Origin of the sequence: Pseudomonas sp. R84 (genome assembly GCF_009834515.1) — a bacterium.
GTDB lineage: Bacteria > Pseudomonadota > Gammaproteobacteria > Pseudomonadales > Pseudomonadaceae > Aquipseudomonas.
This window is the reverse complement of the sequence record NZ_CP019426.1, coordinates 1,653,657-1,710,244: the sequence shown is the minus strand read 5'-3', so window position 1 is coordinate 1,710,244 and position 56,588 is coordinate 1,653,657. Positions and strand designations below refer to the sequence as shown.

The window sequence follows — 56,588 nt, the reverse complement described above, 5'->3', positions numbered from 1 at the left end:
CTGGGCCAGCTCGCGGGTCGGCAGCAGGATCAGCGTCTTGATGCTGACGCGAACCTTGGCCGGGCCGATCAGGCGATTGAGGATTGGCAGAACGAAAGCGGCGGTTTTGCCGCTACCGGTTTGCGCCGTCACCCGCAGATCACGCCCTTGGAGCGCCAGCGGAATGGCCGCGGCTTGCACAGGCGTTGGCTCGACAAATTTCAGCTCGGCCACAGCTTTAAGCAGGCGTTCGTGCAGGGCGAATTGGGAAAACACGGGTGCTACCTCGAAGATATGCAAAAAAACAGCTGCATAGGTTACCGGTTTCGAGCGCTCAGGCCGAGTTTCTTTATACAAACGGACGCAATCAGTGGCTTTTTTGTTGCTCGATTTGTCTCCAACGGTAATACACGGCGGCTTAAATGCTCTAATTACCCATCGCGTCTTATAGAAGAATCGTTGCTCATATGGATTTCAAACAGCTCTGGCTCAACGCCCAGGACCTCTGGGGCACCCTCGAACAGCATCCACTTTTGCAGGCCGGCCTCGCCCTGACGCTGCTGCTGGGAATCGCGCTGGTGCTCGGACGAGTGGCCCGTTACCTGATCCTGCACGCCAGCCGCATGCTCGGGCGCCAGCCGTCGCTGCACTGGATCAATGACTTTCGCCACAACAAGGTGTTTCAGCGTCTGGCGCAGATGACGCCGTCGCTGGTGATTCAGTTCGGCCTGCATCTGGTGCCGGAACTGAGCAAAACCGCGATGACTTTCCTCGGCAACGTCGCGTTGTCGTTCACCATTCTGTTCCTGCTGCTGTCGGTCAGCGCCCTGCTCAATGCCCTGCTCGACATTTATGCGCGCACCGAGCACGCCCGCACGCGCTCGATCAAAGGCTACGTGCAACTGGCAAAAATGGTTTTGTACGTATTTGGCGCGATCATCATTGTCGCGACGTTGATCGACCGTTCACCGTTGTTGCTGCTCTCGGGTCTGGGTGCGATGTCGGCGGTGATCCTGTTGGTTTACAAGGACACCCTGTTGTCGTTCGTTGCCAGCGTGCAGTTGACCAGCAACGACATGCTGCGGGTCGGCGACTGGATCGAGATGCCGCAGGTCGGCGCCGATGGCGATGTGGTCGACATCACCCTGCACACGGTCAAGGTGCAGAATTTTGACAAGACCATCGTCTCGATCCCGACCTGGCGGCTGATGTCGGAGTCGTTCAAGAACTGGCGCGGCATGCAGCAATCGGGCGGACGGCGGATCAAGCGCAGCCTGTTCATCGATGCCAGCGGTGTGCGTTTCATTCGTGATGACGAAGAAGAAAAGCTCTCGCAGGTGCACTTGCTGACCGATTACATGAGCCGCAAGAAAGCCGAGCTCAAGGCGTGGAACGAGGCGCAGGGCAATGTCGCGGCTATGTCGGCCAATCGCCGACGCATGACCAATATCGGCACGTTTCGCGCGTATGCACTGGCGTATCTAAAGAGTCATCCGGAGATTCAGCCGAACATGACCTGCATGGTCCGGCAGATGCAGACCACCGCGCAGGGCATTCCGCTGGAAATCTACTGCTTCACCCGCACCACGGTGTGGGCCGATTACGAGCGGATTCAGGGGGATATTTTTGATTATCTGCTGGCGGTGCTGCCGGAGTTTGGCTTGAGCCTGTATCAGCAGCCGAGTGGTGGGGATTTGCGTTCCGGGTTGCTGCCGACGGTGCTTGGCGCGGCCAGCATTCCCGAGCCGCAGAAACACCTCATGTAACCCCACCGATCAAAACTGTAGGAGTGAGCCTGCTCGCGATAGCGGTGTGTCAGACAAATCCATATTGACTGATACACCGCTATCGCGAGCAGGCTCACTCCTACAGGGGTTATGCGGTGGCTGGGGATTTGCGGATGCCCAGTCGGCTGATCCATACGGCAGCGAGGATGACGCTGCCGCCAAGGAACAACCGCCCCAGTTCCTCATGCTGATTCCAGATCAGCAAATTCAGCAGCAACCCCACGGGCACATGCAGGTTGTTCATCACCGCCAGCGTGCCGCCGTTGACCATGCACGCGCCCTTGTTCCACCAATACATGCCCAGCGCGGTCGAGACCAGACCGAGGAACAGCAACACGCCCCACTGCAGCGGTGCTTCCGGGAGGAAGTTCGCTTTGCCGAACATCAGGAATGCAGGCAGCACCACCGCCAGCGCGCCGAGGTAGAAGAAGCCGAAACGCCGGTAATGCGGCAGATCGCTTGGGTGTTTCGCCACCAGATGCTTGTACATCACCTGCCCTGCCGCGTAGGTGAAGTTGGCCAGTTGCAGGAGCAGGAAGCCCATGAAGAAGTCCGGGCTGATGCTGTCGAAACGAATCACCGCCGCCCCGCCCACCGCCACCAGCGCCGCAATCAGCGCCCATGGATTGAAGCGGCGGTTCAGTGCATCTTCGATCAGCGTCACGTGCAGCGGCGTGAGAATGGTGAACAGCAACACCTCCGGCACCGTCAGCACGCGGAAGCTCAAGTACAGACAGACGTAAGTCACGCCGAACTGCAACGCGCCGATCACTAGCATGCCGCGCATGAACGAAGGTTCGACCGAGCGCCAGCGAGTCAGCGGGATAAACACCAGCCCGGCCAGCACCACACGCACCAGTACCGCGAAGTAACTGTCGACATGACCGGCCAGGTATTCGCCGATCAGACTGAAGGAAAACGCTTGGATCAGCGTGACAAAAAGTAGATAGCCCATGCTCGCCTCGAAATCGAATGGCGGCGACGATAGCGGTTTTCTGGTCTCACTGCGAATAGCCGGAAACACAAAATCCCCCTGTGGGAGCGAGCCTGCTCGCGAAGGCAGAGTGTCAGACGGCAAATACTTGTCTGATACACCGCTTTCGCGAGCAGGCTCGCTCCCACAAGGAGTTTTGCGTCGTTCAAAAAACACAGGCAAAAAAAAGCCCGATCTCGCTAATGCGTTCAATCGGGCTACAGCACTCAGGAGCAACAAGTGCAAAGGGAGGTTCGATGCGCGTAGAGCCTTGAAGGGGTTGCGCCAGGTCACTAGACCATCCAGCGATTATCTGGCGATTAACATATCAAGCGACCTGGGACAGCTTGGCGTTGGCCTGATTCAGACCCTTCTCCTGGAAGTCGCCACCGAGGTTCATGCCCTCGGCGTGAATGAACGTCACGTCGTTGATGCCGATGAAACCCATGACCTGACGCAGATACGGTTCCTGATGATCCGCCGGGCCACCGGCGTAGATGCCGCCGCGAGCGGTCAGTACGTAGGCACGTTTGCCGCTGAGCAGACCTTGCGGGCCGGTTTCGGTGTACTTGAAGGTCACACCGGCACGCAGCACGTGGTCGAGCCAGGCCTTGAGGGTGCTCGGGATCGCAAAGTTGTACATCGGCGCGGCCATCACCAGCACGTCGGCGGCGAGCAACTCATCGGTCAATTCGTTGGAACGGTCCAGCGACGATTGCTCGTTGGCGTTGCGCTGCTCGGCGGGCTTCATCCAGCCACCCAGCAGGTTGCTGTCCAGGTGTGGTACCGGGTTCGCGGCGAGGTCACGTACGGTGATCTGATCGTTGGGATGCGCAGCTTTCCACTGACTGATGAAGGTCTGGGTCAGTTGACGGGATACCGAGTCTTGCTGGCGGGCGCTGCTTTCGATGATCAGAACGCGGGACATGGTGTGTAGCCTCCATCCGAGAATGTTGTAGGTCGATGGAGTGAAGGTTAAACAGAGTTGAATCGATGAAAAAGCGCAAATAATTGCTATAACACATCGATAAATTCGTTTATAAGCTGACGCATACCCTTGTAGGAGTGAGCCTGCTCGCGATAGCGGTGTGTCAGCTACATCTGCATTAACTGAAACACCGCTATCGCGAGCAGGCTCACTCCTACAGGGATCGGTGTTATTTCGGGACGCAGCTCAGTTTGATGCGCAGCTTGATGATCTCGCGGGTGAACTTGGCCGTGGCGTTTTTATGTTTGCCGGCTGCCACTTCGATGTTGCGGGTGCGCGGTGCTTCCGGGCCATTGCTGAACACGGCTTTGCATGTCGCATCGACGTCACCGTAGTTGGCCACCCGAATCGAGCCGATGTCGTTATCGGTGTCGAAGGTCTCGTAATCGATCTTCATGCCGTTGAGTTCTTTCTGCACATCGATCGGGTACGCAAAAGCAGTCAGCGGTAGCAGCGCCAGCAGCACACAACAGAATTTTTTCATTCGGCAGTCTCCATGAGGGACGGCCAGCTTAGGACAAGAGGAGCTATTGATGAAAGCGCCCCGCGTGACCCTTGATCAATGGCGAACATTGCAGGCCGTGGTCGACCACGGCGGATTCGCCCAGGCCGCCGAGGCCTTGCACCGTTCGCAATCGTCGGTGAGCTACACCGTCGCCCGCATGCAGGACCAGCTCGGCGTGCCGTTGCTGCGCATCGATGGGCGTAAAGCCGTGCTCACCGAGGCCGGCGGCGTGCTGCTACGTCGCTCGCGGCAACTGGTGAAACAGGCCAGTCAACTGGAAGACCTCGCCCATCACATGGAACAAGGTTGGGAAGCCGAGGTGCGGCTGGTAGTCGATGCGGCCTACCCGAGCGCGCGCATCGTCCGCGCATTGACCGCGTTCATGCCGCAGAGTCGCGGCTGCCGCGTGCGTCTGCGTGAGGAAGTGTTGTCGGGTGTAGAGGAAGTGCTGCTCGAAGGCGTGGCCGATCTGGCCATCACTGGCCTGAGCATTCCCGGCTACCTCGGCGCGGAATTGAGTGACGTCGAGTTCGTCGCCGTCGCCCATCCCGATCACCCGCTGCATCGGCTCAATCGCGAGCTGAGCTTTCAGGATCTGGAGACCCAGATGCAAGTGGTCATCCGCGACTCCGGCCGCCAGCAGCCGCGGGATGTCGGCTGGCTCGGCGCCGAGCAGCGCTGGACCGTCGGCAGCCTCGCCACGGCGGCCACATTCGTCAGCAGCGGCCTCGGTTTTGCCTGGCTGCCCCGGCACATGATCGAGCGGGAACTAAAAGATGGTTCGCTCAAGCTGCTACCGTTGGACAGGGGCGGCAACCGCAATTCCAGCTTCTATCTGTATTCGAACAAGGACAAACCCCTGGGCCCGGCCACGCAAATCCTCATCGAACTGCTGCGTACCTTCGACACCTTGCCGCTGGACGCCCCGTTCGCCGCCCCTGAACAAGCCTGACACGGAGTTCACCGATGGCGTATTTCGAGCACGATGGTTGCAACCTGCACTACGAGGAATATGGCCACGGCACGCCGTTGCTGCTGGTTCACGGGCTCGGTTCGAGCACGCTGGACTGGGAAATGCAGATCCCGGCTCTGGCCGCGCATTTTCGGGTGGTCGTCCCCGATATTCGCGGCCACGGGCGCTCGGACAAACCGCGCGAGCGCTACAGCATTGCCGGTTTCAGCGCCGACCTGCTGGCGCTGATCGAGCACTTGAACCTTGGCCCGGTGCATTACGTCGGGCTATCGATGGGCGGCATGATCGGCTTCCAGTTCGGCGTCGATCATCCGCAAATGCTCAAGAGCCTGTCCATCGTCAACAGCGCGCCCGAAGTCAAAATCCGCAGCCGCGATGACTACTGGCAGTGGTTCAAACGCTGGAGCCTGATGCGCGTGCTGAGTCTCGCGGCCATTGGCAAAGCGCTGGGCGGCAAACTTTTTCCGAAACCCGAACAAGCCGATCTGCGGCAGAAAATGGCCGAACGCTGGGCAAAAAACGACAAACGTGCTTATCTCGCCAGCTTCGATGCGATTGTTGGCTGGGGCGTTCAGGAACGACTTTCCCGGGTGACCTGTCCAACGCTCGTCATCAGCGCCGACCGTGACTACACACCGGTTGCGCTGAAAGAAACCTATGTAAAACTGCTGCCGAATGCGCGGCTGGTGGTAATCGCCGATTCGCGCCACGCCACTCCGCTCGATCAACCCGAACGCTTCAATCAAACGCTGCTGGAGTTTCTCGCCGCAGCCGATATTCAATCTCAGGATCACTGACCCATGCTGAAAAAACTCGCCCTCGCCGCTGGTACTGTGCTGTTTGCCGCCAACCTGATGGCTGCCACGCCGGCCAAAGCACCGCACGTGCTGCTGGACACCACCAACGGCCAGATCGAAATCGAACTGGACCCGGTCAAGGCGCCGATCAGTACCAAGAACTTTCTCGATTACGTCAACAGCGGCTTCTACACCAACACCATTTTCCACCGTGTGATCCCGGGCTTCATGGCTCAGGGCGGCGGCTTCACCCAGCAGATGCAACAGAAAGACACCAAGGCACCGATCAAGAACGAAGCCAGCAACGGCCTGCACAACGTTCGCGGCACCTTGTCGATGGCACGCACCTCCAACCCGGATTCGGCCACCAGCCAGTTCTTCATCAACGTGGCTGACAACGCGTTCCTTGATCCGGGCCGTGACGCCGGTTACGCGGTGTTCGCCAAAGTGGTCAAGGGCATGGACGTGGTCGACATCATCGTCAACTCGCAAACCACCACCAAAAGCGGCATGCAAAACGTGCCTGTCGACCCTGTGATCATCAAGTCGGCCAAAGTCATCGACTAAGCTGCACAGGGCGTATAGAGCGGCGTGAATTCAACCTCACGCCGCTCACACCGATAAAAGGAGAGCCCGTACTCCGGGCGGTTATCTGATGCTCTATCGCCGTTTCGAACAACTGATCGACATATTCCGTGAAGCCCCGACGGCGTCTCCGCCGGACCGCGTTCTCCCCTTCTATACCTATTACCTCAAGCAGGTCTGGCCAAGTTTTGCCGCCCTGCTCGTCGTCGGCTTGTTCGCCGCGCTGATCGAAGTAGCGCTGTTCAGTTACCTGAGCCGCATCATCGACCTGGCCCAAGGCACACCCAACCCGAATTTCTTCAGCGACCACGCCCTCGAACTGACGTGGATGCTGGTGGTTGCCCTGGTGCTGCGGCCGATCTTCTTCGGCCTGCATGACTTGCTGGTGCATCAGACCTTGAGTCCCGGCATGACCAGCATGATTCGCTGGCAGAACCACAACTACGTGCTCAAACAGAGCCTGAATTTCTTCCAGAACGACTTCGCCGGGCGCATCGCCCAACGCATCATGCAGACCGGCAACTCGCTACGTGACTCAGCGGTGCAGGCGGTGGATGCGCTGTGGCACGTGGTGATCTACGCAATCAGTTCGCTGGTGTTGTTCGCCGAGGCCGACTGGCGCCTGATGATCCCGCTGCTGACGTGGATCGTCGCCTACATCGGCGCGCTCTACTACTTCGTACCGCGGGTGAAAGATCGCTCGGTGGAGGCTTCTGACGCGCGTTCGAAACTGATGGGCCGCATCGTCGATGGCTACACCAACATCGCCACGCTGAAGCTGTTCGCCCACACCAATTTCGAACAGCATTACGCCAAGGAAGCCATCGAAGAACAGACTGTCAAAGCGCAGATGGCCGGCCGCGTCGTCACCAGCATGGACGTGGTGATCACCGCCATGAACGGCTTGTTGATCGTCGGCACCACGGCGTTGGCCCTGTGGTTGTGGACGCAGTCGCTGATCACTGTCGGGGCGATCGCCTTGGCCACTGGCCTGGTGATTCGCATCGTCAACATGTCCGGCTGGATCATGTGGGTGGTCACCGGCATTTTCGAAAACATCGGCATGGTCCAGGACGGTCTGCGCACCATTTCGCAACCGGTCAGCGTCACCGATCACGAGCAGGCCAAACCGCTGGAGGTGGCTCGCGGCGAAGTGCGTTTCGAGCACGTGGATTTTCACTACGGCAAGAAGCGCGGGATCATCGGCGACCTCAATCTGAACATCAAACCGGGCGAGAAAATCGGCTTGATCGGGCCGTCCGGCGCCGGCAAATCAACGCTGGTCAACCTGCTGCTGCGCCTGTACGACGTCGAAGGCGGACGGATTATGATCGACGGCCAGAACATCGCCGAAGTCGGTCAGGAAAGCCTGCGCGCGCGGATCGGCATGATCACCCAGGACACCTCGCTGCTGCACCGCTCGATCCGCGACAACTTGTTGTACGGCAAACCGGACGCGACTGATGCCGAGCTGTGGGATGCGGTGCACAAGGCCCGCGCCGATGAGTTCATTCCGCTGCTGTCGGACGCTGAGGGCCGCACCGGATTCGATGCGCATGTCGGTGAGCGTGGGGTGAAACTGTCCGGCGGCCAGCGCCAGCGCATTGCGATTGCGCGAGTGCTGCTCAAGGACGCGCCGATTTTGATCATGGACGAAGCGACCTCGGCACTGGATTCGGAAGTCGAAGCGGCGATTCAGGAAAGCCTGGAAACCCTGATGCAGGGTAAAACCGTGATCGCGATTGCGCACCGACTCTCGACCATCGCGCGCATGGATCGGCTGGTGGTGCTGGAGAACGGGAAGATTGCCGAGAGCGGCACCCATGCTGAACTGTTGGCTCATCGCGGGTTGTATGCACGGCTTTGGGCGCATCAGACCGGGGGGTTTGTCGGCATCGACTGACCCGTCCAGTCACCACAGCCCCCTGTAGGAGTGAGCCTGCTCGCGATAGCGGTGTGTCAGTCCCGTTAATGTCGGCTGACACACCGCTATCGCGAGCAGGCTCACTCCTACAGGTGCCATCGGCACAGGATAAAACCGCCACAGCCCTTTAACCACGGGCACTGGCGGTTTTTTTTGCATCTGGTGGAAATCCGTTAAGCCTGCTGTACTCAGCCGAGGTTCCGGAACGGAACCTGTAGTAAAGTCTGCAAGGATGCACAACTCGATGCAGTCTCGATAGCAGGGCTATCAAGGACGCCTCTCATGTCTCTGTTCAAACGTTCAGTCACTGAGTTGTTGGGTACGTTCTGGTTGGTATTGGGTGGTTGTGGCAGCGCGGTGATTGCCGCGTCTTCACCGCTGGGAATCGGGGTGCTGGGGGTGGCCCTGGCGTTTGGTCTGACGGTGCTGACTATGGCGTTTGCCATTGGCCACATCAGCGGATGTCACCTCAACCCGGCCGTATCGGTCGGGCTGTTCATTGGCGGTCGGTTTCCGGCCAAAGAGTTGCCCGCTTACATCATTGCTCAAGTGCTCGGCGCGATTCTCGCGGCGGCGCTGATCGCCCACATCGCCAGCGGCAAGGAGGGCTTCGACATCGCCGCCGGCCTGGCGTCCAACGGTTATGGCGAACACTCGCCGGGCAAGTATTCGATGGCGGCAGGGTTTGTCACTGAGCTAGTGATGACCGCGGTGTTTGTGATAATCATCCTCGGCGCCACCGATAAACGCGCACCACCCGGGCTGGCCCCGATCGCCATCGGCCTGGGCCTGACGTTGATCCACCTGATCTCGATTCCGGTCACCAACACCTCGGTCAACCCGGCCCGAAGCACGGGACCGGCACTGATGGTCGGCGGCTGGGCGATTGCGCAGTTGTGGATGTTCTGGGTCGCCCCGTTGATGGGTGCGGTGGTCGGTGGTGGGATTTATCGGTGGTTGGGCAAAGAAGAAACCTGAGGGGTGCCTGAGATCCCCTTGTAGGAGTGAGCCTGCTCGCGATAGCGGTGTGTCAGTCAACATCAATGGCTCTGACAGATCGCTATCGCGAGCAGGCTCACTCCTACAAAGGATCTATGTCTGGCGATAAGGCAAGGCTGTTTTCGCTTCTTCGGCATACGCAAGGATGCCGGCACGCTCCTGTTGCAGGAAATCCTTCACCGCTGCTTTCAGACCCGGATGCAGCAGGTAATGCCACGAATGCGTGATCACCGGTTCGAACCCGCGAATCAACTTGTGCTCGCCCTGAGCGCCAGCATCGAAACGCTGATAACCCTGGGCAATTGCATAATCCATCCCCTGATAAAAACAGGTCTCGAAGTGCAGTCGATCAAACTCCGCCAGGCACCCCCAATAGCGCCCGTAGAAACTGTCGCCACCGACCAGACTGAAGGCCATTGCTACCGGCCGTGAGCCCTGTTTAGCCAGCACCACGCGGATTGCCTCGGGCATGCGCTCGGCCAACAGACTGAAAAATTCCCGCGTCAGATACGGGGTCTGACGGCGCACCGCGTAGGTATTGGCGTAACAGGCGTAGACGAAATCCCACTGCACCTCGTCCAGCTCGCGCCCCTCCAGCCACTCAAATTCAAAACCCTGCCCCGCCACCTGCTCGCGTTCCTTGCGCATCTGTTTGCGCTTGCGCGAACTGAGCACGTCGAGAAAGTCCTGGAAGTCGCGGTAGCCGCGATTCTGCCAGTGATACTGACAGCCAATACGTTGCAGCCAACCAGGCTGTTCGGCCATCGCAGCATCGGTGAAAGCGTCGGTGAAATTGATGTGCGCGCTGGAAAGCCCTTCGATTTCCAGATAACCCGGCAGGCTCTTGAGCAGTTCGAAACCGTCTTCGACATTGGCCGCCAACAAGCGCGGGCCGCTCACCGGACTGAACGGCACAGCGGTCAACAGCTTGGGGTAGTAATCGATGCCGGCACGGGCGCAGGCGTCGGCCCAGCCGTGATCGAACACGTACTCGCCGTAGGAATGCCACTTGCGATAACTGGGTAACGCGGCGATCAGTCGATCATCTTCGATGTGCAGCAAATGCTCCGGTTGCCAGCCGGTGTGGGGGCCAACGCTACCACTGTCTTCCAGCGCACTGAGAAAGGCGTGGCGCAGAAATGGCTGGCTTTCAGGCACTAGTGCATCCCAGCTTGCCGAGGCGATTTCCGACAGGTTTTGCAGGCGTTGCAACGGCATCAACAAGCTCTCCACAACAGGACTTCAGCGCCCGGCGAGTATCGCCGATTGCGCGGCTTTGCACACCCGCAATCGGCCGACAGCGCTCTAGATCAATAGTTCAGGGCGAATCGATATCGTCATCAACCTGCCATCACTGTGCCACTGCTCTGTCATAAACCATCGCGATACTGGCGCCTGTTTTTAGAGCGCCGGGTTCTACCCGGACACTGTTTTCCGACGCTCGAATCGTCGGTTGTGCCCCGGATGGCTGTGCCATCCCCTCTCATCTTCGGAGATTGCTATGCGTCTTGCTTCCACGAAAACTGCGGCGGCCCTGTGCGGTGGCTTGTTGCTGGCCATGAGTGTTCCGGCCAGTGCTGCAGTCGACGCCAAACTGCTCGACATGCTCAAGGCTAACGGTTCCATTTCCCAGGCGCAGTACATCGAACTGCAAACTGAACTGGCCAAGGATCAGAAGGCTCAGCAAATCGCGCAGCAGGCGCAGCAAGAGACCAACGAACAAGTCGCCGCCGTTGCGAAGAAAACCAACGAAAAAAGCGTCTTCGACCAGAAACTCGCCTGGGCGGCCAAGACCCAGTTCAAAGGCGATGTGCGTATCCGTCAGGAAACCATCAAGATCGACGGCGAACCGAACAACGGCGGCCGCGACAAGGATCGTCAGCGCATCCGTGCCCGTCTGGGCGCCTACACCGAGATCAACCCACAGGTCGACACCGGCATCCGTATCGCCACCGGCGGCGGCGACGATGCCCGTTCGACCAACCAGGATCAGGACAACTACTTCGACAAGAAGCAGATCTGGCTCGACCTGGGTTACATCGACTACCACCCGGATCAGATCAAGAACCTGCACATCATCGGCGGCAAGATGCTTCAGCCGTGGGTCAGCATGGGCGACGTGATCTGGGATAGCGACATCAACCCGGAAGGTCTGGCCGTTACCTACAAATACCCGTTGGGCAGCAGCGCCGAACTGTTCGGCAGCCTGGGTAACTACAACCTCAAGGACAACGTCGACGGCGATGGCGTGCAATTCCGTCACGACCTGCGTCTGACCGCTGGCCAGTTGGGTAGCCGCTTCAACATCAGCGACAACCTGAAAGTGACCCTGGGCGGCAGCGTCTACGCCTACCAGAACGACGAAGACAGCCGCTGCACCGGCACTTCCACCCCGTGCGCCCTGGCGGTCAATGGCAACTCGGCCAACAACGAATTCCGTCTGTATGAAGGGTTCAGCCAGGTCGACATCGGCGGTCTGCCGATGCCACTGTCGTTCTACGGCCAGTACGTGAAGAACAACGACGCCGTGACCGATCAGGACACCGCGTGGCTGTTGGGTGCCAAGTCGAAAGTCTTCGGCCTGAACCTCGATTACAACTATCGTGACGTGCAGCGCAACGCCGTGGTCGGCGCCTTCACCGACTCCGACTTCGCCAACGGCACCACTGGTTCCCGTGGCCACAAGTTCAAGGTCGGTTACGACATCGACAAGAACTTCGCCATTGGCGCTACGTACTTCCTGACCAAGGCCGACTTCGCCAGCCGTACCCAGCGTGATGCTGACGCCAACACCCTGCAGCTGGACGCGGAAGCCAAGTTCTAAGAAAACAGCGACAAGCTTCGAGCAACAAACTGCAAGTCACCGCTCCCCTTGCGACTTGTCGATCGAAGCTGATTTTCCTGCAGCCCGGTGCAGTTACAGCGATCCCCATCATCCGTTCGCTGACGCTGCACCGGGCTGTGTTTTTTACGGGCTATCGTCCCGCCGCTGCGCCGCCAGGCGTTCCGCCAAGGCATCCACGCCCTCTTCCGGTTGCTCCGGCAGCGCCTTCAAGGTGGCTTGCATCAAACGCATCTGACGAATGAAACGCCGGCAGTTCGGGCAAAACATCAGGTGATGACGCACCATCCACTTTTCACGAAAGCTCAACTGGCCATCGAGATAATCGCTGGATCGTGCCACTTGCTCCTTGCAGGTCAACATTCTCCTGTCTCCTCAAAATGCTCCACGGTCGCGAAGACTTTCAGCCGCGCACGATGCAGCAGCACACGGACATTGGAGAGCGAGATCTCCAGAAGATTACAGATCTCCTCCAACTCCAGCCCCTGCCGTTCTCGCAACAGCAAAACGCTGCTTTGCAGTTCCGACAGATTCAACAGGGTGTGCTCCAGACATTCGCGCAATTCGCTCTCGGTCAGCAGCGCTTCCGGTGTGTCCTGGTGCCAGGCGAACGGGGCGACCAGCCAATGGCCGTCACCGGAAAAAAAGCGGTCGTCATCAATGGTGCCGTGGGGCGATGGCAAATCATCCATCAACACTTCGCGGCGATTCAGTTTATAACGGCTTTTGGCTGAGTTGGCCGTGATGGTCAACAGCCAGGTCTTGAGACTGGAGCGACCTTCGAAGCTGCCGATATGGCGCACGACGGAAAGCCAGGCGTCCTGCACCACTTCTTCGACATGACGCTGGCCGACAATCGCATATGCCACGGCGCGCATGGCGCTCTGATAGGTCGTCACCAGTTCCTTGAAAGCCTGTTGTTCACCTGCCAGCAGGCGCACAAGCAGTTGGGTCTCGTCAGCCGCCATCCATCAATCCCCTTGTTCCGATTTCGAAAATGACGGCGGCAGGTCTTCACCTGCCGCCATTTCCGAAAAATTACAGCGTTTGAGCCGATTCGGATGTAGGAAAAGTCGGCGCGATTAAGAGGAAATTAAACCAATTTTCAACGCTTGCGCAGAATCACGCTGCCAATCGAATAGCCGGCACCGAACGAACTCAGCACCGCCAGCGAACCGCTCGCCAGATCATCCTGATATTTGTGGAAAGCAATGACCGAACCCGCCGAACTGGTGTTGGCGTAAGTATCGAGAATCACCGGCGCTTCTTCTTCGGTGGCTTCGCGACCAAGCAACTTGCGCACGATCAGATGGTTCATGCTCAGGTTGGCCTGGTGCAGCCAGAAGCGCTTCACGTCGCCGACGTTAAGCTGGTTCTCTTGCAGATGCTCGCCAATAAGTTCGGCAACCATCGGGCAAACGTCCTTGAACACCTTGCGGCCTTCCTGCACGAACAGCTTGTCGCGGGCACCGATGCCCTCTTCCGCCGCACGGTTGAGGAAGCCGAAGTTGTTGCGGATGTTGTTGGAGAACTTGGTCAGCAGTTTGGTGCTGACCACGTCGAACTGGTACTTGGAGGTCGCTGTATCAGCGCGCTCGATGACCACGGCAGTGGCGGCGTCGCCGAAGATGAAGTGGCTGTCGCGGTCACGGAAGTTCAGGTGCCCGGTGCAGACTTCCGGGTTGACCATCAGGATCGCCCGGGCCTGGCCCAGTTGCACGCTGTTGGCCGCAGCCTGGATGCCGAAGGTGGCCGAGGAGCAGGCCACGTTCATGTCGAAACCGAAGCCCTGAATGCCCAAGGCTTCCTGGACTTCGATGGCGATGGCCGGGTAGGCGCGCTGCAGGTTGGAGCAGGCGACGATCACGCCGTCGATATCAGCGGCAGTTTTGCCGGCGCGTTGCAGGGCCTGTTCGGCAGCGCCGATGGCCATCTGGCAGAGCACCGACCATTCGTCGTTGGAGCGCTCCGGCAGACACGGAGCCATGCGTTGTGGATCGAGGATGCCGTCCTTGTCCATGACAAAGCGGCTCTTGATGCCGGAAGCCTTTTCGATAAACGCAGCGCTGGATTCGGTCAGGGCCTGGACTTCGCCGCTGGCGATCGCGTCGGCGTTGTCGGCGTTGAACTGGGCGACGTAGGTATTGAAAGACTGCACCAGCTCTTCGTTGGAGATGCTGTTGGCCGGGGTGTACAGGCCGGTGCCGCTGATGACGACGTTATGCATGGTCGTTTCTCTAATCTGTTCAGGCAGAAAGTGCTGGAACCGTCGTACCAACACACAAAGGGTCTATTCCCATCCGGGGGACGCAAACCTGGCATCGCTTTATTCCGTCTCGCACCCCGGCCGAAGGCTCTGGGTCGCGAAACCGGCGTTTATGGTCGCGAAGTTTGCCATAAACGTGGGCTTTTGGCGCCTTTCTCCTTCTAAACGCGATCCCCCTGTAGGAGTGAGCCTGCTCGCGATAGCGGTCTGTCTGCCAGTGATAATGTGACTGACACACCGCAATCGCGAGCAGGCTCACTCCTACAGGGGATTGCGTACGGCTCAAGGTCAGGGTTCGACCTGAGTCCACTGCTTGTTCAGGCGTTTGTCTGAAATCGGCGTTTTCGTGCCCAACTGCTGGGCGAACAGCGAGACCCGGTATTCCTCCAGCCACCAGCGATACAACTCAAGCTGCGGATCGCGTTTGCCTTCCTGCGCATGTTTCGCTGCGCGGGTCTGGTATTGCGTCCAGAGGCCGGCGAGTTCGCCGCTCCAGACGCGATCCTTCTGCACCTGCGCACCGAGCTTTTCGAAACGCTGCTCGACCGCCTTCAAGTAACGCGGCAACTCTTTGAGCCACTGCATCGGCGTCTCGCGGACAAAACCCGGATACACCAGATTGTTGATTTGCTGCTTGATGTCATTCAGCGCCACGGCTTGCGCCAGGTCGATCTTGCCTTTGAAGCGTTTTTGCAGACCGTGCCAGAGCTTGAGAATCTCCAGCGTCAACCGGGCCACGCGCTCGGCATGCTCGGTCCAGTTGCCGCGTTTGCGCTCGGCCAGTGCCGCCAAACCGGCGCCGTCGCGGGGCAACGGGTCTTCGCCTTCGAGAATGCAGCTGTCGAGGCTCGCCAGCAGAATGTCTTCAACCAGCGCATCAACGCGGCCCAGCTCGCGATAGAGCAAGCCCAGTTCGGTCTGCCCCGGCAACTTGCCGCGCAGGAATTTGGCCGGCTCCGCCAGTTGCTGCATCAACAACCGCTGCAACGCGCGGCGATGCTGGAACTCGGCCTCGGCCGGGGTCGAAAAGCGCCCTTCCTTGACCGTACCGCCCTCTTCGACCAGCGCCGGATACACCGTCATCGACAACCCGGCGATCTTCTGTTGAGTCTTTTCTGCCACCGGCGCGAAGACTTTCGCCTCTACCGGTTGCTGGCTTTTCGCACTTTGCGGCACGGCCAACGCGGCCTGACTGGCTTCGGCAAACCGTGCGGTCAGCTCAGCCAGATCGCGGCCTTCGCCGAGGAACTTGCCCTGGCCGTCGACGATTTCCAGGTTCATCCGCAGATGCCCCTCGACGCCTAGCTCGGCTTCTGCCCACGCCTCATCGCTGACCCGCGCGCCGGTCATGCGCAGCAATTCACGGCCCAGCGCTTGCGGCAACGAACCTTCGGCAAAGGTCATACGTTGCAAGGCAGCCTTGATGAAGTCCGGCACCGGCACGAAGTTCTTGCGCAAAGCTTTGGGCAGGTTGCGCACGAGGGCGATGCACTTGGCTTCGATCAGCCCCGGTACCAGCCATTCCAGGCGCTCCGGCGGCAGCATCGGCAACAGCGGTGCCGGTACGCGCAGGGTCACGCCGTCACGCGGGTGATTGGGTTCGAAGTGATAGGTCAGCGCCAGTTCCAGATCACCGATGTGCAGGGTGTCCGGGTAATCACGCGCGGTGACTTCACTGGCCTCGCGAGCCAGCACGTCTTCTTCGCGCATGATCAGCAGTTGCGGGTCTTTCTGACTGTTGATGCGATACCAACTGTCGAAGGTCGCAGTCTGGTGAATCTCCGCCGGCAAACGCGCGTCGTAGAACGCGTACAGGGTTTCTTCGTCGGCAAGAATGTCGCGGCGACGGGCCTTGGCTTCCAGTTCGTCGAGCTGTTCCAGCAGTTGTTTGTTGGCGCTCAGACACTTGGCTTTCGACTGAATCTCGCCACGCACCAGACCTTCACGGATAAACAGCTCACGCGAAACCACTGGATCGACCGGACCGTAATGCACCGGGCGGCGGCCGACCACGATCAGCCCGAACAGGGTGATCTGTTCAAACGCGACGACCTGGCCGCGCTTCTTCTCCCAATGCGGTTCGAAGTGGTTTTTCTTGATCAGGTGCCCGGCCAGCGGCTCGATCCAGTCGGCGTCGATCTTGGCGACCATGCGCGCGTAGAGCTTGGTGGTTTCCACCAGTTCGGCGGTCATCAGCCATTGCGGGCGCTTCTTGCCGATGCCCGACGACGGGTGAATCCAGAAACGCCGCTGACGCGCACCAAGATAATCGCCGTCCTCGGTTTTCTGACCGATCTGGCTGAGCAAACCGACCAGTACCGCTTTGTGCAGTTTCGGATAATCCGCCGGCTCTTTGTTAAGGCTGAGCTGCATGTCACGGCAGATCAGGCTCAACTGGCGGTGGGAATCGCGCCATTCGCGCAAGCGTAGATAGTTGAGGAAATTCTTGCGGCACCAGTTGCGTAGCGGACTCGCGGTCAACGCCTGGCGCTGCTCTTCAAAGCCACGCCACAGATTCACCAAACCGGCGAAGTCCGAATCGATGTCTTTCCATTGCGCGTGGGCCTGATCGGCGGCTTGCTGACGCTCCGGCGGCCGCTCGCGCGGGTCTTGAATCGACATCGCACTGGCGACGATCAGCACTTCCTGCAGGCTGCCGAGCTTGGCCGCTTCGAGCAGCATGCGGCCCATGCGCGGGTCGACCGGCAAGCGCGCCAACTGCCGACCCAGCGGCGTCAACTGACTGTTGCGATCGACTGCAGAGAGTTCTTGCAGAAGGTTGAAACCGTCACTGATCGCCTTGCCATCCGGCGGTTCAATGAACGGAAACGCGGTGATCTCGCCGAGGCGCAGATGCAGCATCTGCAGGATAACTGCCGCGAGGTTAGTGCGCAGAATCTCCGGATCGGTGAATTCCGGGCGCCCGTTAAAATCTTCTTCGCTGTACAACCGAATGCAAATGCCCGGCTCGACCCGACCGCAACGGCCTTTACGCTGATTGGCGCTGGCCTGGGAAATCGCTTCGATCGGCAGGCGCTGTACCTTGGCGCGGTAGCTGTAGCGGCTGATGCGTGCGGTGCCGCTATCAATCACATAACGGATGCCTGGCACGGTCAGCGAAGTCTCGGCGACGTTGGTCGCCAGCACCACGCGACGGCCCGGGTGCGACTGGAAAATCCGCTGCTGCTCGGCCGGCGACAGGCGCGCGTACAGCGGCAGGATTTCAGTGTGTTTGATTTGTGCCTTGCGCAGCATGTCGGCAGCGTCGCGAATCTCACGCTCGCCGGGCAGGAACACCAGCACGTCACCGGGACTGCGGCGTTCGCTGCGCTCATAGGCGGCGATTTCGTCGAGGGTGGCGAGGATCGCTTGATCGACGGTCAGGTCATCCTCGACGCGGTTGCCCTCTTCGTCCTGCTCGAGCGTCAGCGGGCGATACCAGGTGTCCACCGGGAAGGTACGGCCCGACACTTCAACAATCGGCGCATCATCGAAGTGTTTGGAGAAACGCTCCAGATCGATGGTCGCCGAGGTGATGATGACTTTCAGATCCGGGCGACGCGGCAGCAGGGTTTTCAGGTAACCGAGCAGGAAATCGATGTTGAGACTGCGTTCATGGGCTTCGTCGACGATGATCGTGTCGTAGCGTTCGAGGTAGCGATCGTTCTGGGTTTCCGCGAGCAGGATGCCGTCGGTCATCAGCTTGATCAGGGTGTTGGAATCGCTTTGATCCTCGAAACGTACCTGATAGCCGACCAGCGAACCGAGCGGCGTGCCGAGTTCCTCGGCAACGCGGCTGGCGACGCTGCGTGCGGCGATTCGGCGCGGTTGCGTGTGGCCAATCAGACCGTGCTGGCCGCGACCGATTTCCAGACAGATTTTCGGCAACTGGGTGGTTTTACCCGAACCGGTTTCGCCGGCGATGATCAGAACCTGATGCTGCTCCAGCGCCTTCTTGATTTCGTCACGCTTGGCGGCGATCGGCAAACTGTCGTCGTAACGAATCACCGGCAGGCTCGCCTTGCGCGCCAGCACCTGATCACAGGACGCCTGCATGCGCGTCACCCACTGGGCCAGCTTGGCCTCGTCGGGTTTCTTGCGCAGCTCAAGCAACTGCCGCCGCAGCCGGTGACGGTCGGCGAGCATGGCGTGATCGAGGTTTTTCAGCAGTTTGTCGATGGAGGGCGATTCGTCGGTCATCGGGTAGGCAATTCGGTCGTCTATTTATGCAGGGGGCGGATTGTCGCAGATTTGGCGGATTTGTGGCGTGTCTGGGGGATTGCTGCCCTCACCCTAGCCCTCTCCCGGAGGGAGAGGGGACCGACCGAGTCAACTTTGCCAGCTTCGCCGACCTGAACGTGCATCACCGAATCCATAATCGCCAAAATCTTTCAGGTCGGCGTTTGACCCAAGACACCTCGGTCGGCCCCCTCTCCCCTTGGGAGAGGGCTGGGGTGAGGGTTTCAGGGCTTACTCGTTATCCAAGCCTCTGCGCCGATACGGAAAGACATCAATGACCTTCCCCGCCCGAATCGCCTCCTGCAGGCTCTTCCAGTAATCGGCGTTATACAACTCGCCATGCAACTGATCGAACAACTTGCGCTGCCCGGAATCGGCAAACAGGAACGGCGGAAACTCCTCGGGAAACACATCCAGCGGCCCGATCGAATACCACGGTTCGGAGGCCATTTCGTCCTCCGGCGTGCGCGGCGCTGGGATGTGGCGGAAGTTGGCTTCGGTCAGAAAGCAGATCTCGTCGTAGTCATAAAACACCACCCGCCCATGCCGGGTGACGCCGAAGTTCTTCAGCAGCATGTCGCCGGGAAAGATGTTCGCCGCTGCCAGTTGCTTGATCGCCAGGCCGTAATCCTCCAGCGCTTCGCGCACCTGCGCGTCGTTGGCGTTTTCCAGATACAGATTGAGCGGGGTCATTCGCCGCTCGGTCCAGCAGTGGCGGATCAGCACCGTGTCGCCTTCGACCGACACCGTCGACGGTGCGACTTCCAGCAACTCCTCAAGACACGCCGGATCAAATTTGCTCAGCGGAAAACGGAAGTCGGCAAACTCCTGGGTATCGGCCATGCGCCCTACCCGGTCGACACTTTTTACCAGCCGGTACTTCTCGATCACCGTGGCACGGTCGACGTTTTTCGACGGCGAGAAACGGTCCTTGATGATTTTGAATACGGTGTTGAAGCCCGGCAGGGTGAACACGCTCATGACCATGCCGCGTACGCCCGGGGCCATGATGAACTGGTCGTCGGTGTTGGCCAGATGATTGATCAGTGCACGGTAGAACTCGGATTTTCCGTGCTTGTAGAAGCCGATCGAGGTGTACAGCTCGGCGATGTGCTTACCCGGCAGAATGCGCCGCAGGAAACCGATGAATTCCGCCGGCACCGGCACATCGACCATGAAGTACGAACGGGTGAACGAGAAAATGATCGACACATCGGCTTCGTCGGTGATCAGCGCATCGATCTGGATCCCGCGTCCTTCGCGGTGCAGCAGCGGAATCACCAGCGGCCACTGCTCGTCGCGGGTGTAAATACGCCCGACCAGATACGCGCCTTTGTTGCGGTAGAGCACCGAGGAAAACAGCTCGACGCTGAGTTCCGGGTCCTTGCACACCCAGTCCGGCAGATTGTCGCGCAGTTGTGCTTCGAGGCGAAGCAAATCGCCGGGCAGATCGGCGTAGTCCTCGCTGAAACGATAGTCGGCAAAAATGCTCGCGAGCATCCCCGACAGCTGTCCCTGTGGTTTGTACGTGCGGGTTTGCGCGGCGCGGGCGCGGCGCAGGCTCGGACGCGTGGTGTGGATGAACATGCAGCCGTCGCTGATCAGGTCATGGCTGAACAGACCGCAGAAAATCGAGTTGTACCAGGTCTCGGACAGCTCATCGTCGAAGCGCAGGTCGATGACGCTGATGTAGGCGCTTTTCACCAGCGGCCAGCAACTGACATTCATCAGCGTTTCGTCATCGAAGTATTCACGCAGACGGGCGATGGTTTCGCTGACCTTTTCTTCATAGAGATTGATCCGCGCCGCCGACGCCGTTTGCGTCTCCTGCCAGCGCGCCTGCTCGAAGCGCTCCCGGGCGCCGTCGGTGATCCGCCGGAAATGCTCGCGGTAATCGTCAAAGCCATCGAGGATCATGCGGGCGATGTCGGTGGCTGGCCATTGCTGCGGCATAAATAAGACCTCGGCGTGCATTTGGAAATCTGTGCCTGAGCTTAGCTACGGATGCGCACACAGGTGAAGTGCAATTTCTGCCAAATCTGCGCCGGGGTTGACGCCAAAAGCATTTTTTGCAAAGTTTTTTTAATCGACCGTTCGGTCAGCTAATCGCCTGAGCAATCCTTCTTGCCGCTCCGCGCCAGCCCGCGAATTCTCTGGGCTTCGGATCCAATACAAAGCAGACGCGTCTAGGCCGTGGTTTTGCTGCAAATTCACGCCCCCTCAACGACACCCCCAGATTGGTCTTACCAAAATAGTGGCACTTTGATATATAGCCCGCCATCACCCGCCTCATAACAAGATCCTCGCTGACGAGGACGACCTCCCCCCTCAAAGATCAAGGAGCACACTGATGTCTATCCGGAATCTGCGCATAGGTTTGCGCGCCAGTTTGAGCTTCGCCGTTTTGGCCAGTCTGCTGGTGGTGGTCGGCCTGTTCGGTCTGGGCCAGATGAAAACCCTGCGCGAAAGTGCTGCGGTGATCGAAGAATCATGGATGCCGAGCATCGAGAGCATTCATGACGCGGCGGCGAACATCGCCAGCATCCGTCTCGAATCGTTGCGTCTGATCACCAACTCCCAGCCTGCTGTGCGCGACCGAAGCAACGGCATCCTCAAGGCGCAACGTGAGGAGTTGCTCAAACGCCTCAACGATCATAAAGCCTTGATCGCCAGTGATCAGGAACAAGCGATGCTCGACGGCTTGAACGCGGCCGTTGGCAAATACCTGAGCATTCTCGATCAGATTGTCAGCCAGATTGACGCGGGGCAGAACGAGCAGGCTGCCACGCGTTTGAGCAACGAACTGGCACCGCAGGGCACTGTGCTCGACAAGACGCTGGAGCAGATGATCAGCCTCAACCAACAAGGCGCGGATGCCGCCGCCAAAGCCGCTGCGCAGATGTATCAGCAGGCATTATGGATCGTCGCAACGATCATCGTGGTCGCCCTGATTGCCACATTGCTATTGGCCTGGTTGCTGACCCGCAGCATCACCACGCCGATCAATCAGGCACTGAATGTGGCGCGGCGCATTGCTGCCGGCAATCTCAATGGCGAAATTATCAGTAGCGGCAAAGATGAGGCGTCGCAGTTGCTCGACGCCTTGGCCGAGATGCAGGGCAATCTGCGCTCGACCATCCGCGGTATTAGCGAATCGGCACAGCAACTGGCTTCCGCTGCCGAGGAAATGAGTTCGGTGATGGAGCAAAGTACTCGCGGCCTGCAGCAGCAGAACGATCAAATCGAACAAGCCGCCACGGCGGTCACCGAGATGAGCACAGCAGTGGATGAAGTCGCCGCCAACGCTGTGTCCAGCGCCGAAGCGTCCGCTGCCTCCAACGAAGACAGCAAGCACGGCCATGTACAGGTCAGCGAAACCATCAGCTCGATTCAGCAACTGGTCGATGCGGTACTCGGTGCTTCCGGACAAGCCGAGGGTCTGGCCACGCAGGCGCAGAACATCAGCAAAGTGCTGGAGGTGATTCGCGGGATTGCCGGGCAGACCAACCTGTTGGCGCTCAATGCGGCGATCGAAGCGGCTCGGGCCGGTGAGGCCGGCCGCGGCTTCGCCGTGGTCGCCGATGAAGTGCGTTCGCTGGCCCAACGCACGCAAAATTCCACCGAAGAAATCGAGCTGATGATCAGCAGCATCCAGCAAGGCACCGGGGCAACCGTTGGCGCGTTGCAGAGCAGTGCCGAACAGGCGGGTCAGACGCTGCGCCGCGCCAACAGTGCCGGTCAGGCACTGGAAAAAATCACCGCGTCGATCTCGCAGATCAACCAACGCAACCTGGTGATCGCCAGCGCGGCCGAGCAGCAGGCATTGGTGGCGCGTGAGGTCGATCAGAATCTGGTGACCATCCGTGACCTCTCAACGCAGACCGCCGCCGGCGCCACTCAGACCTCGGCCGCGAGCCAGGAACTGTCGCGTCTGGCCGTCGATCTCAACGGCCTGGTGACACGCTTTGTGATCTGATCGGAAAGTTGCATGCCCGAATAGCGGTTGCCTTCGTCAGGGCGCTCGGCAACACTCTCGTCCCGATCAAGGAAGGAGACCCGCCGTGAGCCCTGTCGATATTTTCCGTATGTTGTCGCTGGCGGCCATATGGGGCGCGAGCTTTCTGTTCATGCGCATTATTGCGCCGGTGATCGGCACGATTCCGACCGGGTTCTTTCGCGTGTCGATTGCGGCTGCAGGGCTGCTGGTAATCCTCGGGCTGATGCGCGTGCGCTGGGATTTCAAAGGCAAACTGAAAACCGTGATGCTGCTGGGCGTCATCAACTCAGGGATTCCGGCGACGCTGTATTCGGTTGCGGCCCAGGTACTGCCGGCCGGCTACTCGGCGATTTTCAATGCCACCACGCCGCTGATGGGCGTACTGATTGGCGGGTTGTTCTTCAGTGAAAAACTCTCCGCAGCCAAGTTGGGTGGGGTGTTTCTCGGGCTATTCGGTGTTGGCGTGCTGACCCGTGCCGGCCCCGTGGCGTTCGACTTGCAGCTGTTGATGGGCGCCGTTGCCTGTCTGCTCGCAACCACTTGTTATGGTTTTGCCGGATTCCTCGCGCGGCGCTGGCTGGATCAGGCCGGTGGACTGGACAGTCGTCTGTCGGCGCTGGGCAGCATGCTCGGTGCGACGTTGTTCCTGTTGCCGTTGTTCATTTATAGCGTGATCAGCGCTCCACCCGTCAGTTGGGGCGGCTGGAATGTCTGGCTGTCGCTGCTGGGCCTGGGTCTGGGCTGCACGGCGTTTGCCTACATCATTTATTTCCGCCTGCTCAGTTCGATCGGCCCGGTGAAGTCGATGACCGTGACCTTCATGATTCCGCCGTTTGGCGTGCTGTGGGGGGCGTTGTTGCTGGATGAGCCGTTATCGATGGCGCATGTCTACGGCGGGGTGTTGATTGCGGCGGCGTTGTGGTTGGTGTTGAAGCCGGCGGTGGTGAAGTCGGCTGAGGTGCCGGCCCGATAAATTTGTGCTGTTGCCGAAAAGGCCATCGCGAGCAGGCTCACTCCTACAATTGGAATGCGTTCCCCTGTAGGAGTGAGCGTGCTCGCGATCGGCGGCCTAAAAGCCGCCACCTGACGATCTGTTAGCTGGTTTTACGGAACACAAACGCTAGACCGACAATGATCAACAGCATCCCCAGCACACTCAACACTGCCAGGCGATTGTCGAAAATCAGATAATCCATCACCGCCGTCACCGCCGGTACCAGATAGAACAAACTGGTGACATTCACCAGATTGCCCCGCGCGATCAGCCGATACAGCAACAGCGTCGCCAGCACCGAGACCACCAGCCCCATCCACAACACCGGCACGATAAAACCGGTGCTGTGTTCAAAATGGAACGGCTGAAACGGCACGAAGATCCCGCACAACAATAGCCCGGCCAGATATTGCACCGGCAGTGTGCCGAGGGGATTGTCGGTGATGCGTTTCTGCATGATCGAGCCCAGCGTCATGCTCGCCAGCGCCAACAGACCAAACAGCATTCCCGCCCAGGACATCCCGGCCAGACTGATGCCCTGGTACACCACCATGATCAGCCCCGCCAGCCCCAGCGCCAGACCGAACAGGCGGCTGGCCGAGCGCTGCCGCTCCATGAAGACGACGGTGAGAATCGGCTGCACGCCCATGATGGTCGCCATCACACCGGGGGTGACTTTGGTGTTGAGCGCCAGCAGATAGAAAATCTGATAAGCGCCCAACAACACCACACCCGTGGCGATCGCAAACAGCATCGGCCGCCCCCCCTTGGGCAACTTCAGTTTGAGCAGCGGCGCCAACAGCAGAAGCCCACACAGGGCAATCACAAAGCGAATCAGCAGAAAGGCAAACGGCGAAGCGTGCGCCAGGCCCCATTTGGAGAAGATCGCCCCGCTGCTCCACAGCAGAACGAACAGGCTCGTGGACGCAGCCGCGAGCGCGGATTTTTTCGAAAGGACAAACATGAATACCACCTGTAGTCAGGCAAGGAGCCAACTCAGCCGAAGCTGAAATTCAGTAGGTTTTTCTGGCGGGCGCAGGGGTCAGCAGAAACTGCCGATCAGCCCGAAACGCCAACGCCCGGCGGTGATACGACTGCGCACACCGGCGTGCTACTGACAGGTGGAGGGTAATGACTGATCTGCTTGGGCTGCTGATTCCCGCACGGCACGACGCCAGCGTTGACCGCTGAATCGACTACCGCGTTGATGAGGGATGCAGGCATTGGCGCAGATCTTTTTTGAGAGGGTGGAGCGTGAGGCATACGACTCACGAGCGCCGACTATAACCAGCGTGGGACATGGATTGCAATGATTTGGACAAAGGGCCAGCAGGGACAGTTGGCCGCAAGGTGAATAGGCTGGATTGCAATCGCGACACCAAACCATGGGGGACAAGGGCTAATTGACTAAGACTAGTATCGGACAACTGCTCATTTAATGATCAACGCCGGAGACACCATGAAGGCTGCCGTTGAAAAAAAAGCGCCAGGCGCCAGATCGATAAAAGCTGATAGAAAACGCTCTTCCGGAAAGTTGTCTGAACGGGAGTTGCACCGAATCAGAGAAGCATTGGTGAACCCAGCCGCGGAAGAGCCAGGAGGCGTCCTCGCTGGCGCTTCGTTCACCTTCTCTTCATAAAAAAACCGCTCTCAAGGAGCGGTTTTTTATTGCCTGCGATTCAGCCTCAACCAAACAGCCAATACCCCAACAACGTCAACACCACCACTGCCAACACCGGCCGCATCACGCGGTAAGCCTTCGGATGACGGCGCTTCCACTGTTTGACCACGCCACTGAACTTGTCGCTGAAGTTCTTGCTCCAGGCATAGGCCTGGTTGATCCCGCCGACGCGTTCATCATCAAGGTTCTGCGGTGCGGTCGCACGGCCGAGCCAAGCGCTGATCGAGCGATTGATGCGGGTCATGAAGCGGTTGCTCAGCGGACGCTCGACGTCGCAGAACAGAATCACGCGGGTTTGGTCGGTTTCGTTCTTGACCCAGTGCACGTAGGTTTCGTCGAACATCACGTCTTCGCCGTCACGCCAGGCGTAGACCTGGCCATCGACGAAGATCCGGCAATCGTCGGAGTTCGGCGTCGACAGGCCGAGGTGATAGCGCAGCGAGCCGGCAAACGGGTCACGATGCGGGTTCAGGTGACTGCCCCCCGGCAGCAACGCAAACATCGCCCCTTTGACGTTGGGAATCGCGCTGACCAGCGCCACGGTTTTCGGGCACAGGGTTTCGGCAGATGGTAGAGGTTTGTCATACCACTTGAGGTAGAAACGCTTCCAGCCCTTCTTGAAGAACGAGCCGAAACCGGCGTCGTTGTTCTTTTCCGCCGCGCGAATATAGCCCTCATCGAACAAATGCATGGCTTCGTCGCGAATGGTTTCCCAGTTGTCGCGCAGCACATCCAGTTCCGGGAACTTGCTGCGATCCAGGTACGGCTTGGACGGGACGCCGGAGAACAGGTACATCAAGGCGTTGTACGGGGCGAACAGTGCCGAGTGGTTGACGAACTGGCGCAGAACCGGCAAACGCGCCTTGCCGCGCAAATGCACATACAGGATGCTGCCCACAAACAGCAGCAGCACCAATACCTTGGCGGCTAACGAAAAGGTCATCAACGACTCCTTGAATAAAGACAACGCTGCGCAATGCCCTTTACCCGGCATGGCAGCCGGCCATGATAAACACTACCGGCGCCGGGCAAAACCCGCCTTACACAAGATTCAGTGTTAAGAATTGCGCAACAAAGCATTTATTAGCATAACGATCCTGAACCCTGGCTGACCTGAATCAACTCGGTTACTGCTGCGTCTCCTGTTCGGTAAACAGATCACTGAACAACATGCTCGACAGATAACGCTCGCCGGAGTCCGGCAGAATCACCACGATAGTCTTGCCCTGCATTTCCGGAGTCTCAGCCAGACGCACTGCTACCGCCATCGCTGCACCGCAGGAGATGCCGCACAAAATCCCTTCTTCCTGCATCAAGCGCAGCGCCATGGCCTTGGATTCGTCGTCGGTGACCTGCTCGACTCGGTCCACCATCGACAGATCAAGGTTTTTCGGCACAAAACCGGCACCGATCCCCTGAATCTTGTGCGGGCTCGGTTTGATCTCTTCACCGGCCAGCGCTTGGGTGATTACTGGCGATGACATCGGCTCCACCGCTACCGACAGGATCGGTTTGCCCTGGGTATTCTTGATATACCGCGAAACACCGGTGATGGTTCCGCCGGTGCCGACGCCCGCGACCAGTACATCGACGGCGCCATCGGTGTCGTTCCAGATTTCCGGACCCGTGGTTTTTTCGTGAATCGCCGGGTTGGCCGGGTTGTCGAACTGCGCCGGCATGAAGTATTTATCGGCATCGCTGGCAACGATCTCGGCGGCCTTTTCGATGGCGCCTTTCATGCCCTTGGCCGGCTCGGTCAACACCAGTTCGGCGCCCAAAGCCTTGAGAACCTTGCGACGCTCGATACTCATCGAGGCCGGCATGGTCAGCATCAATTTGTAACCACGGGCAGCAGCCACAAATGCCAGGCCAATGCCTGTATTACCCGACGTAGGCTCGACAATGGTCATGCCCGGCTTGAGTTTGCCGCTGCTTTCGGCGTCCCAGATCATGTTGGCGCCGATCCGGCACTTGACCGAATAACCGGGGTTGCGCCCTTCGATCTTGGCCAGAATAGTCACGCCACGCGGCGCGATACGGTTGATCTGCACCAGCGGCGTATTACCGATGGAATGGGCGTTGTCAGCAAAAATACGGCTCATGGCTGGGTCCTTATGCAGCATTGAATTCAGCCTTCAAAGGTATGCCTGTTGCCTGGCGCAGTCCAGTCGGGTCGAACGACTGCGCCAGGCAATAGTCAATCGCTTACATCGTCAGGGAATTGCCGTCATGAAGCGTCGCTACAGTTGGCCACTAGGGATTTTCGCCGTCGTCGTTGTGCTGCTGATCGCGCTGCATATTGCGCTGCCTTACATGGTGCGCGACTACCTGAACGGCAAACTCGCGGATATGGGTGATTATCGGGGCCAGATCACTGATGTCGATCTGGCCCTATGGCGCGGCGCCTACAAGATCAACGGGCTGAAAATCGTCAAGGTCGACGGCAAGGTACCGGTACCATTCGTTAACGCACCGCTGATCGATCTGGCGGTCAGCTGGCATTCGCTGTGGTACGACCATGCTGTGGTGGCGCAAGTGAAATTCGTCAATCCCGAGATCAATTTCGTCGATGGCGGGGCCAACAAGCAGAACTCCCAGACCGGTCAAGGAACCGACTGGCGCGCGCAACTGGGTAAATTGCTGCCGATCACCCTCGACGAAGTACAGATTCAAGACGGCAAGATCAGCTTCCGCAACTTCAACTCAAAACCACCAGTGAACATGAACGCGACCAACGTCGACGCCAGCATCTACAACCTGACCAACGTAGTCGACAAACAGGGCAAACGCGACGCCCGCTTTGAAGGCAAAGCCCTGCTGCTGGGGCATGCACCGCTGGAAACCACCGCCACGTTCGACCCGCTGAGCAACTTCGAGGACTTCGAATTCCGTCTGCGCGCCAAAGACATCGAACTTAAACGAATGAACGACTTCGCCTCGGCCTACGGCAAGTTCGACTTCAACGCCGGCCACGGTGACGTGGTGATCGAAGCCCAGGCAAAAAAGGCCCAGGTCAACGGCTACATCAAACCGCTGCTGCGCGATGTCGAAGTGTTCAACTGGCAGCAGGACGTGGAAAACAAGAACAAGAGCATTTTCCGCTCGGTCTGGGAGGCGCTGGTGGGCGGCACGGAAACCGTGCTGAAGAACCAGGCGAAAAACCAGTTCGCCACCAAAGTTGAGCTCAGAGGCAACGTACATCAGCAAAATATCAGCGCGTTCGAAGCGTTTTTGCAGATTTTGCGTAATGGTTTCGTACAGGCATTCAATGCGCGGTATGAGCGGCCGAAGCCGGATGCGGGTTAGGGTTCATTTCTGGAAAAGCATCCAGATATAGAGTATCGGCGCCAATCTGAATATCCGGGGCCGGCCATTCAACGGTCCAACCTTTATCGCCCAAGATGGCAGTCGCAAAGACTTGGGGATCAAGCAAGGGCTGCAACTGCTTACACGTTTGAATATCTCGACTCAAATCGAGTGTCAGCGCTCGACCATCAACAAAGTCCAGTGCAAGCCGGCAATCAGAGAGTGCAGTAACTGCCGCCAAGCGTGGTCGTTTCATGGATAGCATCAATTCAGCGCCTCCAGGCACATGGGGACTGCTTCGCAGCCCAGCGGGAGCAAGCTCCCTCGCCACAGATTCAGTGGACATCCTGAAGGCTATCGTCAAATCAACGAGGCCTGAATACCGGCCATCGGCCGAGACTGAGTCAACATGTGACGCCCCATTCAGAGACTGAATAAGCCGTCTGCGTTCACAGTCGACCGGCCTGCGCGTTATAGTCGGGCATCCGATTATTTCGCCCCCGCCCTGCCCGTCAGGTCGGCGTTACCGTTCGAGGATTAGCAGATGAAGTTCGAAGGCACCCAGGCCTACGTCGCCACCGATGACCTGAAGCTGGCGGTCAACGCCGCCATCACTCTGGAGCGACCGCTGCTGGTCAAGGGCGAGCCGGGCACCGGCAAGACCATGCTCGCCGAGCAACTGGCCGAATCGTTCGGCGCCAAGTTGATCACCTGGCACATCAAATCCACCACCAAAGCCCATCAGGGCCTGTACGAGTACGATGCGGTCAGCCGCCTGCGCGACTCGCAATTGGGCAATGAAAAAGTCCACGACGTGCGCAACTACTTGAAGAAAGGCAAGCTCTGGGAGGCGTTCGAGTCCGAAGAGCGGGTCATTCTGCTGATCGATGAAATCGACAAGGCTGACATCGAGTTCCCTAACGACTTGCTGCAAGAACTCGACAAGATGGAGTTCTACGTTTACGAGATCGACGAGACCATCAAGGCCAAGAAGCGCCCGATCATCATCATTACCTCTAACAATGAAAAAGAGCTGCCGGATGCCTTCCTGCGCCGCTGCTTCTTCCACTACATCGCCTTCCCCGACCGCACCACCCTGCAGAAAATCGTTGACGTGCACTACCCGGACATCAAGAAGGATCTGGTCAGCGAAGCGCTGGACGTGTTCTTCGATGTGCGCAAGGTGCCGGGCCTGAAGAAGAAGCCGTCGACCTCGGAACTGGTCGACTGGCTCAAGCTGCTGATGGCCGACAACATCGGCGAAGCGGTGCTGCGCGAACGTGATCCGACTAAAGCCATCCCGCCGCTGGCCGGTGCGCTGGTGAAGAACGAACAGGACGTGCAACTGCTTGAGCGCCTGGCGTTCATGAGCCGTCGCGGCACCCGCTAAGAGGCTGATGCCATGTTGCTCAACCTGTTCAATGAAATGCGTGCCGCCAAGGTGCCCGTGTCCGTGCGCGAGTTGCTCGACCTGATCAACGCGCTGAAACAGCGCGTGACCTTCGCCGACATGGACGAGTTCTACTACTTGTCGCGGGCGATTCTGGTCAAGGACGAACGCCATTTCGACAAGTTCGACCGCGCGTTCGGCGCCTACTTCAATGGTCTCGAAAAGCTCGATGATCACTTGCAGGCGCTGATTCCCGAAGACTGGCTGCGCAAGGAGTTCGAGCGCTCGCTGAGCGACGAGGAACGCGCGCAGATCCAGTCCCTCGGCGGTCTGGACAAGCTGATCGAAGAGTTCAAGAAACGTCTGGAAGAACAGAAGGAACGCCACGCCGGCGGCAATAAATGGATTGGCACTGGCGGCACCAGCCCGTTCGGCTCCGGTGGCTTCAACCCGGAAGGCATTCGCGTTGGCGATGCCGGCAAACGCCAAGGCAAAGCGGTGAAAGTCTGGGATCAGCGCGAATACAAGAACCTCGATGATTCGGTGGAACTGGGCACGCGCAATATCAAAGTCGCCCTGCGCCGACTGCGCAAATTCGCCCGCCAAGGCGCGGCAGAAGAGCTGGACATCGACGGCACCATCGACCACACCGCCAAGGACGCCGGTCTGCTGAATATCCAGATGCGCCCCGAGCGACGCAACACCGTGAAGCTGTTGCTGCTGTTCGACATCGGCGGTTCGATGGACGCGCATGTGAAGATTTGCGAAGAGCTGTTCTCGGCCTGCAAGACCGAGTTCAAGCATCTGGAGTATTTCTACTTCCACAACTTCGTTTACGAATCGGTGTGGAAGAACAACATGCGCCGCACCTCCGAGCGCACCTCGACCCAGGATCTGTTGCACAAGTACGGCGCCGACTACAAAGTGATCTTCATCGGTGACGCAGCCATGGCGCCTTATGAAATCACCCAGGCCGGCGGCAGTGTCGAGCACTGGAACGAAGAGCCGGGCTACGTGTGGATGCAGCGCTTCATGGAGAAGTACAAGAAGCTCATCTGGATCAACCCGTATCCGAAAGATACCTGGGGCTATACCTCATCGACCAATATCGTGCGGGATCTGATCGAGGATCAGATGTATCCGTTGACGTTGCGCGGGCTTGAGGAAGGGATGCGGTTTCTTTCCAAATAACCTGCTTTGTCTGTACGGACGCTATCGCGAGCAGGCTCACTCCTACATTTGGAATGCGTTCCCCTGTAGGAGTGAGCCTGCTCGCGATGCTTCTAGCTATCTTTGAAGCGCTGCAGATATTTGGTGTGCTCACGGTGCGCAACCTCCTGCACCACCGGCCGCAACCGCACCTGCGCCCCCGGCAGACACTGCGCCAACCGCGCCAACGCCATCGGCGTCAACGCGCCCAATCGCGGATAACCGCCAATCGTCTGCCGATCATTGAGCAACACAATCGGCTGCCCGTCCGGTGGCACTTGAACGGCGCCTAACGGAATACCCTCGGAAATCATCGGCTGGCCTTGGTATTGCAACGCTTTGCCGAGCAAGCGAATGCCCATGCGATCGGCGCGACTGTCCAGCCTCCAGGCACTGTTGAATGCATCGAACAGACTCTGCCCGCTGAAATGGCCAATCTGCGCACCGAGCACCAGATCCAGTGGTGCATTCGACTTCAGATCCGGCCGCAACGCCAACGGCACTTCCCGTACCCACAGCGATTCCCCGCGATAACTCAGCGTTGATTCCGCGGCCAACGGCAAACCCATGCCATCCAGACCACCGAGTTCTTCACGTACAACCGTGGCGCTACTGCCCAGCACCTTCGGTGCATCAAAACCACCGGGCGCCGCCAGATAGGCCCGAGCCCCAAGCAACGGCTGCGTGAACAGCAACTTCTGTCCTTTACCCAACTTGAAACTGCGCCACGGCGCCAGCGGTTGACCCTCAATCTGCGCGCCAAGATCAGCTCCAGCCAGCGCCAGCAAGCAGTCCTCCTCCGCGATGACGGCAAGGCCGCCGAGGGTGATTTCGATCACCGGCACATCCAGTCCGTTGCCCAGCAACCAGTTGGCCCAGCTCATTGAGCACCAGTCCGCTGCGCCGCCCTGGGTGACGCCCAGATGGCGCACGCCGAAACGTCCTGCGTCCTGCAACAGGCACAGCGGCGTACTCGCTTCAATCGTCAGTCGGCTCATGCCTGCACCTCCAGTGGCGTGTCATCGCCGCCCAGATTGACGAACTCGGCATGACTGACCGCTTCGAATCGCACCGTGTCGCCCGGTTGCATCAGACTGTAGCCCTCGCGGTTGCGGTCGAACAATTTGGCCGGGGTGCGGCCGATCAGATTCCAGCCGCCGGGAGACACGACGGGATAGGCAGCGGTTTGCCGTTCAGCAATACCGACACTGCCAGCCGCGACTTTCTTGCGCGGCGTGTTCAGGCGAGGCGCGGCAAGCACTTCTTCGACCAACCCCATAAACGCGAATCCCGGCGCAAAGCCAAGCGCAAACACCTGATATTCGCGACCACTGTGGCGACGTATCACCTCCTCCACTGCCAGCCCACTGCGCTCGGCCAGCAGGACCAATTCCGGGCCGACGCTCAAGTCATACCAGACCGGCAACACATGACATTGACCGCCAGTTCGCACATTCGGCGACAGGTCGATCAACGCCTCGGCGATCAACTCCCGCGCCTGACTCGGGCTCAGAGCCGTCAGATCGTAATGCACCATCAACGTCGTATAGGACGGCACCAGATCAATCAGTTGCTCGCCGAATACCGCACGCAAACGCTCACTGGCAGCGAGCATCCAAGGCATGTTGGCTTCGACGATTTCATCGAACAGCCGCAGCATCAGGCAATCCAGTGCCACCACTTCAATCCTTGGGTTCATGGCGCACTCTGCTGATTCAAGGCCTCGCGAATGCGCTGCACGGCGGCGACCGAACTGGCGTTGTCGCCGTGAACGCAGAGGGTATTGGCGTGCAGCAGCAAGGCGCTGCCGTCGCTGGCGATGAGGTTGTCGCCACGGGCGATGGTCAGGGCTTGTTCGATAATGGTTTCGGCATCGTGATGCACCGCGCCCGGCAATTGCCGTGAAACCAGTTTGCCGGCGCTGTCGTAGGCGCGGTCGGCGAAGGCTTCGAACCACATTGTCACGCCATACTCATCGCCGATCTGCTGCGCAGCGGAGTTGTCGCGAGTGGCCATCAGCATCAGCGGCAGGCTGCGGTCATAAGCGGCCACTGCCTGAATCACTGCACGCAATTGCGCCGCGTTGGCCATCATGTCGTTGTACATCGCGCCATGGGGCTTTACGTAACTGACTCGCCCGCCTTGGGCTTTGCAAATGCCGTCGAGGGCTCCGATCTGGTAATGCAGGATGTCTTGCAGCTCTTGCGCCGAATACGCCATGGAGCGGCGGCCGAATCCGACCAGGTCCTGATAGGCCGGGTGTGCGCCGATCTGCACGCCGTGGCTCAACGCCAGGCTGACGGTCTTGCGCATGATGCTCGGATCACCCGCGTGGAAACCACAGGCCACGTTGGCGCAATCGATGAAGGGCATGACCTCGGCATCCAGACCCATGGTCCAACTGCCGAAGCTCTCGCCAATGTCGCAATTCAATAGCAGGCGGCTCACGGTGAACACTCCTGTAGGTGCTTGTCTTTTTATCTGTAGGACTGTGCTGCGCAGGTTATCAGTTACTGCGCATCGAGTTGCTTGCCTCGGGTTTCCGGCAGACTCAACGCCGCGATAATCACCACGCCGTAAGACACTGCGGCAAAGGCACCAATGCCTACGCTCAACGGTACTTTCTGGCTAAGCAGACCAATCAGCAGCGGAAACAATGCCGCCAGCGCCCGACCGATGTTGTAGCAAAAGCCCTGCCCCGAACCGCGAATTCGCGTGGGAAACAGCTCGGTCAGAAACGCGCCCATGCCGCTGAAAATCCCCGAGGCGAAGAAGCCCAGCGGGAAGCCCAGCCACAGCATCACGCCGTTGCTCACCGGCAACTGCGTGTAGAGCAGAACGATGGTGAACGAGCCGACTGCGAAGAGGATGAAGTTCTTTTTCCGCCCCAGCAGGTCAGTCAGATAAGCGCTGATCACGTAACCGACGTAAGAGCCGACAATCACCATCGCCAGATAACCGCCCGTGCCGAGTACGCTCAAGCCGCGTTCGTTTTTCAGAAAGGTCGGAAGCCACGAAGTGATCGCGTAGTAACCACCCAGCGCGCCGGTGGTCAGCAGCGAAGCGCGAAACGTGGTGAAGAGCATGCCGGGGGCGAAGATCTCATAGAACTTCGATTGGTTTTCTGGCGTTTGCTGCGCCTTGGCTTCGCGGTAGATCTCCGGATCCTTCACCAGACGGCGGACAAAAATCACAAAAATCGCCGGCACGATGCCGAGGATGAACAGCGCCCGCCAGGCATCTTCCGGCGGCAATACCGAGAACAGCAACGCATACAGAATCGCCGTCAGTCCCCAGCCCAACGCCCACCCGGATTGCACCATGCCCACCGCTTTGCCGCGATCCTTGGCGCGGATGACCTCGCCGATCAGCACCGCCCCGGCGGTCCATTCGCCGCCGAAACCGAAGCCCATCAAGGTCCGGGCGATCAGCAGTTGTTCGTAGTTTTGCGCGAAGCCGCAGAGGAAGGTAAAGAAGGCGAACCACAGCACGGTCAGTTGCAGGGTGCGCACACGACCGATGCGGTCGGAGAGAATTCCGGCGACCCAGCCGCCGATGGCCGAAGCGATCAAGGTGCTGGTGTGAATCAGCCCGGCCTCACCGGTGGTAATGCCCCACATCGCGATCAGCGTCGGCACGACGAAGCTGAGCATCTGCGTGTCCATGCCGTCCAGACCGTAGCCGATCTTGCAGCTCCAGAACGTGCGGCGCTCCTGTTGGTTGATGTTGCGATACCAGTCGAAAGGCCCGGGACGCGCCGTTGCCTTGGGTACTTCTAGGGTGTCGGGAGCACGCATGGCTTATCTCCGCAGGTTTTTTATTGGTCTTGTTCGTAGCCCCGACGACGCCTATCGTGGGGACCGGATGCGTCGATTTTTCGTCGCGCGGCCCTGCTGCGTCCAACGAATAAAAACCCGCCTTAGCCATAAGAAAAATTTGTCACCCGAGCCTTGCCCATGAACCTGAAGTTTCTCGAGACCTTTGTCTGGGTCGCCCGCCTGAAGAGTTTTCGCCTGACCGCCGACAAGCTGTTCACCACCCAGGCGTCGATTTCCAGCCGCATCGCGGTGTTGGAGGGTGAGCTGGGGGTGAAGCTGTTTTTGCGCGATTCACGTGGTGTCAGCCTGACGCCCGAAGGGTTGAAAGTGCTGGAGTATGCCGAGCAGATGCTGGACACCATGTCAGCACTGAAACAGTCGATCGAGACCCGGTCGAGCAAGGTCGGCCGTGTACGTATCGGCGTGATGGACACGGTGATTCACACCTGGCTCAGCCCGTTGGTGGCGCAAATGACCGACCTGTATCCACGGGTGGAAATCGAGCTGGTGGCGGATACTTCGCTGAACCTCTGCGATCAATTGCAAAAAGGCTTTCTCGACATCGTTCTGCAAACTGACCTGATCCGCCATGAAAGCGTGCGCAGTCTGGAGCTGGCCAGCCATCCGCTGGGCTGGATTGTCGCCAGTAATTCGATCTACAACCGCGACTACGCCGACCTCACCGAACTGGCGCAGGAGCGGATCATCACCTACTCGAAAAACTCCCGGCCGCATCAGGACCTGCTGGCGTTGATGCAGGCGAGCGGCGTGATAGCGCCGCGCTTGAATTGCGTGAATTCGGTGTCGGCGATCACGCGGTTGTTGCGTGATGGGTTTGGTATTGGTGTGCTGCCGCCGGTGCTGGTGGCTGAGGAACTGGCGCGGGGCGAATTGACCTTGTTGGCGATTGATCAACGGCCGCCGGACTTGCAGGTGGTGGTGTCGTGGCGGGTGGGGGTTGAGTGGGTCGAGGAGATTGTGACGTTGTGTCAGCAGGTGCTGGTGGGGTATGCGCAGAAGGTCGGTGATGGGTATGTGGTTTTGACCCCTTAACAGCAAAAGATCGTCCGATCGCGGCCCGAACCTTCGGCAGCTCCTACATTGATCTCTGTAGGAGCTGCCGAAGGTTCGGGCCGCGATCGGACGATCTTTTGATCTTGAGCTGTTACAACCCACGCACGTCGCGGTCTTCGATCGGCCGGCTCTGACGCAGGCGCCGGCCACCGAGCACGACCCAATCGATCAAGCGGAACAGGCACTCAACCCCGAACGACAGCAGCAACGCGCCGCTCATGCCCCAGATCATCGCTTCCGGGGTCAGCAGGATCTGGTAGCTGTAGCCGTTCCACGTTTCCTTGCGGATATCCGGATCAGCGGCCAGCACCACTTGAAGAAAGCGGATGTACCACGGGCCTTGCATCGCCTGGAACTGCTTGTCCAGCGCGATCTGACGGCTGAGCAACGTGTTCAGGCTGTCGGCATCGCTGCGAAACACTGGGTCTTCACTGGCGCGATAATGCGCGACCAGCGCCTGCATATCGCCTTTGAAGAATTGATCAGCCGTGCCCTGAAAACCGCGCAGACCGGTCTGCGCTTCGATCAGATGCGCCTCGACGCGTTTCGCGTAATCGTTGATGAAACCCGGCACCTGGACACCAATCAACAGGCCCGCCGCAAACAAAACCAGCCGTACATAACTGAGCAACATGGGGTGCAATCCTTATTCGGTCTTGCCCTGACTGACGCATTCGCCGCGTCGCCACAGGCTCCATTGGCCCGGTTCGTAACGGGTCCAGGTTTCGTTTTCGGTCAAAGGCTCAGTGGCGATCACCGTGACCACGTCGTTGGGCGTGGTTTCCGCCTGAAAATCGACGATCACGTCGACATCCTTCAGACGCGCCGGGCCGAACGGTGCGCGACGGGTGATCTGTGCGAGTTTGGTCGAGCAATAGCAGAACAGCCAGTCGCCATCGCTGAGCAGGCAATTGAACACGCCTTTGCTGCGGTATTCGGCGCACGCGGCGACCAGATCCGGCAGCAGTTCTTCTATATCGACCGGCTCCGGGAATGCTGCACGCACGCGGTTGAGCAAATCGCAGAATGCCGCTTCGCTGTCGGTATCGCCGACCGGGCGGTAGAAGCTTTTGATCGGGGTGAAATCGGCGAGCTGGCCGTTGTGCGCGAAGCACCAGTTGCGTCCCCACAGTTCGCGGACGAACGGGTGGGTGTTGGACAGGCAGACTTTGCCGACGTTGGCCTGGCGGATGTGGCCGATGACCACTTCACTCTTGATCGGATAACGCTGCACCAGATTGGCGACTTCCGACTCGCAACTCGCGGCCGGGTCCTGAAACAGGCGCAAGCCACGGCCTTCATAGAAGGCAATGCCCCAGCCATCGCGGTGCGGGCCGGTGCGGCCGCCGCGCTGCATCAAGCCGGTGAAGCTGAACACGATATCGGTCGGCACGTTGGCACTCATGCCCAGTAATTCACACATGTGCGGACTCTCGGGTTACAGGCGCGGCTCGACCCGCATGCGCTGCGGATTATTCGGCAGAGGTGGACGGCCATAACGGTCATCACCGGCGCCGCCAAACGGTTGATCGTCATCGCGATCATCGGCGCGGGCGGCGGCTTTGGCGGCTTCTGCCTGTTCACGACGCGCACGCGAAGCACGCTCGATCGGGAAGCGGATCGCCACGAAAATCAAGTAGATGCCGAAAGCGATCATGCTGTACATGAACAGATCGGAGATCGCCCGCCAGGCGTTGTTGCCGACCTTGAAGGCCAGGTCCAGCGCGGTGATGGCAATGGACGGCGCAACCTTGGCTTTCACCGGATCAATGATGGTCGGGCTGAACAGCAACACCGCCATCAACACGCGCAGCGGCTCGCGCAACCAGCGCCACATCCAGGTAGTCAGGCGCATCCATACCAACAGGCAGCCCACAGCGGCAAAGGCGTAGAGGCCCCAGGCGATCAGATAGTCGTTCTCGGTCATGGTGTCCATGGCAAGGCAGGCAAAGAGGCGCTTATAGTAACGACTTTTCGCCCGTGCGGCTTGTCCCAATAGACACACGACCTGTGGGAGCGAGCCTGCTCGCGAATACGGACTGTCAGTTGAAACTTTGTTGTCTGACCCACCGCATTCGCGAGCAGGCTCGCTCCCACAGGGGACTGCGGCGGTTTCACGATCCGCGAAAACCTTTATTCCGAACATTGTCCGAGAGCCTTCCATGCCCCAATCCGCCAACGTCATCAGTGCCCCGATCGCCCACAAGGCTGCCGGTGCCGACCCGTATGCCTGGCTGCAGGAGCGCGACACCGACGCGGTGCTCGATTACCTCAAGGCCGAAAACGCCTATCAGGAAGCGCAAACCGCCGATCAAGCTGAACTGCGCGAAGCCCTGTTCGAGGAGATCAAGGGCCGGATTCTGGAAACCGACCTGTCCCTGCCCTCGCCGTGGGGCCCGTATCTGTATTACACCCGCACCACGGCGGGCGACGAATACGCCCGGCATTACCGCTGCCCGCGTCCGGCAGACGATAGCCTGAGCCTCGACGAAAGCCGCGAACAACTGCTGCTCGACCCGAATGTGCTGGCCAATGGCGGTTTTTTCTCACTGGGTGCGTTCAGCATCAGCCCGGATCACCAGCGTCTGGCCTACAGCGTCGACGCCTCGGGCGATGAAATCTACACGTTGTTCGTCAAGGAACTGGCCAACGACAAAGTCAGCGAACTGGAATTCGCAGACTGCGACGGCAGCATGACCTGGGCCAACGACAGCCTGACCCTGTTTTTCGGCGTACTCGACGACACCCATCGTCCACACAAACTGTTCCGTTATCGCCTCGACGGCACCGCTGCCGAAGAAGTTTTCCACGAGCCGGACGGGCGTTTCTTCCTGCACTGCTACCGTTCCAGTTCCGAGCAGCAATTGCTGCTGTCGCTGGGTAGCAAGACCACCAGCGAAGTCTGGGCGCTCGACGCCAATCAGCCGCACCAGCCCTTCACTTGCCTGGCGCCACGGGTCGAAGATCATGAATACGATGTCGATCACGGTCTGCTCGATGGCGTGTGGACATGGTTTATCCGCACCAACCGCGACGGCATCAACTACGCCCTGTACCAGGCGCCGGACAGCGGCACCGCGCCGACCGAAGCCGACTGGCAAAACCTGATCCCCCACAGCGACACAGTGATGCTCGATGGCGTCAGCCTCAACACCGACGCCATGACCCTGAGCCTGCGCGAGGGTGGCCTGCCGATCATCGAAGTTCACCCACACGGTCTGACGCCTTATCGCGTGCAATTGCCGGACGCGGCCTACAGCCTCTATGTGCAAAACAGCCTGGAGTTCGAGAGCGACCGCATTCGTCTGCGCTACGAGGCGCTAAACCGCCCGGCACAGGTTCGCCAACTGCTCCTCGCCAGTGGCGAACAAACCGTTTTGAAAGAAACCCCGGTACTCGGCCCGTTCGACGCCGACGCGTACGTCAGCCAGCGTTTGTGGGCGACCGCGCCGGACGGTACGCAAGTGCCGATCAGCCTGGTGATGAAGCGCGAAATGGTCGGCCAAGCGGTGCCGCTCTATCTTTATGGTTACGGCGCTTACGGCTCGAGCCTTGATCCGTGGTTCTCCCACGCCCGCCTGAGCCTTTTGGATCGTGGTATGGCCTTCGCCATTGCTCACGTGCGTGGCGGCGGTGAATTGGGCGAGGCCTGGTATCGCGCCGGCAAGCAGGAACACAAGCACAACACCTTCAGCGACTTCATTGCCTGCGCCGAGTTTCTGATCCTCAACGGCATTACCACTGCGGAAAAACTGGCGATCAGCGGTGGCAGCGCCGGCGGTCTGCTCATCGGTGCAGTGCTCAACCAGCGTCCGGATCTGTTCGGCGTGGCGATTGCTGAAGTGCCGTTCGTCGACGTGCTCAACACCATGCTCGACCCGGAGCTGCCGCTGACCGTCACCGAATACGACGAATGGGGCAATCCCGAAGAACCGGAGGTTTACGAGCGGATCAAGGCTTACGCGCCGTACGAAAACGTCAGCGCGCAGGACTATCCTGCAACGCTGGTAATCGCCGGCTACAACGACAGCCGCGTGCAGTATTGGGAAGCGGCCAAGTGGGTGGCGAAATTGCGCGCGACCAAGACTGACAACAATGTGCTGTTGCTCAAGACTGAACTGGGCGCCGGGCATGGCGGGATGAGCGGGCGTTATCAGGGATTACGTGACGTAGCGCTCGAATATGCATTTGTTTTCAAGGTTTTGGGCCTGGCCTGAGGAACTCCGTCGGTCACTTGGGTCTTAATTGCAGACCCAAGAGGCCGATACCACACAGATCCCCTGTAGGAGTGAGCCTGCTCGCGATAGCGGTATGTCAGTTAAAGATGATTTGAATGACCGACCGCTATCGCGAGCAGGCTCACTCCTACAAGGGATCGTCTGAAGCCTGAAACAGTGAAAACAAAAAGACCGTGACGACATGTCAGAACCGACCTTACTGAACAACGAAATCCGCGACTGGCTGATGGACTGCGGCCTGTTCGATCAATTGCAACTGGCCGACTTTGCGGCCGCTTCCGGCTACTTCAGCATCAGCACTGTGGCTGAGGGCGAGGCGATTTTCCGCGAGGGCGATGCCGGCAGTTTCATGTGCATCCTCCACACCGGCCAGGTCGCCGTGCAGAAAACCGGGCCCGATGGTCAGGTGATCACTATGGCCACCCTGCGCAGCGGTCGGGCGTTCGGTGAAATGGCCGTTCTGGACGGTGAACGCCGCTCGGCCACCTGCGTCGCCGCGACTAATTGCCAGCTACTGAACCTAGGTAAGGATTCGCTGGAAAAAATGCTCAACGACGCGCCGAAGATCGCCGCGAAGATCATCCGCGCCCTCGCCGTATCCCTGTCGAAACGCCTGCGCATGGCCGACGGTCAACTGGCGGCGCAACAGGTTTAACCGCCGGGGGTTTTCGCTTTGGTGCCGCTCGGTTCAATGCCCGGCACAGGTTGATCCTTGCTCGGCGGGCTGGGCATTTCAATCGGCACCAGCGGCGGGCTGCCACTGCCGGCACCCGACTTGGGAATGTTGATCGGCGTGATCTGCGGATACGGCGTCGGCGTCGCGGTGCCGGGCGCGCCGGGTTGCGGCGCCGGGCTGACCGGTATTGTCTGTTGCGCCTGCACTGCAGTAATCGAGAGCGCGGCCAGGGCAATGACCGTTAGAATGGTGCGCTTCATCAAGGGCTCCGTTTGGCCTCTAGTCTGCGCTCAGGCTACTCCCAACGGGCCTGCTTGCCTTCCCCCTTGTAGAGATTTCCATGAAACGTTTCGTTCTGCTCGACACCACCCCGATCCCTGAAAGCGGCGGTGCCCTGTGCCTGTTCGAATATGGCGAGGACTTCGTCATCAAGATCCAGGGCGGCGACGGCGGGCAATTGATGAACACGCGCATGCACGGCTCCGAAGATGCTCTGGCCGAAATTCCTTGCCGTAAAGTGGCCGGGCGGCCGGACTCACGGGTGCTGATCGGCGGTCTGGGCATGGGCTTTACCCTCGCCTCGGCGCTCAAGCATCTGGGCAAAACCGCTGAAGTGGTGGTCGCGGAACTGGTGCCCGGCGTGGTCGAGTGGAACCGTGGCCCGCTCGGCGAGAAGTCCGGCCGGCCGCTGCTCGATCCGCGCACGGTGATCCGTCAGGAAGACGTGGCCAAGGTGCTGCAAAGCGAACCGAACGGCTTCGACGCGATCATGCTCGACGTCGACAACGGCCCCGAAGGCCTGACCCAGAAGGCCAATAGCTGGCTGTACTCCGCCGCTGGTCTGAATGCCTGTGCCAAAGCATTGCGACCGAAAGGTGTGCTGGCGGTGTGGTCGGCCAGCGCCGATCGGCTGTTTTCCGACAAATTGAAGAAGGCCGGTTTCAAGGCCGAAGAAGTTCAGGTCTTCGCCCATGGCAACAAGGGCACGCGCCACACGATCTGGATTGCCGAGAAGCTCAAAGGCTGAGCTAAACTCTGCGCATAACCGTCATTAGTCTTTTACAAAGGTGAACCCATGAGTTCGTCCACCCCAACCAATACGTCGAAACTGGATCGCATCCTCGCCGACAACCAGCGCGACAAGGAAATGGGCTACCGCGACAAAGCCCTGAAGATGTACCCGCACGTCTGTGGCCGCTGCACCCGTGAGTTTTCCGGCAAGCGCCTGAGCGAACTGACCGTGCACCACCGCGACCACAACCACGACAACAACCCGCAGGACGGCTCTAACTGGGAATTGTTGTGCCTGTATTGCCACGACAACGAACACTCGCGTTATACCGATCAGCAGTATTTCAGCGAAGGCTCGCTGAGCACGCCGAAGATTGCCAAGGCGACGCATAACCCGTTTGCCGCGTTGGCCGGGTTGATGAAGAAAGAAGATTAAAAAGCAAAAGATCGCAGCCTTCGGCAGCTCCTACAGGGTGTACACCATCCAAATGTAGGAGCTGCCGAAGGCTGCGATCTTTTGATCTTATCCCCGTATAATCGCGCTCTTTTTCCCGAAGGCACCCCGCTCGTGGCAGACAAACGGTACAGCTGCATTGGTTTGTATAACCCCAAATCACCGGAGAACGTCGGTTCGGTGATGCGCGCCGCAGGCTGTTATGGCGTGGCGTCGGTGTTCTACACCGGCAAGCGTTATGAACGTGCCGCCGACTTCGTCACCGACACTAAACGCGTGCACTACGACATCCCGCTGATCGGCATCGACGATCTGAAAAAGATCCTCCCGCTCAACTGCGTGCCGGTCGCCGTGGAACTGGTCGAGGGCGCCCGCCCGCTGCCGGAATACACCCACCCGGATCGCGCCCTGTACATCTTCGGCCCCGAAGACGGCTCGCTGGACAAAGAGATCCGCGACTGGTGCGAAGACGTCGTGTACATCCCGACCACCGGCTGCATGAACCTCGCCGCCACGGTCAACGTCGTGCTCTACGACCGCATGGCCAAGGGCTTGAACACCCGCTCCGGGCCAAAATTCCGCTGAAGCGTCGCACATCCGATGGAACGAGCTGACTGCTCTGGCAGTCAGCTTGTTTATCGATTATTCATTGCCTGGAGAAAGATCATGACCGAGCTCAAACGTGTCGAACGTATCGAATCCACCCCGTTCCAGAGCCATCCCGAGCAGAACGTCGAAGGCTGGGAGCGCATCGGCTCATTGGCCGGTGGCGTGATCATGGTCGGCAAGGGCCTGCGCCGTGGCGGTGTGTTCGGCTTGATTCAGGTGGCGATTGGCGGCGTGGCGATGGCGCGCGGGATTACCGGGCACAGTTCGGTGAAAAGCCTGATCGAGAAGAGTCGTCAGGACATGAATAACGTGCGGGCGAAGATCGAGCGGGCCGGCGAAGAGCTGAGCAAGCTCAAGGCCAATGCCGAAGCGGCGACCAGCACTGCCACCGTGACCGGCAATGATTCGGTGAAGTCGCCGAAAACCGGGGTTTGATCCGAGATTTGCGGTGGGGTTGAGGGCCCCATCGCGAGCAGGCTCACTCCTACATTTGGAATGCGTTCACTTGTAGGAGTGAGCCTGCTCGCGATAGCGGTGTCACTTAAGTAATGCAGTATCGAGGACTTTGGATGACTCGCCAAGAACGCTCTCGGCCAGTTGCACAAACTCCTTGGTACTCACTGTCCCCAGATGCATCGCCCCACGCAACACATCATCCAGCGAACGCTTGTTGCGCGTCTTCAAGCGAATCTCGCGATCCAGTTCCTGCAACAAAATCATTGCTTTTGACACCTGCGCCAGGCTGATCTGCGCGCCGCGCAAGGTCGTGACTTTCTCGCTGTCCCTGGCTAGTTTCGCCTGCAAACTCTGATAACGCTCATCGCTCATGCCACCGGCACGGCGCACCAGTTCGATCGCGTAATACTCGGCAAAACCTTCGCTGATCCAGTCACTGCGCTGCTCGTCGTTGATCCGCCCGAACACTTGTGCCAGCTCACGCACCAGCGCGCTGCTACCGCTCTCGCTGACCAGCGGCAATCGCGTATTTACGTAAATGGATTCATGCGCACCGAGGCTGCCGCGCCACATCGGGTCGTTGGCACCGACAATCAACAGTTTGGCCGGATGGCGTGGATAAACCGCCTGCACCTGCGGCCAGACGAATGTCAGCAACGTCAGCACGTCCATGCGACGCATGCCCTGCCCTTGCGGCGAGGCCACGGTGACTTCGGTTTCGCCCAGGCGTGTGCGGCGACTGCCGAGGTGACCGGCCAGCATCCAGCCGGTCGGGCGGTCGAAAAGGCGTGACGGGTTATCGATGCGGAATTTGTTTTTGCCGATGCGTGGCCACGCGGTTTCAACGCTTTTCCAACCATCAGGCAATTCGAATTGCAGACGCGCGACCAGTTCGGTGCCGTCCTGCTGATCGAGTTTGGCCGGCGGTACCAGTTCGTCGCCACGCATCAACGCCCAAGTCGGGGTCATGCGCGTGTCGAAACTGCCGTTCTTGCGGCCGTGGCTGATGCGCACGCGGTAGGTCAGGCTGGACTTTTCGCTGGCGGGGCGCCACACCCCGCGCGCCTGTTTGCCCGGGCTCAGCAGCCACTGGCCGTCAGCCTTGAAGTCGCTGTAATGGCTGCCGTCGCCAAGATCGAAATCGAGACTGCGCACCGCTTCACCCTTGGCCAGGGTCAGGCGTACTTCGGCCTGATCGCTCTGTGGCAACAGGCGCACGTGATAATCCAGATCGACTTTCTTCGCCGCCCAGACCGGCGCGCTCAACGCCAGCAGCGCAACCATCAACGCTTGCGGCAATCCGACAGCCATACGCACTCCTTGGTAAAGCTTGGAACAGCAGGTGTTTAACCTGCGCGGAAAATCAGGTGATCTTCCCAGTCATCTTCCGGCACGCTGCCTTCGGCAAGCATGCGCCCGGACTGGGAAATACGCTCATGGTGCACCGCGTCGCGATCGCCACACACCAGGTGGTGCCACAACGGCAGATCCTTGCCTTCGCTGACCAGTCGATAGCCGCAGGTCGGCGGCAGCCATTTGAATTCTTCAGCCTGACCCGGGGTGAGCTGGATGCAGTCCGGGACAAACTTGATGCGATTCGGGTAGTCGCTGCACTGGCAGGTTTTCAGGTCCAGCAGTTTGCAGGCGATGCGCGTGTAATAAACGCTGTTGTCTTCTTCATCCTCGAGTTTCTGCAGGCAGCACAGACCACAGCCGTCGCACAGCGATTCCCATTCCTGGTGATCCAGTTGATCGAGGGGTTTGCGTATCCAGAACGGTTCGACTTTGGCGGCCATGGCTCAAGCATCAACATCAGGTGGTGAAAAGGCCGCCAGTCTAGTGCTCAAGGCCTTGCGGGCCAAGCGTTGGCGACTGTCGGTAAATCGCGCTTGTCAGCCTAACCGCCTCCACGTAGGGTTTTGCCTCGAATTCATGACTCAAACGTAGCAAGGAATCTCTCGATGAGTGCCAACCCTCGCGTTGCCGATTACGCCATTCACCCGCAATTCACCGACCGCTGGTCGCCGCGCGCCTTCACCGGCGAAGCGATTCCGGAAGAAACCCTGCTGAGCTTCTTCGAGGCCGCGCGCTGGGCACCTTCGGCGTACAACTCGCAGCCATGGCGTTTCCTCTATGCACGTCGCGATACGCCGAACTGGGAGCGTTATCTGGGTCTGCTCAATGAATTCAACCGTAGCTGGGCGCAACATGCGTCGGCGCTGGTGATCGTGATTTCGAAAACCACTTTCACTGCACCGGGTGCCACCGAGGAAACTCCAGCGTTGTGGCACACGTTTGACACGGGTTCAGCGTGGGGCCATCTGGCGCTGCAAGCGAGCATCAGTGGCTGGCACACCCACGGCATGGCGGGTTTCGATCAGGAGCTGACGCGTAAGGAGCTGAATATTCCTGAAGGTTACGCGCTGCACGCGGCCGTGGCAGTGGGCAAACTCGGTGACAAGGCAACGCTGGCTGAATACCTGCAGGCCCGTGAAGAGCCGAGCCCGCGCCGCCCGCTGGATGAACTGGCGGCTGAAGGCGACTTCACCCTCTAAGCCACACCGTAAAACAACTGTAGGAGTGAGCCTGCTCGCGATAGCGGTGTGTCGGTCGACATTAATGCTGTCTGACACACCGCTATCGCGAGCAGGCTCACTCCTACATTGATTGCGGTGTATCAATACCCGCGGTTGAAATCCACTTCCCCGCGCAACGCTTCGCTCGCCTGATACGCCTTCAGGTTCTCGACAAACAACTGCACCATCAACGCCGGTGACGTCGGTGCCGAGCTGTGCCCGGTCAGCAGCAAACCCCACGCGGTCCAGAACGGATGGCGCTGTGGCAGTGGCTCCTGACGGCAAACGTCGATCACCGCCCCCGCCAGATGACCTTCCTTCAACGCGTCCACCAGATCGGCATCAACCACCGCGACACCACGTCCGGCGTTGATAAACAACCCGGTCGGCTTGAATTGCTTGAACAGCGCCGCGTCGTAGATATCGTGGGTGTGCTCGGTGTTCGGCAGCAGGTTGACCACGTAATCCACCTCGCCCACCAGACGCGGCAGATCGGCCATCGAACCGACCTCGACAAACGGTGCCTGCTCACGGGCACTGCTGGCGATGCCGTACAGTTCAATGCCAAATGGCAGCAGGAACTGCGCCACGCTCTGGCCAATGTCACCGGTGCCAACGATCAACACCTTGCGCCCGACCAGACTCTGGCCACTGCGGTTGTCCCATTTGCGCTCGACCTGGCTGACCAGCCGCGCGAGCACTTCGCGCTCATGGCCAAGAATGTAAGTCAGCACATATTCAGCCATCACCTGACCGAAAATCCCCACCGCGCGGGTCAAACGGTAATCGCGGCGCAAACCGTCAGCGAGCAACGGCGTGATACCGGCCCAGGTCGATTGCAGCCACTGTGGTTGATGGCCCTGACGCAGCAGGGTCGCCAATAGATCGGGCTGACCGAGCCACACCGGGCAATCGGCGGCCTGACGGGCCAACTCGGCGGAGTCGCCGCTGGTCAGTACTTCAAGCTCGGGCGCTGCCTGACGCAGCAGCCGGGCGTATATCGCGTGGTCGTGTTCAGCAATCAGAACGCGCATCTTCAAACCTTTCGCAAACCGTGCAGACGGCCGCCGGATTCGGACGGCCATCGCGGTAAAAACAGTTCCAGGGTAAACCGAGACTCAGAACAGAGCCGCGCAGATCAGACCGGGTCGTTACGTCGCAGCAACTCTTCGGGCAAATGCTCGATGTACTCGTCCTCAGCCGGCGGCATTTGCAGGTGGTAGCCCTGCTTGTCGAGGTTTTCCAGGACCACGACGATGTCTTCGCTGGCCAGTTTGCGCTCGGGCGACAGCACCAGATCGAAGGAATGCTTCGGCTTGCCGAAGGCCAGCATCAGCGCTTCCGGAACGCGCTCCAGCGCATCACTTTTGAGCACATAAAGGTACATGCCGCTGCGCTTGGAGCTTTGGTAAATGGAACAAATACGTTTCAAGGCTGTTCTCCGGCGGTGGCCAGGCTGTCGAGCAGCTTCTGACCCATGAGTTCGCGGCGCCAGCCACGCAACGACTCAGGCAATTGGTAAGGACCCTCGGGATAACCGCTTTTGACCAGAGCTTCGAGGGTTTTCTTGCGCAGCATCAGTTCCGGGGCGATGCCCAGGCGCTCGGCCTCAGCCTGACCCAATGCGCGCAGTTGTTTGATCAACGCAGCCGCTTCGATCGGCAATGGCTCGGCTACGGCGGGCGGCCATTGATCAGGGCCCACACTGCCAGAGCGCTTGATCAGATCAAGCAGAAACTGGCCGTCCTGACGCACGGTACGCGGATGCATGTCTTCGATCTTGCCCAACGCGGCGAGGTTATCCGGCTGCGTACGAGCCAACGGCCACAGCGAATGCTCGCGGACGATGCGGTTGCGCGGCAGATCGCGGGCGCGGGCTTCTTTTTCACGCCAGGCGCACAACTCACGCAATACCGCCAGTTGCGCCCGCGAGAGTTTCCACGCCAGTTTGGCCTCGCGATAGACCTCGTAAGGGTCGGTTTCGCGGCGCAGGTTGGCAACCAGTTCGGCACCGTCCTCCAGCACCCAGGCGAATTTGTCGTCAGACAGTTTCGGCCGCAGTTGTACGAAAACTTCCGCCAGATGCACCGCATCTTCGGCGGCGTAGCTGATTTGCGTGTCGGACAACGGACGCTGCAACCAGTCGGAACGGGTCTCGCCCTTCGGTAGTTCGATGCCGAGCACTTCCTGCACCAGCCGCGAATAGCCCATCGAGAACCCGAGGTTCAGGTAAGCAGCGGCCAGTTGCGTGTCGAACATCGGTGCCGGCAGGCTGCCGGTCAGGCGCAACAGGACTTCAAGGTCCTCGCTGCAAGCGTGCAGGACTTTCAGCACCGCCGGGTTTTCCAGCAGTGCGGCCAGCGGTTGCCAGGCATTGATGGTCAGCGGATCGATCAGATAGGCGCGTTTGCCGTCGCCAATCTGCAACAGGCCGGCAATCGGGTAGAAGGTGTCGACCCGCATGAATTCGGTGTCGAGGGCAACGAACGGCAGCTGCTGCCACTCGGCGCAAAACTGCGCGAGGCTTTCGTTGTCGCGAATCCAGTGAATATCGATGGCCACACGGCTCTCCCTTGAAGAATGGCGCGCAGTATATATCGCCACCGGCGATTTACGCGCCTGCGAAGGGCAAGAGCTGTAACGAAATGTCCTGCCAAAGAGCAAGAATAGTCTGACAGAGGAAACAGACAGGCCCGTCACGTCAGAACGACGGAGCCGATTGGCCTCATTCCTTCGCGAGCACGCCGTCAATCACCGCGCCACGGCAACCGGCAAACATGTCCAGACCCGGCTGATAGACCTTGCTCTTGACCTCAAGCAGGCCAAGCATCGAGTGGAACAGGTTGTCCTGGCTCAGAGGTTTATCGCGGCTCATCTGCAGGCAATGGGTGTCGACCGAATAAGCCTTCTGATAGTTGTCGGAAAACCACGCCAGCATCGCTACATGCTTTTGTTGCTCTGGCGCCAGCATGTAAGGCGTTCCGTGCAGGAACAAGTTGTATTCGCCCAGCGACTCACCGTGGTCCGACAGGTACAACATGGCGGTATCGACTTTGTCCTGATTGCTGCGCAATACATCGATCAGACTCGACAGCACATGGTCGGTATACACCAGCGTGTTGTCGTAACCGTTGACGATACTTTCGCGACTGCAATTGTTAAGCGCGTTACTTTCACAAACAGGCGTGAAGTGCTGGTATTCCTTTGGATAGCGCTTGAAGTATTCCGGACCGTGACTGCCCATCTGGTGCAGGACCAGAACGGTGTCCTTGTCCAGGTGGTCGATAAAACCTTGCAGGCCTTGCAGGAGGATTTCGTCGCGGCACTCGCTGTTGGCGCACAGCGCCGGGTCCTTCAGGTTGCTGACATCCTGCAGGGTGACTCGATCACAGGTGCCTTTGCAGCCAGACTGGTTGTCACGCCAGATCACGTCGATCCCGGCACGCTTGAGCACATCGAGTAAACCTTCTTCATTCTTCGCCTTGCTGGCGTCGTAATCCTTGCGACCCATGTTGGAGAACATGCACGGCACAGAAACAGCCGTTTCCGTGCCGCAGGAATGTACATCGGTAAAGGCGATCAGCCCGGCTTCCTTGTCCAGTTTCGGTGTGGTGTCGCGGTCATAACCGAGGATGCCGAAATTCTCCGCCCGGGCGCTTTCGCCCACCACTAACACGGTCAGGGATTTACGCGGCTGAAGCTTCACATCCGGATTGCGCTCAGCGTCTTCACCGATCTTGACGAACGGTTGCTGCGCCGAAACCACTTGTTCACGCAGGTAACCAGCCGAAGCACCAATGTAGTTGCTCGGCACTAGCATCAGGCGAATTTCGTGATGGTTGCGAAACAGTGAAGACAAGCCCTGATAGTTGGCCAGGGCCACGCCGCCAATTACCGCTGCCGAGGCGACACTGACAATAACTTTACTAAGCAACTCACGGTGCCAGCGACGATAATTAATCGGCAACTTCCACAACAAAAATGATGGCAAGACACCAAGCAACAGAATATAAGCAAACAACTTCAACGAGAGCAGATCACGCACTTCCGTTGCATTGGTTTCGGCAAAGTTGCGCAACATGCCGGCATCGATCATTACGCCATATTGACTCATAAAGTAAGCCACGCCGGCGCTGATCAGGAATATCAGGGTCAACAGCGGTTTGAGCAGCGGACGGAAAGCCAGAACCGTCAGCACAATGTTGAATGCCGCCAGGATCATTACCCCAAACGCCACGCGCATGGCGATGCCCTTGCCATCTGCGGTGGTGATCTCGAACAGGTGCTGCCAGAGGACAACATTGCAGCCGATTAAAAGAAAGGCGCTGGCGATCAACGTCACCCATTCCGGGCGCACGGCTTTTAACTTCAACATAGAAAGGGCGATTCCTGAAAAGAAGAGCCTCAGTCCATGAAAGAAATTTCAGTTGTGAAAATTTCATTAACCAAGGCATGACAAACTTTAAGCAGGCAACCATCAATTTTTTGTGAAAAAGACGCCAACGATTAGTTGGACTTTGGTGACGTGATGAAACTTGTGAAGTATTTGAGAATGGTTCAGCTTTTATTCAGTAAACAATGCGTCCCCTGTAGGAGCTGCCGCAGGCTGCGATCTTTTGATCTTGATCTTTAAAGCCAGATCAAAAGATCGCAGCCTCGTTGCACTCGACAGCTCCTACAGGGATCGGTATTTGATTTTTAAAAAGGGCTGTGGATTTTCTGGTTTGCCCAGCACAAGCGGTTCCGCGCCTAATCATCCGCCCTGTCCAAAGGTCTGACGATGGAAAACCTCCGCGCCACCGCTCGCCCCGCCGTCTTGTTGATGCTCGCCATCATTCTCGTCGCGCTCAATCTGCGTCCGTCGATGGCGGCAGTCGGTCCGTTACTGTCGGCCATTCGCGGCGACATCCCGCTGAGCTTCACTGTCGCTTCACTGCTGACCATGCTGCCGGTGATGGCCATGGGCCTGGCGATGTTTTTCGGTATTGGCATCAGTCAACGGCTGGGTGAGCAACGGACGGTATTGCTGTCCTTGCTGATCATCGGCCTGGCAACATTGTCACGACTGTTTATCGACTCTGCTGCCCAATTTATTGCAAGCGCCGTGCTGGCCGGCATCGGCATAGCACTTATTCAGGCGTTGATGCCGGCGCTGATCAAATCGCGCTTCGCTGACAACGTCGCGCTGTGCATGGGTCTATACGTCACGTCGATCATGGCTGGCGCCGCGCTTGCCGCCTCGCTCGCGCCGCTGGTGCTGATGCAAACCGGGAGCTGGCGCAGTGGTCTGGCCTTCTGGGCGATGCTGGCTTTACTCGCGTTTGTGTTCTGGTGGTTCCAACGCCGCCAGCAACCCTCCACGGAGATGGCGGTAGCCAGAAAAGACTCGTTCCTCGCCAATTCCCGCGCCTGGTTACTGGCGATCTTCTTTGGTTTGGGGACAGCGTCCTACACCTGCGTGCTGGCCTGGCTCGCGCCGTATTACGTGGAAAAAGGCTGGAGTGAACAAAACGCTGGGCTGTTGTTGGGTCTTCTGACGGCCATGGAGGTGATTTCCGGCTTGGTGGTGCCGGCGATCGCCAATCGCAGCCGGGATCGACGCGTGATTCTGATGGCGTTACTGATGCTGATCATCAGCGGATTTTGCGGCCTGATCCTCAGCCCACAACAGCTCAGCCTGCTGTGGCCGTGCCTGTTGGGTTTGGGTATTGGCGGTTTGTTTCCGATGAGCCTGATCGTCTCGCTCGATCACCTCGACAACCCGCAACGCGCCGGTGGGCTGACCGCGTTCGTGCAGGGCATCGGTTACTTGATCGCCGGCCTTTCGCCGCTGCTGGCCGGAATGATCCGCGATTGGCTTGGGAGTTTCGAATGGGCCTGGTGGGCGCTGACCGCTGTGATGGGAGTGATGCTGTTAATGGTGTGGCGCTTCGATCCCAGGCATTACGCCCGACACTTTCCCGCGTCGAGATAAAGGCTTCTGGCCACATTTCAGTGGTTTTGTCGGGGACGTCGTGTTCGTAAAACTTTCTGTCCCACAACTGACTGTGAAACGTCCTACAGGGCTTTATCCTGGCACCATCGTTCCGTTAGGATCATTCGCACACGTTTGCGCGGATTCAGCGCAAGGAGCACAGCGAGACGGAACGGATGCTGAACAGTAACTTGCTTCGAAAGCTCGACATGCAGGATCTCATGGTGTTTATCGCTGTTTATGAGCAAAGCAGCGTTACCGATGTTTCAGAAACCCTGTTCGTCAGCCAGTCCACCGTCAGTTACTGTTTGAAAAAACTGCGCACCAGTTTCGAAGACGAACTGTTCATCAACACCCGCACCGGCATGCGTCCGACCTACAAGGCCAGCACCATGTACGGCCATGTGCAGAAGATTCTGGAAAGTATCAACCTGTGCCACGCCGGCGCCCCCACGTTCGACCCGACCCGGCAAGCCGTCACCTTCAACATCTGCGCCCCGGAATACTTCGAGCAACTGATTCTGCCGCGCCTGTTGAAGCGTTTCGACTTCGACGATTTGCCGGTGATGGTCAACATGCACAAGTTCGAGACCGATGTGCCGGCGGATGAGCTGCGCGACGGCAGCCTCGATCTGGTGATCAGCTTCGGCCCCAACTTCCACCGCCATCACACCGACCTGAAATCGCGGATGCTGCTGGAAGATGATCTGGTCTGCGTCTTCGACAAACGCGCCACGCCACTGGAGCCGCGCCTGAGCCTGCAGGCCTTTACCGAACGCCGGCATGTGTTCCCTACACCGTGGACGTCGACCACCAACATGGTCGACGGCTGGCTGGCGCGGCAGGCGCAAAAACGCCAGATCGTTGCGCGCTCGAACAGCTACAGCGCGGCATTAAAAATGATCACCGGGACCGACTTCATCCTCACCCTGCCACGCCGTATCCAGCGCTTGCTGACCAACGAGGCGGTGTTCAATCACTGCGAGGCACCAAATGGCTTGCCGGGCTTTACCCTGGACATGCAATGGAGCCAGAGCGTTGATCAGGACAGCGCCAATCTGTGGTTGCGCGAGCAGGTGGTCAAGGTGTGCAGCGAACTCGAAGCGGCCTGAGTCCTACACGCCAATAGCGGTTTTGCTGTAGGACTCGCGATCCATGTCGACCAGTTCGACACACAGCTGCACCTCGACACCGGCCGGCCATTCGCACAGGTCCTGCAAGACTGCCAACAGGCTTTCTGACAACTGCTTCTTGATCTGCGGCGAACGCCCGCTGAGCAGCGCCAGCTTCACATAGACGAAGGCGCGCTCGGCCATGGCGGTTCCGACCTTGAAGGTCTCGACTTTCACCGCACGGCTCTTGATATCGAACTCCGCCGCGAACTGACCAGAGCCCACCAGGGTGTTGTTGAGCCGCATCAACGCGACATCGGCGTTCAACTGCGGCAGGTTGGCGGTGTATTCCATGTGCAGGTGTGGCATTGCAGGTCCCCGGTCAGTTGGCAGAAAGGTCGTACATATAGCACATGCGGCTCATCACCAATCCCTGTAGGAGCTGTCGAGTGAAACGAGGCTGCGATCTTTTGATCGTGAGATTTGAAGATCAAAAGATCGCAGCGTGCCGCAGCTCCTACACGGTGTCATGGCTCAGGCTGCGGTCAATGGCCGTTCGCTCATGAATTGCTCCAGCCGCGAACGCAACCAGCGCTCCGCCGGATCGCTGTCGACGTGACTGAGCCAGACCATCGACAAATCCAGCGTCGGCGTCTTGAACGGGAACGGCTCCTTGAACAGTAACCCCGAAGTGGCCATGGCCGCCGCCGTGTTATCCGGCAGACTGGCAATCAGGTCGGTGCCGGCCAGCAATGCCGGCAATGCACTGTATTGCGGCACCGACAGCACCACCTGACGGGTGCGCCCGAGTTCCGCGAGCCACTCATCGGCAAATCCACTGACATTGGCCGTGTGCGAAACCAGCACGTGCGGGCGTGCGCAATATTCATCCAGCGTCAGCGGTGTATCGCTGGCGTCGGCGCGCAGGATGCTCGGCTGAATGTGCCGCAGCAGTTTGCGCTTGGCATTGGCCGGCAAGCCACGCGTCTGGCTGATACCGACCGTGATATCACCCGCTGCGAGCAGATCGGGGATGCGCCAGTAATCGACATGTTGCACCACGAACACCACGTTCGGCGCTTCCTGGCGCAGCGCACGCAACAGCGGCGGCAACAGGCCGAACTCGACGTCATCGGACAGACCGATGCGGAAAGTCATGGTGCTGACGGCCGGATCAAAATCGCGGGTCAGGCTCAGCGCCACTGACAACGAGTCCAGCGCAGGCTTGAGATGGCGAAAAATATCTTCGGCGCGGGCGGTCGGTTCCATGCGGTGGCCGACGCGGATAAACAGCGGATCGTTGAGCATCGTGCGCAAGCGATTGAGCGCCGAACTGATGGTCGGCTGGCCGAGAAACAGCTTCTCGGCCGCGCGGGTCACGTTGCGCTCGAGCATCAAGGTCTCGAACACCACCATCAGGTTGATGTCGGCCTTGCGAAGTTCATTGCGGTTCATCCATTGCCCCCTGCCCCCCCGGAATACCGGCAGTGTAGAAAGGCCGGGGCCCCGGCGTCCATCGCCACGGTGCGTCAGTTCACCGTCAAGCGCTTCAAGCCCAGCCCCATGACCCGTGAATCATCATTGATGCCCAATTGTTCAGGGCTGATGGCGTCGGGCAATTGCAGCTCGATCGTCAGGCGATCATCGCCCGCCAGGCGCTGCCGGATGCTCTGGGTGATCGGTATTTCCAGATGATTATCCTGATGTTGCACCATGCGCGTAGTCAGCACCTGCTCGCCATTCAAACTGACGATCACTCGCTGCGCCGGGTGTTGCGGCATAACGAATGCCATGACATCCAGCGCAATCGAGCGCGCCTCGGGTGACACCCGCAAGTCGATCTGTGCCTGCTGCCCCGTCGACCATGTTCCCCAGTTTTCCGGGGTCGACCAGCCGTTGGCCAGTGGCCGGGCGGAGTAGTTGAAGATCAGCGTCTGACCGGGGCGCATCAATGCCAGTAGTGACATCCGCCGTCCTTCATCCGGCATGCTCAGGCACTGCGAACAACGCTTCCAGCCCGGCGCCAGCACCACCAGGCCATCCACGCGGGTCAGCAGGTCCGTTTCACTGTTGATGCTTTTGGCAGCATCGGCCAGCACGGAGTCGTCGAGGATGTACAAGGAGTCGGCATCGTATTGCCCTGACTCAAGCATGTGCCGGGATTTTTGTCGGGCCTGCTCCAACGCTTTGGAACTCATGCGCCCCAGATAAACGGCGTCGGTTTTCAGGCCATGGGTCGCGGCGAAATCGGCAATCACTTGCCAGCGCTCAGACTGATTCTGCGGCATCAGACTGCGGATGTTCGGGTAATGCGCCGCCGCACTCACCCAAAACGGATCACGCATCGGCGTTGGCCATTCTGCGGACGGCGTCATGATCTTGCCATTGCGCAAGCCCATCCAGCCGTTGCGCGTATCGACGACCTGTATCGTCAACGCGATCGCCAGCAATGCGACGACGATGCGTGGCCGGTAACCGCGCACCAGCAGAAACATCACCAGCAGAATTAGCGCGTACAACACCGGCCAGAACATCCGCCCCGAGGCGCGAAAAACATTCGCCAATTTGATGGCGATTTTCGGTAGCGGGTAGCTGAAGGTGTGTGCGCCAACACCAATCTGGTTCGATAGCGCAAACAACGATAAACCGATCAGCGCCAGCATTAGCCAAGGGCGAAGGCGAAGCTCATCCTTCAGCGGCTGGCGATTTCTCAGAAAGGCAATCAGCGCCAACGGCACCAGCAACAGCACACCCAGACCCGGATAATTGAAGCCTTCGTAATCGCCGCTGGCTTTTGGCAGGTCCGGCAAAATCAACGACCAGCCGGCCGGATCCAGTGGCGACAGCAGGTTCATCCGGTACAAACCGAAACCGCCGGATTGCGCGCCATCGGCAATAGCGAAGTAACCGACCTGCCAGCAACACACACTCACCACGGCAAACAGCGAAACGCCTTCGAGCAGGCCCTGACGTCGCGTCAATTGTTGGCTGAAGGTCTTGCCGAGCAGATCCGCCACCCAGATCAGCGCCACCATCGCCAACAGGTAGGCATGCACCATCGCCGTCACCGCCAGCAGCGCGCCCCAGGCCAGACGACGTCGATACAGGTTCGGTAATAACGCCAGGTACAGTGCCGCCAGAATAAGGAAATGCCCG

General features: G+C 59.1%; 53 protein-coding genes and 1 pseudogene (2 of these 54 cut by a window edge). 22 read left to right on the top strand and 32 right to left on the bottom strand.

The window, feature by feature from the left end; translation table 11 throughout:
• Window positions 1–255, bottom strand: partial view of a DEAD/DEAH box helicase gene (locus PspR84_RS07730; protein ID WP_160056638.1) — the beginning only. The gene continues 1,086 nt to the left of window position 1, outside the view; the window shows 255 of its 1,341 coding nt (coding positions 1–255); its start codon is at window positions 253–255; the stop codon falls past the left edge of the window.
• A gap of 191 nt (window positions 256–446) precedes the next feature.
• Between PspR84_RS07730 and PspR84_RS07725 the strand changes: the two genes are divergently transcribed.
• The gene (locus tag PspR84_RS07725) at window positions 447–1,745 is read left to right on the top strand and encodes a mechanosensitive ion channel family protein (protein WP_160056636.1); all 1,299 of its coding nucleotides are present in this window, start codon (window positions 447–449) and stop codon (window positions 1,743–1,745) included.
• 109 nt (window positions 1,746–1,854) lie between these two features.
• On the opposite strand, the gene PspR84_RS07720 is transcribed toward PspR84_RS07725, so the two are convergent.
• The 3 genes from PspR84_RS07720 to PspR84_RS07710 form a co-directional block, all read right to left on the bottom strand.
• The gene (locus tag PspR84_RS07720) at window positions 1,855–2,721 is read right to left on the bottom strand and encodes a carboxylate/amino acid/amine transporter (protein WP_160056634.1); all 867 of its coding nucleotides are present in this window, start codon (window positions 2,719–2,721) and stop codon (window positions 1,855–1,857) included.
• Between the two features lie 346 nt (window positions 2,722–3,067).
• On the bottom strand, window positions 3,068–3,667 hold the full coding sequence (locus PspR84_RS07715) for an FMN-dependent NADH-azoreductase (protein ID WP_110720045.1): 600 nt from the start codon (window positions 3,665–3,667) through the stop codon (window positions 3,068–3,070).
• Between the two features lie 229 nt (window positions 3,668–3,896).
• Window positions 3,897–4,211 (bottom strand): 3-phosphoglycerate kinase, encoded by a 315-nt coding sequence (locus tag PspR84_RS07710; protein WP_160056632.1) that lies wholly within the window; start codon window positions 4,209–4,211, stop codon window positions 3,897–3,899.
• A gap of 49 nt (window positions 4,212–4,260) precedes the next feature.
• On the opposite strand from PspR84_RS07710, the gene PspR84_RS07705 reads away from it, so the two are divergent.
• From PspR84_RS07705 to aqpZ, 5 genes are all read left to right on the top strand, one after another.
• Window positions 4,261–5,184 carry a LysR family transcriptional regulator gene (locus tag PspR84_RS07705; RefSeq protein WP_007914443.1) on the top strand — a complete coding sequence of 308 codons (924 nt, stop codon included), beginning with the start codon at window positions 4,261–4,263 and terminating at the stop codon, window positions 5,182–5,184.
• Window positions 5,185–5,198: 14 nt separating this feature from the next.
• Entirely contained in the window at window positions 5,199–6,002 is an 804-nt protein-coding gene (locus PspR84_RS07700; protein ID WP_160056630.1) for an alpha/beta hydrolase, read from the top strand.
• Window positions 6,003–6,005: 3 nt separating this feature from the next.
• Window positions 6,006–6,569, top strand: coding sequence for a peptidylprolyl isomerase (locus PspR84_RS07695; RefSeq protein ID WP_122608913.1), 564 nt, complete (start codon window positions 6,006–6,008; stop codon window positions 6,567–6,569).
• A gap of 88 nt (window positions 6,570–6,657) precedes the next feature.
• Window positions 6,658–8,490 (top strand): ABC transporter ATP-binding protein, encoded by a 1,833-nt coding sequence (locus PspR84_RS07690; RefSeq protein ID WP_160056628.1) that lies wholly within the window; start codon window positions 6,658–6,660, stop codon window positions 8,488–8,490.
• A gap of 303 nt (window positions 8,491–8,793) precedes the next feature.
• On the top strand, window positions 8,794–9,489 hold the full coding sequence (gene aqpZ, locus PspR84_RS07685) for an aquaporin Z (protein WP_160056626.1): 696 nt from the start codon (window positions 8,794–8,796) through the stop codon (window positions 9,487–9,489).
• A gap of 114 nt (window positions 9,490–9,603) precedes the next feature.
• On the opposite strand, the gene PspR84_RS07680 is transcribed toward aqpZ, so the two are convergent.
• Window positions 9,604–10,728 (bottom strand): GNAT family N-acetyltransferase, encoded by a 1,125-nt coding sequence (locus PspR84_RS07680; RefSeq protein WP_160056624.1) that lies wholly within the window; start codon window positions 10,726–10,728, stop codon window positions 9,604–9,606.
• A 283-nt stretch (window positions 10,729–11,011) separates the two neighbouring features.
• On the opposite strand from PspR84_RS07680, the gene PspR84_RS07675 reads away from it, so the two are divergent.
• Window positions 11,012–12,334: a putative porin gene (locus PspR84_RS07675; RefSeq protein WP_160056622.1), complete on the top strand. Its 1,323-nt coding sequence runs from the start codon at window positions 11,012–11,014 to the stop codon at window positions 12,332–12,334.
• A gap of 144 nt (window positions 12,335–12,478) precedes the next feature.
• On the opposite strand, the gene PspR84_RS07670 is transcribed toward PspR84_RS07675, so the two are convergent.
• The 5 genes from PspR84_RS07670 to aceK all read right to left on the bottom strand — a co-directional run bounded on the left by PspR84_RS07670 (window position 12,479) and on the right by aceK (window position 20,810).
• Window positions 12,479–12,715: a zf-HC2 domain-containing protein gene (locus tag PspR84_RS07670; protein ID WP_160056620.1), complete on the bottom strand. Its 237-nt coding sequence runs from the start codon at window positions 12,713–12,715 to the stop codon at window positions 12,479–12,481.
• A complete protein-coding gene (locus PspR84_RS07665) occupies window positions 12,709–13,320 on the bottom strand; it encodes an RNA polymerase sigma factor (RefSeq protein ID WP_160056618.1) in 612 nt (203 codons plus the stop codon). The genes PspR84_RS07670 and PspR84_RS07665 overlap by 7 nt, the downstream gene beginning before the upstream one ends.
• Window positions 13,321–13,457: 137 nt before the next feature.
• The gene (locus PspR84_RS07660) at window positions 13,458–14,579 is read right to left on the bottom strand and encodes a beta-ketoacyl-ACP synthase III (RefSeq protein ID WP_160056616.1); all 1,122 of its coding nucleotides are present in this window, start codon (window positions 14,577–14,579) and stop codon (window positions 13,458–13,460) included.
• Between the two features lie 327 nt (window positions 14,580–14,906).
• Window positions 14,907–18,818, bottom strand: a complete 3,912-nt coding sequence (gene hrpA, locus PspR84_RS07655) for an ATP-dependent RNA helicase HrpA (protein ID WP_160056614.1) — start codon at window positions 18,816–18,818, stop codon at window positions 14,907–14,909.
• 270 nt (window positions 18,819–19,088) lie between these two features.
• Window positions 19,089–20,810, bottom strand: coding sequence for a bifunctional isocitrate dehydrogenase kinase/phosphatase (gene aceK, locus PspR84_RS07650; RefSeq protein ID WP_160056612.1), 1,722 nt, complete (start codon window positions 20,808–20,810; stop codon window positions 19,089–19,091).
• A gap of 397 nt (window positions 20,811–21,207) precedes the next feature.
• On the opposite strand from aceK, the gene PspR84_RS07645 reads away from it, so the two are divergent.
• Both PspR84_RS07645 and PspR84_RS07640 read left to right on the top strand, forming a co-directional pair.
• On the top strand, window positions 21,208–22,833 hold the full coding sequence (locus PspR84_RS07645) for a methyl-accepting chemotaxis protein (protein ID WP_160056610.1): 1,626 nt from the start codon (window positions 21,208–21,210) through the stop codon (window positions 22,831–22,833).
• 85 nt (window positions 22,834–22,918) lie between these two features.
• Window positions 22,919–23,827 (top strand): DMT family transporter, encoded by a 909-nt coding sequence (locus PspR84_RS07640; RefSeq protein ID WP_160056608.1) that lies wholly within the window; start codon window positions 22,919–22,921, stop codon window positions 23,825–23,827.
• A gap of 121 nt (window positions 23,828–23,948) precedes the next feature.
• Here PspR84_RS07640 and PspR84_RS07635 read toward each other — a convergent pair whose 3' ends face one another.
• From PspR84_RS07635 to cysK, 4 genes are all read right to left on the bottom strand, one after another.
• Window positions 23,949–24,812, bottom strand: coding sequence for a DMT family transporter (locus PspR84_RS07635; RefSeq protein ID WP_160056606.1), 864 nt, complete (start codon window positions 24,810–24,812; stop codon window positions 23,949–23,951).
• Between the two features lie 95 nt (window positions 24,813–24,907).
• Window positions 24,908–25,072 carry a hypothetical protein gene (locus tag PspR84_RS29450; protein WP_162835961.1) on the bottom strand — a complete coding sequence of 55 codons (165 nt, stop codon included), beginning with the start codon at window positions 25,070–25,072 and terminating at the stop codon, window positions 24,908–24,910.
• A 461-nt stretch (window positions 25,073–25,533) separates the two neighbouring features.
• Entirely contained in the window at window positions 25,534–26,472 is a 939-nt protein-coding gene (locus PspR84_RS07630) for an aspartyl/asparaginyl beta-hydroxylase domain-containing protein (RefSeq protein WP_160056604.1), read from the bottom strand.
• A 184-nt stretch (window positions 26,473–26,656) separates the two neighbouring features.
• On the bottom strand, window positions 26,657–27,631 hold the full coding sequence (gene cysK / locus PspR84_RS07625) for a cysteine synthase A (RefSeq protein WP_127926224.1): 975 nt from the start codon (window positions 27,629–27,631) through the stop codon (window positions 26,657–26,659).
• A gap of 127 nt (window positions 27,632–27,758) precedes the next feature.
• On the opposite strand from cysK, the gene PspR84_RS07620 reads away from it, so the two are divergent.
• Window positions 27,759–28,835: a DUF748 domain-containing protein gene (locus PspR84_RS07620; RefSeq protein WP_160056602.1), complete on the top strand. Its 1,077-nt coding sequence runs from the start codon at window positions 27,759–27,761 to the stop codon at window positions 28,833–28,835.
• Between the two features lie 16 nt (window positions 28,836–28,851).
• Here PspR84_RS07620 and PspR84_RS07615 read toward each other — a convergent pair.
• Window positions 28,852–29,100, bottom strand: a pseudogene (locus PspR84_RS07615) (DUF2442 domain-containing protein); the annotation flags it as partial.
• Between the two features lie 279 nt (window positions 29,101–29,379).
• On the opposite strand from PspR84_RS07615, the gene PspR84_RS07610 reads away from it, so the two are divergent.
• Window positions 29,380–30,225 carry a MoxR family ATPase gene (locus PspR84_RS07610; protein ID WP_007911294.1) on the top strand — a complete coding sequence of 282 codons (846 nt, stop codon included), beginning with the start codon at window positions 29,380–29,382 and terminating at the stop codon, window positions 30,223–30,225.
• A 12-nt stretch (window positions 30,226–30,237) separates the two neighbouring features.
• A complete protein-coding gene (locus PspR84_RS07605; protein WP_007911295.1) occupies window positions 30,238–31,416 on the top strand; it encodes a VWA domain-containing protein in 1,179 nt (392 codons plus the stop codon).
• A gap of 92 nt (window positions 31,417–31,508) precedes the next feature.
• Here the strand turns inward: PspR84_RS07605 and PspR84_RS07600 are convergent, their stop codons facing one another.
• From PspR84_RS07600 to PspR84_RS07585, 4 genes are all read right to left on the bottom strand, one after another.
• The gene (locus PspR84_RS07600; RefSeq protein ID WP_160056598.1) at window positions 31,509–32,432 is read right to left on the bottom strand and encodes a biotin-dependent carboxyltransferase family protein; all 924 of its coding nucleotides are present in this window, start codon (window positions 32,430–32,432) and stop codon (window positions 31,509–31,511) included.
• On the bottom strand, window positions 32,429–33,133 hold the full coding sequence (locus PspR84_RS07595) for an allophanate hydrolase subunit 1 (protein ID WP_160056596.1): 705 nt from the start codon (window positions 33,131–33,133) through the stop codon (window positions 32,429–32,431). The genes PspR84_RS07600 and PspR84_RS07595 overlap by 4 nt, the downstream gene beginning before the upstream one ends.
• Entirely contained in the window at window positions 33,130–33,882 is a 753-nt protein-coding gene (locus tag PspR84_RS07590; protein WP_160056594.1) for a 5-oxoprolinase subunit PxpA, read from the bottom strand. The genes PspR84_RS07595 and PspR84_RS07590 overlap by 4 nt, the downstream gene beginning before the upstream one ends.
• Window positions 33,883–33,944: 62 nt before the next feature.
• Window positions 33,945–35,231 carry an MFS transporter gene (locus PspR84_RS07585; protein ID WP_038358414.1) on the bottom strand — a complete coding sequence of 429 codons (1,287 nt, stop codon included), beginning with the start codon at window positions 35,229–35,231 and terminating at the stop codon, window positions 33,945–33,947.
• A 159-nt stretch (window positions 35,232–35,390) separates the two neighbouring features.
• On the opposite strand from PspR84_RS07585, the gene PspR84_RS07580 reads away from it, so the two are divergent.
• Entirely contained in the window at window positions 35,391–36,305 is a 915-nt protein-coding gene (locus tag PspR84_RS07580; RefSeq protein WP_160056592.1) for a LysR family transcriptional regulator, read from the top strand.
• Window positions 36,306–36,417: 112 nt separating this feature from the next.
• Here PspR84_RS07580 and PspR84_RS07575 read toward each other — a convergent pair whose 3' ends face one another.
• From PspR84_RS07575 to PspR84_RS07565, 3 genes are read right to left on the bottom strand one after another with little or no spacing between them, the layout of a single operon-like run.
• Complete coding sequence (locus PspR84_RS07575) at window positions 36,418–36,960, bottom strand: DUF2937 family protein (RefSeq protein ID WP_160056590.1); 543 nt, start codon at window positions 36,958–36,960, stop codon at window positions 36,418–36,420.
• A 12-nt stretch (window positions 36,961–36,972) separates the two neighbouring features.
• Window positions 36,973–37,749 (bottom strand): class II glutamine amidotransferase, encoded by a 777-nt coding sequence (locus PspR84_RS07570; protein WP_007911322.1) that lies wholly within the window; start codon window positions 37,747–37,749, stop codon window positions 36,973–36,975.
• Window positions 37,750–37,764: 15 nt separating this feature from the next.
• Window positions 37,765–38,262 (bottom strand): MFS transporter, encoded by a 498-nt coding sequence (locus PspR84_RS07565; protein ID WP_141127938.1) that lies wholly within the window; start codon window positions 38,260–38,262, stop codon window positions 37,765–37,767.
• A 226-nt stretch (window positions 38,263–38,488) separates the two neighbouring features.
• Here PspR84_RS07565 and PspR84_RS07560 point away from each other — a divergent pair, with 226 nt between their 5' ends.
• Entirely contained in the window at window positions 38,489–40,543 is a 2,055-nt protein-coding gene (locus PspR84_RS07560) for a S9 family peptidase (protein WP_160056588.1), read from the top strand.
• Window positions 40,544–40,745: 202 nt separating this feature from the next.
• Window positions 40,746–41,219 (top strand): cyclic nucleotide-binding domain-containing protein, encoded by a 474-nt coding sequence (locus PspR84_RS07555; RefSeq protein ID WP_077571551.1) that lies wholly within the window; start codon window positions 40,746–40,748, stop codon window positions 41,217–41,219.
• Here the strand turns inward: PspR84_RS07555 and PspR84_RS07550 are convergent.
• On the bottom strand, window positions 41,216–41,500 hold the full coding sequence (locus PspR84_RS07550; protein WP_160056586.1) for a hypothetical protein: 285 nt from the start codon (window positions 41,498–41,500) through the stop codon (window positions 41,216–41,218). The two genes, PspR84_RS07555 and PspR84_RS07550, sit on opposite strands and share 4 nt — an antisense overlap.
• A gap of 80 nt (window positions 41,501–41,580) precedes the next feature.
• Here PspR84_RS07550 and PspR84_RS07545 point away from each other — a divergent pair, with 80 nt between their 5' ends.
• The 4 genes from PspR84_RS07545 to PspR84_RS07530 all read left to right on the top strand — a co-directional run bounded on the left by PspR84_RS07545 (window position 41,581) and on the right by PspR84_RS07530 (window position 43,749).
• Entirely contained in the window at window positions 41,581–42,267 is a 687-nt protein-coding gene (locus tag PspR84_RS07545) for a spermidine synthase (RefSeq protein ID WP_007911335.1), read from the top strand.
• Between the two features lie 48 nt (window positions 42,268–42,315).
• Window positions 42,316–42,687 (top strand): YajD family HNH nuclease, encoded by a 372-nt coding sequence (locus PspR84_RS07540; protein ID WP_007911336.1) that lies wholly within the window; start codon window positions 42,316–42,318, stop codon window positions 42,685–42,687.
• Window positions 42,688–42,819: 132 nt separating this feature from the next.
• The gene (locus PspR84_RS07535; protein WP_007911337.1) at window positions 42,820–43,290 is read left to right on the top strand and encodes an RNA methyltransferase; all 471 of its coding nucleotides are present in this window, start codon (window positions 42,820–42,822) and stop codon (window positions 43,288–43,290) included.
• 81 nt (window positions 43,291–43,371) lie between these two features.
• Window positions 43,372–43,749 carry a DUF2892 domain-containing protein gene (locus PspR84_RS07530; RefSeq protein WP_160056584.1) on the top strand — a complete coding sequence of 126 codons (378 nt, stop codon included), beginning with the start codon at window positions 43,372–43,374 and terminating at the stop codon, window positions 43,747–43,749.
• 102 nt (window positions 43,750–43,851) lie between these two features.
• Here PspR84_RS07530 and PspR84_RS07525 read toward each other — a convergent pair whose 3' ends face one another.
• Window positions 43,852–45,081, bottom strand: a complete 1,230-nt coding sequence (locus PspR84_RS07525) for a hypothetical protein (protein WP_160056582.1) — start codon at window positions 45,079–45,081, stop codon at window positions 43,852–43,854.
• A gap of 35 nt (window positions 45,082–45,116) precedes the next feature.
• A complete protein-coding gene (locus tag PspR84_RS07520) occupies window positions 45,117–45,566 on the bottom strand; it encodes a YcgN family cysteine cluster protein (RefSeq protein WP_160056580.1) in 450 nt (149 codons plus the stop codon).
• 165 nt (window positions 45,567–45,731) lie between these two features.
• On the opposite strand from PspR84_RS07520, the gene PspR84_RS07515 reads away from it, so the two are divergent.
• Window positions 45,732–46,325 carry a nitroreductase family protein gene (locus PspR84_RS07515; protein WP_160056578.1) on the top strand — a complete coding sequence of 198 codons (594 nt, stop codon included), beginning with the start codon at window positions 45,732–45,734 and terminating at the stop codon, window positions 46,323–46,325.
• A gap of 122 nt (window positions 46,326–46,447) precedes the next feature.
• Here PspR84_RS07515 and PspR84_RS07510 read toward each other — a convergent pair whose 3' ends face one another.
• From PspR84_RS07510 to PspR84_RS07495, 4 genes are all read right to left on the bottom strand, one after another.
• On the bottom strand, window positions 46,448–47,380 hold the full coding sequence (locus tag PspR84_RS07510) for a D-2-hydroxyacid dehydrogenase (protein ID WP_160056576.1): 933 nt from the start codon (window positions 47,378–47,380) through the stop codon (window positions 46,448–46,450).
• A gap of 104 nt (window positions 47,381–47,484) precedes the next feature.
• Window positions 47,485–47,778: a YcgL domain-containing protein gene (locus PspR84_RS07505; protein ID WP_007911350.1), complete on the bottom strand. Its 294-nt coding sequence runs from the start codon at window positions 47,776–47,778 to the stop codon at window positions 47,485–47,487.
• A complete protein-coding gene (gene rnd / locus PspR84_RS07500; protein WP_160056574.1) occupies window positions 47,775–48,908 on the bottom strand; it encodes a ribonuclease D in 1,134 nt (377 codons plus the stop codon). The genes PspR84_RS07505 and rnd overlap by 4 nt, the downstream gene beginning before the upstream one ends.
• 163 nt (window positions 48,909–49,071) lie before the next feature.
• Window positions 49,072–50,721 (bottom strand): phosphoethanolamine--lipid A transferase, encoded by a 1,650-nt coding sequence (locus PspR84_RS07495; protein WP_160056572.1) that lies wholly within the window; start codon window positions 50,719–50,721, stop codon window positions 49,072–49,074.
• Window positions 50,722–51,126: 405 nt separating this feature from the next.
• Between PspR84_RS07495 and PspR84_RS07490 the strand changes: the two genes are divergently transcribed.
• A complete protein-coding gene (locus PspR84_RS07490; protein ID WP_160056570.1) occupies window positions 51,127–52,320 on the top strand; it encodes a cyanate transporter in 1,194 nt (397 codons plus the stop codon).
• Between the two features lie 176 nt (window positions 52,321–52,496).
• Window positions 52,497–53,432 carry a LysR family transcriptional regulator gene (locus PspR84_RS07485; protein WP_007911368.1) on the top strand — a complete coding sequence of 312 codons (936 nt, stop codon included), beginning with the start codon at window positions 52,497–52,499 and terminating at the stop codon, window positions 53,430–53,432.
• A 3-nt stretch (window positions 53,433–53,435) separates the two neighbouring features.
• On the opposite strand, the gene PspR84_RS07480 is transcribed toward PspR84_RS07485, so the two are convergent.
• The 3 genes from PspR84_RS07480 to PspR84_RS07470 all read right to left on the bottom strand — a co-directional run.
• Window positions 53,436–53,801 carry a 5-carboxymethyl-2-hydroxymuconate Delta-isomerase gene (locus PspR84_RS07480; protein WP_093438263.1) on the bottom strand — a complete coding sequence of 122 codons (366 nt, stop codon included), beginning with the start codon at window positions 53,799–53,801 and terminating at the stop codon, window positions 53,436–53,438.
• Between the two features lie 165 nt (window positions 53,802–53,966).
• Window positions 53,967–54,887: a LysR substrate-binding domain-containing protein gene (locus PspR84_RS07475; protein ID WP_160056568.1), complete on the bottom strand. Its 921-nt coding sequence runs from the start codon at window positions 54,885–54,887 to the stop codon at window positions 53,967–53,969.
• A gap of 74 nt (window positions 54,888–54,961) precedes the next feature.
• Window positions 54,962–56,588: the 3' portion of a DUF6311 domain-containing protein gene (locus PspR84_RS07470; RefSeq protein ID WP_160056566.1), read on the bottom strand. 470 nt of this gene lie beyond the right edge of the window; the window shows 1,627 of its 2,097 coding nt (coding positions 471–2,097); its start codon lies beyond the right edge, outside the window — the gene reads right to left on this strand; the stop codon is at window positions 54,962–54,964.

Excerpts from the sequence above, each read along its gene's own strand:
- PspR84_RS07520 (WP_160056580.1), bottom strand. The coding sequence starts at position 45,566 with ATGGCCGCCAAAGTCGAACCGTTCTGGATACGCAAACCCCTCGATCAA.
- PspR84_RS07540 (WP_007911336.1), top strand. The coding sequence starts at position 42,316 with ATGAGTTCGTCCACCCCAACCAATACGTCGAAACTGGATCGCATCCTC.
- cysK (WP_127926224.1), bottom strand. The coding sequence starts at position 27,631 with ATGAGCCGTATTTTTGCTGACAACGCCCATTCCATCGGTAATACGCCG.
- PspR84_RS07515 (WP_160056578.1), top strand. The coding sequence starts at position 45,732 with ATGAGTGCCAACCCTCGCGTTGCCGATTACGCCATTCACCCGCAATTC.
- PspR84_RS07665 (WP_160056618.1), bottom strand. The coding sequence starts at position 13,320 with ATGGCGGCTGACGAGACCCAACTGCTTGTGCGCCTGCTGGCAGGTGAA.
- PspR84_RS07725 (WP_160056636.1), top strand. The coding sequence starts at position 447 with ATGGATTTCAAACAGCTCTGGCTCAACGCCCAGGACCTCTGGGGCACC.
- PspR84_RS07490 (WP_160056570.1), top strand. The coding sequence starts at position 51,127 with ATGGAAAACCTCCGCGCCACCGCTCGCCCCGCCGTCTTGTTGATGCTC.
- PspR84_RS07605 (WP_007911295.1), top strand. The coding sequence starts at position 30,238 with ATGTTGCTCAACCTGTTCAATGAAATGCGTGCCGCCAAGGTGCCCGTG.
- aceK (WP_160056612.1), bottom strand. The coding sequence starts at position 20,810 with ATGCCGCAGCAATGGCCAGCCACCGACATCGCCCGCATGATCCTCGAT.
- PspR84_RS07715 (WP_110720045.1), bottom strand. The coding sequence starts at position 3,667 with ATGTCCCGCGTTCTGATCATCGAAAGCAGCGCCCGCCAGCAAGACTCG.
- PspR84_RS07555 (WP_077571551.1), top strand. The coding sequence starts at position 40,746 with ATGTCAGAACCGACCTTACTGAACAACGAAATCCGCGACTGGCTGATG.
- PspR84_RS29450 (WP_162835961.1), bottom strand. The coding sequence starts at position 25,072 with ATGCCTGCATCCCTCATCAACGCGGTAGTCGATTCAGCGGTCAACGCT.
- PspR84_RS07700 (WP_160056630.1), top strand. The coding sequence starts at position 5,199 with ATGGCGTATTTCGAGCACGATGGTTGCAACCTGCACTACGAGGAATAT.
- PspR84_RS07580 (WP_160056592.1), top strand. The coding sequence starts at position 35,391 with ATGAACCTGAAGTTTCTCGAGACCTTTGTCTGGGTCGCCCGCCTGAAG.
- PspR84_RS07620 (WP_160056602.1), top strand. The coding sequence starts at position 27,759 with ATGAAGCGTCGCTACAGTTGGCCACTAGGGATTTTCGCCGTCGTCGTT.
- PspR84_RS07695 (WP_122608913.1), top strand. The coding sequence starts at position 6,006 with ATGCTGAAAAAACTCGCCCTCGCCGCTGGTACTGTGCTGTTTGCCGCC.
- PspR84_RS07600 (WP_160056598.1), bottom strand. The coding sequence starts at position 32,432 with ATGAGCCGACTGACGATTGAAGCGAGTACGCCGCTGTGCCTGTTGCAG.
- PspR84_RS07680 (WP_160056624.1), bottom strand. The coding sequence starts at position 10,728 with ATGCCGTTGCAACGCCTGCAAAACCTGTCGGAAATCGCCTCGGCAAGC.
- PspR84_RS07570 (WP_007911322.1), bottom strand. The coding sequence starts at position 37,749 with ATGTGTGAATTACTGGGCATGAGTGCCAACGTGCCGACCGATATCGTG.
- PspR84_RS07660 (WP_160056616.1), bottom strand. The coding sequence starts at position 14,579 with ATGCATAACGTCGTCATCAGCGGCACCGGCCTGTACACCCCGGCCAAC.
- PspR84_RS07635 (WP_160056606.1), bottom strand. The coding sequence starts at position 24,812 with ATGTTTGTCCTTTCGAAAAAATCCGCGCTCGCGGCTGCGTCCACGAGC.
- PspR84_RS07675 (WP_160056622.1), top strand. The coding sequence starts at position 11,012 with ATGCGTCTTGCTTCCACGAAAACTGCGGCGGCCCTGTGCGGTGGCTTG.
- PspR84_RS07545 (WP_007911335.1), top strand. The coding sequence starts at position 41,581 with ATGAAACGTTTCGTTCTGCTCGACACCACCCCGATCCCTGAAAGCGGC.
- PspR84_RS07645 (WP_160056610.1), top strand. The coding sequence starts at position 21,208 with ATGTCTATCCGGAATCTGCGCATAGGTTTGCGCGCCAGTTTGAGCTTC.
- PspR84_RS07525 (WP_160056582.1), bottom strand. The coding sequence starts at position 45,081 with ATGGCTGTCGGATTGCCGCAAGCGTTGATGGTTGCGCTGCTGGCGTTG.
- PspR84_RS07720 (WP_160056634.1), bottom strand. The coding sequence starts at position 2,721 with ATGGGCTATCTACTTTTTGTCACGCTGATCCAAGCGTTTTCCTTCAGT.
- PspR84_RS07585 (WP_038358414.1), bottom strand. The coding sequence starts at position 35,231 with ATGCGTGCTCCCGACACCCTAGAAGTACCCAAGGCAACGGCGCGTCCC.
- aqpZ (WP_160056626.1), top strand. The coding sequence starts at position 8,794 with ATGTCTCTGTTCAAACGTTCAGTCACTGAGTTGTTGGGTACGTTCTGG.
- PspR84_RS07690 (WP_160056628.1), top strand. The coding sequence starts at position 6,658 with ATGCTCTATCGCCGTTTCGAACAACTGATCGACATATTCCGTGAAGCC.
- PspR84_RS07550 (WP_160056586.1), bottom strand. The coding sequence starts at position 41,500 with ATGAAGCGCACCATTCTAACGGTCATTGCCCTGGCCGCGCTCTCGATT.
- PspR84_RS07705 (WP_007914443.1), top strand. The coding sequence starts at position 4,261 with ATGAAAGCGCCCCGCGTGACCCTTGATCAATGGCGAACATTGCAGGCC.
- PspR84_RS07530 (WP_160056584.1), top strand. The coding sequence starts at position 43,372 with ATGACCGAGCTCAAACGTGTCGAACGTATCGAATCCACCCCGTTCCAG.
- hrpA (WP_160056614.1), bottom strand. The coding sequence starts at position 18,818 with ATGACCGACGAATCGCCCTCCATCGACAAACTGCTGAAAAACCTCGAT.
- PspR84_RS07595 (WP_160056596.1), bottom strand. The coding sequence starts at position 33,133 with ATGAACCCAAGGATTGAAGTGGTGGCACTGGATTGCCTGATGCTGCGG.
- PspR84_RS07710 (WP_160056632.1), bottom strand. The coding sequence starts at position 4,211 with ATGAAAAAATTCTGTTGTGTGCTGCTGGCGCTGCTACCGCTGACTGCT.
- PspR84_RS07670 (WP_160056620.1), bottom strand. The coding sequence starts at position 12,715 with ATGTTGACCTGCAAGGAGCAAGTGGCACGATCCAGCGATTATCTCGAT.
- PspR84_RS07565 (WP_141127938.1), bottom strand. The coding sequence starts at position 38,262 with ATGGACACCATGACCGAGAACGACTATCTGATCGCCTGGGGCCTCTAC.
- PspR84_RS07630 (WP_160056604.1), bottom strand. The coding sequence starts at position 26,472 with ATGACCTTTTCGTTAGCCGCCAAGGTATTGGTGCTGCTGCTGTTTGTG.
- PspR84_RS07510 (WP_160056576.1), bottom strand. The coding sequence starts at position 47,380 with ATGCGCGTTCTGATTGCTGAACACGACCACGCGATATACGCCCGGCTG.
- PspR84_RS07480 (WP_093438263.1), bottom strand. The coding sequence starts at position 53,801 with ATGCCACACCTGCACATGGAATACACCGCCAACCTGCCGCAGTTGAAC.
- PspR84_RS07575 (WP_160056590.1), bottom strand. The coding sequence starts at position 36,960 with ATGTTGCTCAGTTATGTACGGCTGGTTTTGTTTGCGGCGGGCCTGTTG.
- PspR84_RS07475 (WP_160056568.1), bottom strand. The coding sequence starts at position 54,887 with ATGAACCGCAATGAACTTCGCAAGGCCGACATCAACCTGATGGTGGTG.
- PspR84_RS07560 (WP_160056588.1), top strand. The coding sequence starts at position 38,489 with ATGCCCCAATCCGCCAACGTCATCAGTGCCCCGATCGCCCACAAGGCT.
- PspR84_RS07495 (WP_160056572.1), bottom strand. The coding sequence starts at position 50,721 with ATGTTGAAGTTAAAAGCCGTGCGCCCGGAATGGGTGACGTTGATCGCC.
- PspR84_RS07485 (WP_007911368.1), top strand. The coding sequence starts at position 52,497 with ATGCTGAACAGTAACTTGCTTCGAAAGCTCGACATGCAGGATCTCATG.
- PspR84_RS07610 (WP_007911294.1), top strand. The coding sequence starts at position 29,380 with ATGAAGTTCGAAGGCACCCAGGCCTACGTCGCCACCGATGACCTGAAG.